Here is a 40,945-nt window from a genome sequence, read left to right on the forward strand (position 1 = left end):
TCCTGGAGCTCCTCGAGAAGGAGACCCTGAACAAGGAGCAGATCGCCGAGATCTTCGCCCCGATCGTCAAGCGTCCGACCCGGCCGGCCTGGACGGGTTCCTCCCGCCGCACGCCGTCCACCCGGCCGCCGGTGCAGTCGCCCAAGGAGCTGGCGCTCACCAACGGCGCCGCCGCCACGGCCGACACCGCTCCGGTCGACATCGTGAAGCTCCCGCCGCTGCCGACCGCCGAGCCGCCCGCGGAGGGCTGATCCGGCGCTCCCGGCGGAGCCCGGGACGGAATGGATGCCGCGTCACCAGGGTTTGTACCCTGGAGGCGCGGCATCCGTGCTGTTCGCCCCGACGTTCCCCCTAGTAAGCGAGGCCCGCATGATCGACCCGGTGACTCTCGACGGTCCGGCCACCGTCGGGACCTTCGACCAGAAGCGGGCCGAGAACGCCGTGCGCGAGCTCCTGCTCGCCGTGGGGGAGGACCCGGACCGCGAGGGCCTGCTGGAGACGCCGGCCCGCGTCGCGCGCGCCTACAAGGAGATATTCGCGGGCCTGTGGCAGGAGCCCGAGGACGTCCTGACGACGACCTTCGACCTCGGCCACGACGAGATGGTGCTCGTGAAGGACATCGAGCTGACGTCCGTCTGCGAGCACCACCTGGTGCCGTTCCGCGGGGTGGCGCACGTCGGGTACATCCCGTCCACCAGCGGCAAGATCACCGGCCTGTCCAAGCTGGCCCGGCTGGTCGACGTCTACGCCCGCCGTCCGCAGGTGCAGGAGCGGCTGACCAGCCAGGTCGCCGACGCGCTGATGCGGATCCTGGAGCCCCGGGGTGCCATCGTCGTCGTCGAGTGCGAGCACATGTGCATGTCGATGCGCGGCATCCGCAAGCCGGGCGCCAAGACCATCACGTCCTGCGTCCGCGGGCAGCTGCGCGACCCGGCCACGCGGGCCGAGGCGATGAGCCTGATCATCGGGCGCTAGGGGCCGCCAGGGCCCCTGGAGGCGCTCAGAGCGCCTCGTGCTCGGCGTGCGGGGGTGCCGGGGTGCCCAGGGCGTTGCGGCGCTCGGGCATCCGCAGCCGCACCATCCGCCGCCAGCCGATCGCGCGGTCGTACAGGTAGAGGGCGCGCACCCCGAGGGTGACGACCGCCAGCTGCCAGCGCGGCCAGCCCAGGATCCGGGCCATCCGGGCGGTCACGGCGAGGCCGACGTCCCGGTGGGTGCGGATCTCGCCGCGGGCGCAGGTCTCCAGGACGTGCCGGATGTACGGGCCGTACCCCTCGGCCCGCAGCCGCAGCAGCTCCTCGTGGCAGTACGCGAGGTGGTTGTCCTCGTCGGCGGAGATCATCCGCATCGCGCGGCCGAGGTCGGGGTTGTCCCCGTACACCTTGACCAGCTGGCGCATCTGCTCGGCCGCGCGCTGCTCGGTGACCCGGCTGTGCGCGAGGTAGGTGATGATCTCGCGGTCGGACAGCGGGAGGTCGCTGTTCAGCCGTTCGTGGGACAGGCCGACGCCCTTGGCCTCCAGCAGCATGCAGTAGTCGGCGTCGGCCGGGACGGCGACCTTGGGCAGGCCGCGCTTGCTCAGCAGCTGGGTGAAGATCCGGCCGTGCTTGCGCTCGTCGGCGCCGTGCCGGGCGACCTTCGGGGCGAGGACCGGGTCCCGGGTGAGCGTGGTGATCCGCTCGTTCTCCCAGCCGCCCTGGTCCTCGCCGCCGGCCGCGATGCTGCAGAACAGCTGGTAGGCCTCGTCGTTGCGGTAGATCTCGTTGAAGAGCGAGCGGGTGCTCAGCACGGCGCCTCCTGCGCGGATCCGGACGGCGCCCTCCGGGGGCCGGACGGGCGGTCGCGATACGTTCCCCCGGTGTCGGCGGCCGGGTGGCCCGACCGGCGGGTAATCACCCGCGCGCGTCACCCGAGGTGCGAGCCCATCCACTCCAGCGAGGCCGGCAGTTCCCGGATCCAGCTGTCCCAGTTGTGGCCGCCGTCGTCCAGGTACAGCGACTCGGCCTTGAACTGGGGGTTGCTCGCGGCGGTCTGCTGGGCCTGTTCGACGAACTGGACGGTCTGCGGGTAGTCGGCCTCCTTGCGGGTGGAGACCACCAGGAGGTTGAGGGGCGGGGCCGGGAGGTTCTGCAGCCGCCAGCCGAGGTCGCTCTGCTGGGCGAGGCCCTTGTCGCCGTTGAAGAGGTTGCCGCCGGTGAACTGGTCCTCGCGCACGGTGAAGTCCCCGTGCAGGCCGACCGCGCTGCCGTAGACGTTGGGGAAGCGCATCGCCAGCCGCATCGCGCAGCTGCCGCCGGTCGAGTAGCCGAAGACGCCCCAGGAGCCCGCCGAGCGGCCGGTCCGGTAGGTGGAGCCCAGCGCCTCCGGGAGGTCCTTGACGAACCAGGTCTCGGTGCGCGGGCCGCCGGGGACGTCCACGCACTCGGTGTCGCGCGGCGGGGCGACCGTCGGGCGGGCCAGGACGACGATGGTCGGCGGCATCTTGCCGTTCTTCTGGAGGTCCGCCGCGGTCTGGACGACCGGCAGCTCCTTCAGCATGTTCAGCGTGGTGCCGGGGAAGCCGGCGATGCCCACCATGACCGGGAAGCGGACCAGCGCGAACTTCGGGTCGAAGTACTCGGGGGGCAGGTAGACGAACATCTGGTCGGAGTAGCCCGTCTCCTTGCCGCTGACCCGGACCGACTCGATCCTGCCGACCTCCTCGGGGGCGCCCTTGGGCAGGTTCGGGACCGACTCCAGGCCGCCCTCGTTGGTGGGCTGGACCAGCGCGTCCGAGACCGGGGTGCCGCCCTTGTGGTTCTCGTTGCTGGTCAGGACCAGTTTGGCACCGCCGGGGCTGAGCAGGTCGTCCCAGGACGTGTAGAACCCGAAGGAGTTGTTCACCGACAGCGCCAGCACGGCCAGCACCGAGGCCTGGGTGACCGTCAGCAGGCCGATCCGGCCGAGGACCGGCAGCGGGCGCTGCCGGGCGAGCCTGGGCCAGATCCAGAGTGTGGTGAGGAGAGCCGCAGCGCCGAGTGCGAGCAGCGAGTCCACCAGCGCGTCGCTGGTCAGTTCCATGCCGTCGGCCTTCCGATGGGACCCTGTCGGTGCACGCCTCATCGTCTGGCGATCCGTCAGCTGCGGCCACCGCGACTAGGCTGTCCGGAGGCCGGGGCCGTCCGGCGAGGCCGGGGACGAGCGGGGGGCAACCGGCGCCCTAGAATGCGGCGTCCACCGTACGTAACGCGTCCCGGAGGTCCTCGTCGCACCGTGCGACGGCGGCCCCGGCTCCCACCCCCGGCTCGATCGCAGCGCGCCGCGGCACCGGTTTACCGTCCGTTTCCGGTTCCTTTGTGCGCGTATGGCCTGATGAAGGAAAAGGCATGAAGGTCCATCACACGTGCTCCCCCGGAGTGACAGGACAGCCCCACGCAGCCTCTACGCTGAGCTCCCATGAGTGTTCCCGTGTCCGATGAGCCGAGCCCCGAGCAGCCGCGCCGCCGCCGCGGTCTGCAGACGCTGCGCAACCAGGCCGCTGCCGTCCCGAGGGCCTGGCTGCCCGGTGCGGTCGGCTACGCCTGTCTGCTGATCGGGCTGGTGGACATCGCCAGTGCGGTGTTCCCCAAGCTCCGGCACACCAAGATGCACACCGTCGCCGGACAGCTGCCGGGTGGGACCACCTCCCTGGCCGCGGTCGGCACGCTGATGATCGGCCTCCTGCTGGTGCTGCTCGCGCACGCGCTGCGCCGGCGCAAGCGCCGGGCCTGGCGTGCGGTCTGCGTCCTGCTGCCGGTCGGTGCCGCGCTGCACATCGTGCGCTGGCACCAGATCGGCCCGGCCGTCGTCTCCCTGGTCGTCTTCGCCGTGATGCTCGTGCACCGTCGCGAGTTCTACGCCAAGGCCGACCCGCGCACCCGCTGGCGCGCGCTGGTCAACCTGATCGTCATGGGCACCGTCAGCGTCCTGCTCGGCCTCATGATCGTCAGCGTCCGGACCCGCTACGAGCTCGGCCACCCCGGCCTCTACGAGCGGCTGGAGCACGTCGCCTACGGCCTCTTCGGCTTCGAGGGCCCGATCCGCTACAACAACGAGCGGATGTCCGACCTGGTCGCCTACCTGCTCGGCGGGCTCGGCCTGCTGACCGCCTTCACCACCGCCTACCTGGCGCTGCGCCCGGGCAAGCCGAAGCCCGAGCTCACCCCGGAGGACGAGGAGAAGGTCCGCGGCCTGCTCGACCGGCACGGCGAGCGCGACTCGCTCGGCTACTTCGCGCTGCGCCGCGACAAGAGCGTGCTGTTCTCGCCCACCGGCAAGGCCGCCATCTCCTACCGGGTGGTCTCCGGCGTGATGCTCGCCTCCGGCGACCCGGTCGGCGACGTCGAGGCCTGGCCCGGCGCGATCAAGGTCTTCATGGCCGAGGCCCGCGAGCACGCCTGGGTGCCGGCCGTCATGGGCTGCAGCGAGGTCGGCGGCGAGGTCTGGACCCGCGAGGCGGGCCTGGACGCGCTGGAGCTGGGCGACGAGGCGATCGTCGACACCGCGGCGTTCTCGCTCTCCGGCCGCGCCATGCGCAACGTCCGCCAGATGGTCAAGCGGATCGAGCGCAACGGCTACTCCTGCAAGGTGCGCCGCGTCCGCGACCTCACCCTCGACGAGAAGTTCCGGATCGCCGACGCCGCCGCCCGCTGGCGCGGCACCGACACCGAGCGCGGGTTCTCCATGGCCCTCGGCCGCTTCGGCGACCCGCTCGACGACGACTGCGTCGTGGTCACCGCCCACAAGGCGCCCGAGGAGGGCGAGGCCGGCGACGACCTCAAGGCCGTGCTGCACTTCGTGCCCTGGGGCCCGGACGGCATCTCGCTGGAGCTGATGCGCCGCGACCGCGCGGCCGACCCCGGCCTGAACGAGCTGCTGATCGTCGCCGCCCTGCAGGCCGTGCCCGACCTGGGCGTGCGCCGGGTGTCGCTGAACTTCGCGATGTTCCGCTCGGCGCTGGCCCGCGGCGAGCGGATCGGCGCCGGACCGGTGCTGCGGGCCTGGCGCGGCCTGCTGGTCTTCCTGTCGCGCTGGTTCCAGATCGAGTCGCTGTACAAGTTCAACGCCAAGTTCCAGCCCGAGTGGGAGCCGCGCTTCCTGGTGTTCCCGAGCACCCGGGACCTGCCGCGGATCGGCTTCGCCGCGATGCAGGCCGAGGCCTTCATCACCCTCGGCATGCCGCGCTTCGGCCGCAAGCGCCAGCGCGAGGGCCTGATGCCGGACTCCGTCGCCCGCGAGGTCACCGAGGCCGCCTGAGGCACCGGGCCCGATCCGGGCACCGCAGGACCCAGTGGGCCCCCGCCGAGAATCCTCGGCGGGGGCCCCGTTCGATAATGGGCGCATGAGCGAGCGCAGCGAGCGAATCATTGGAGGGCGCGCGTGGGCGAATGCCCTCGCCGAGCGAAGCGAGGCGGGCGCATGAGCGATACGCCGTCCTTCTCCGTTCCGGCCGGACTGCCGCGGCTCGGCCGCTGCGCCGTGATGGGCGTGGTCAACGTCACGCCCGACTCCTTCTCGGACGGCGGGCTGTGGCACGACCCGGCCCGCGCGATCGCGCACGGGCTCGCGCTCCGGGCCCGCGGCGCGGACCTGGTGGACGTCGGCGGCGAGTCCACCCGGCCCGGCTCCCAGCGGGTGACCGAGGAGGAGGAACTCGCCCGGGTGCTGCCCGTCGTGCGCGAGCTGGCCGACGCCGGGGTCGTGGTCTCCATCGACACCATGCGCGCCTCCGTCGCCGAGCGGGCCGTGGCGGCCGGTGCCGCGATCGTCAACGACGTCTCCGGCGGGCTGGCCGACCCGGCCATGGCGCACGTCGTCGCCGAGACCGGCGTGCCGTTCGTGGTGATGCACTGGCGCGGGCAGTCCGCCGACATGGACCGGCTGGCCGTGTACGGCGACGTCGTCGGGGACGTCGTCGCCGAGCTGACCGCGCGGGTGGACGCGCTGGCGGCGGCCGGCGTCAAGGAGGAGCAGCTGATCCTCGACCCGGGGCTGGGCTTCGCCAAGACCCCCGAGCACAACTGGGCGCTGCTCGGGCGGCTGGACGCGCTCACCGCGCTCGGCCGTCCCGTCCTCGTCGCCGCATCGCGCAAGCGGTTCCTGGGTACGCTGCTCGCCGACCCGGAAACCGGGGAGCTGCGCCCGGCCAGGGAGCGCGACGACGCGACCGCTGCGGTGTCGGTGCTCTCGGCCCGGGCCGGGGCCTGGGCGGTGCGGGTGCACGACGTGTCCGGGACGGCGGATGCCGTCCGGGTGGTCGCGGCCTGGCAGCGCGCGGCCCGGTTGGGGTAGAACGGGAGGGTCTGTGGCAGGTGATGGCAGGTTGAGCGGGGCCGCGGCGGGACGGGCGCGAGAGGCGGACGTGGAGGCCGTGCTCGCGGCGAACCGGGCGCTCTACGAGGCGCTGGAGCGCGGGGACCTGGAGGCGGTCGAGGACGCCTGGCTGGGCGCCGCGGACGCGGACGACAAGGGCGGCGTGGTGTGCGTGCACCCGGGCTGGCCGGTGCTGCGCGGCCGGGCCCAGGTGACCCGGTCGTACATGCTGATCATGATGAACACCGAGTACATCCAGTTCTTCCTGACCGACGTCGAGGCCGAGGTGCACGGCGATGTGGCCCTTGTCACGTGCACCGAGAACATCCTCTCCGGCGGGGAGGCCGAGGAGGAGGGCGAACTCGGTCCGCTGGTCGGCGGAAAGGTCGTCTCGACGAATCTCTTCCGGCGCACCCCGGCCGGGTGGAAGCTCTGGTCGCACCACGGTTCACCCGTGCTGACCAGCGGAGACGAGGACGACGAGGACTGACCGGGCGAGCCGGGGAAAACCGCCGCCGAAGCGTCGCCCGGGAATTTCGAATCGGTCACCGAACGTTCACGTCAATCGCCGGATCGGCGTGCGTGGCGACGGTTCGTGCCGGGTAGGACGGTCAGACGTTGTCCGTGCCCGCGGGTAGATTCGAAACGGAGTGGCGGGCCTGCCGCCCGCCTTCGCCCTGCTCGTCCGTGCCTTTTCCTCGGGCGGGGCCCGTCCGACTGGGAGCAGTGATTCGTTTGCTGGACCGCGTCACCCTGCGGGGTCTGCGAGCCCGGGGCCACCACGGCGTCTTCGAGCGCGAGCGCGTCGAGGGGCAGACCTTCGTGGTCGACCTCGTCCTGTACCTGGACACCCGCCCGGCCGCGTCCGGCGACGACCTGACCCGCACGGCGCACTACGGGATCGTGGCCGAGGAGGTCACCGCGATCATCGCCGGGGAGCCGGTCGACCTGATCGAGACCCTGGCGCAGCGCATCGCCGACCAGTGCCTCAAGCACGACGCGGTCGAGGAGGTCGAGGTGACCGTCCACAAGCCGGACGCCCCGATCACCGTGCCGTTCGACGACGTGACCGTGACCATCCACCGGACGCGCGCATGACCGCAGCCGTGCGCCCGGTACCCGATGCAGAGGAATCTCGATGAACAGCGACCCGACCACCTCGCCGAGCACGTTCGACCTGGAGAGCCGGGTGGACTCCGCCGACACGACCCTGCACAGCCAGCGCTGCGCGGTGGTCGCCCTCGGCAGCAACCTGGGCAACCGCCTGGACACCCTGCAGGGGGCCGTGGACGCCCTCGCCGACACCCCCGGGCTGAGGATCAAGGCCGTCTCCGCGGTCTACGAGACGGAGGCCGTCGGCGGGCCGGACGAGCAGCCCAACTACTACAACGCGGTCGTCGTGCTGCGCACCTCGCTGCCGCCGCTCGACCTGCTGGAGCGCGGCAACGCGATCGAGGACGCCTTCGGGCGGGTGCGCACCGTCCGCTGGGGCGCGCGCACCCTGGACGTCGACATCCTGGCGTACGAGGGCGTCGTCAGCGACGACCCGCAGCTGCTGCTGCCGCACCCGCGTTCGCACGAGCGGGCCTTCGTGCTGGCGCCGTGGCTGGACGCCCAGCCGGACGCCGAGGTGCCCGGGTACGGGCAGGTCTCCGTGCTGCTGGAGAAGCTCGGCGGCCCGGACGCGCAGGGCGTGCGCCGGCGGGACGACATCCGCCTGACGCTGCCGGAGTAGCGGTTCGGCGGCCCGGTGGCCGGGGAACTCGGGTGGGGGCCCGGCCGTCCGAGTAGGTGTCCGCCGTCCGTGCGGGTGTCCGCCCGGCCGGGCCCGGTACGGTGGCCTGGCGCCGCCGCTCCGGGCTCCCGGGCGGCCGTCTCTGGTACCCCGGGAAGGACCTCCTCCGCGTGAAGCTGCTTCGCCTCCGCCTGCTGATCGGCATCACCGCCGCCACGACGGCGCTGTCCTGGGCCGGTGCCAAGCTGTGGGCCTCCCTGGACACCCTGCCGGCCGTGCCGGCGGCGGCGCCGGTGGTGCTGGCCGCGGTGGCGGTGATCCTCCTGGCGACCACGATCTCGCTGCGGGGCCGGCTGAAGGCGGTGCGGGAGCGCCAGCCCGGCGCGAAGCGGGTCGATCCGCTGCTCGCGGCCCGGGCCGTGGTGCTCGGGCAGGCCAGCGCGCTCGTGTCGGCGGTGGTCACCGGGATCTACGCGGGGGCGGGCATCTACCTGCTCGGCGAGCTGGACGTGCCGGCGCGCAAGGACCAGGCCGTGACGGCCGGCCTCGCGGTGCTCGCGGGCGCCGCGGTGATCGCGACGGCGCTCTGGCTCCAGCATGTGTGCAAGCTGCCGGAGAACCACGACGATCCGGGTGGCCCGGCTGCCTCGCACCGCTGAGCTGGGCAGTTGTCGTGATCTTGAGTGAAGTGCCGGGCACGTGCGGTAAATCTTGCACAGTGTCAAGGGTCAAAGCGGACCCTGGGCTGACACGGCCCCAATTCGCACGCTAGTTTCTTGGCATGTCTCGCGGACGCCACCGTCATTCCTCCGTCCTCGGCCGGGTCTTTCCCCCCACCGCAGCCGGCGTGCTCCTCGTCGCAGCTCTGGCCGCTCTGCTTTTCAGTCAGGACACCATCCTGGTCCGCTCGGTGGGTGTCGCGGCGGTGTCCGCGACGCTCGGCTTCGCGGTCCTGCTGAAGCAGCGCGACAGGGCGGCCCGGGCCGCGGCCGAGACGTCCGTCGCGCAGCGGCTGCGGGCCGAGGAGCGCTTCGAGGAGCAGCTCGCCGAGGCCGAGTACGCGGCGGAGGTCGCGGAGGAGCGGGCCACCCGGTTCGGGCGGCGGCTGACCGCGGAGAAGTCGCGCCTGGCGAAGGCCGAGACCGAGATCGCCCGCCTGCTGCGCGAGCGGGCCGTGCTGGTCGCCGAGCAGGCGCTCAAGGAGGCCGAGGCGGCGCAGCGGGCGCTGGCCGCGAGCCGTCCGAAGTACCCGGCCAGTCCGGCCGCGTTCGTCCGTGCCGGTGCCGTGCTGCGGCTGCTGGAGCGGCGCGCGCGGGCCCAGGAGGAGCGGCGCGAGCGGTCGGCGGGCGCGGAGGTCGCGCTGCGGGCGCGGACGGCTCCCGTCGCGCCGGCGCGGGCCGCGCAGGCTCCGGTGCTCCCGAAGCAGGTTGCCGCCGTGCCCGTTTCCGCGGTGCCGGCCCCGGTGGCCCCGTCCGTCCCGACGCCGGAGTCGGCTGCGCGGCAGGCTCCGGCGTCGACTCCGGTGAAGGCGGCTCCGGTGCGGCCGGTGCTGACCGCCACGGTGGGCCAGCTGGGCGGTGCGCCGGCCGCGCCCGCGGCTCCGGCCGAGCGGCAGCGTCCGCGCCCGGGGCAGTCCGGCCAGGCGCGCGGGCAGGGCTTCAGCTTCTTCGGGCGCAGTCCGGGTGCCGCGGTGCGGGCGGCGGCCCCGGCTCCGGCGGTCGGCAGTGTCGCCGAGCTGAACGAGCGGACGGACCTGGCGGACGTGGTGGGCGACGAGGCGGTGGCCGAGAAGGCGCTGGCCGAGGCGCAGGAGGCCCAGGAGGCGCAGGAGGCCCGCGGGGCCCGGGACGCCGGGGGTGCCGCGCCGGAGCAGGGCGAGCCGACCGTCGTCGACCTGACGCCGGAGGAGGAGACGGAGCTGATCCAGCTCCCGGAGCTGCGCGCCTCGCGCTGACGCCCCGCGAACGCGACCGCGGCGCGGAACGTCGGATCGACCGACGTTCCGCGCCGCGGCGTTTCGGGCCCGGGGCCCGGGCGTCAGATCTGGACGCCGAAGTCCTGGGCGATGCCGGCCAGGCCGGAGGCGTAGCCCTGGCCGACGGCGCGGAACTTCCACTCGCCGTTGTTGCGGTAGAGCTCGCCGAAGATCATCGCGGTCTCGGTCGCGGCGTCCTCGGAGAGGTCGTACCGGGCCAGCTCGGCGCCGCCGGCGGCGTTCACCACGCGGATGTAGGCGTTGCGGACCTGGCCGAAGTTCTGGCTGCGGGCGACGCCGTCGTAGATCGTGACCGGGAAGGTGATCCGGGCGGCCTCGGCGGGCAGGGCGGCCAGGTCGACGTTGATCGACTCGTCGTCGCCCACGCCCTCGCCGGTGCGGTTGTCACCGGTGTGCACGACGGAGCCGTCCGGCGTGCTGGTGTTGTTGAAGAACACGAAATGGCCGTTGGACAGCACCTTGCCGTCCGCGTTCAGGACGATGGCGCTGGCGTCGAGGTCGAATTCGGCGCCGGTCGTGGTGCGGACGTCCCAGCCCAGGCCGACCGAGACCGCGGACAGGCCCGGGGCCTCCTTGGTCAGCGAGACGTTTCCACCCTTGGAGAGGCTCACTGGCATGGTGATCGCTGTCCCTTCGTTCGCTTTTCCCGGGACAACGCAATCGTCCGGTGGATTGGTTCCACCGGGGATCCTCCCTTTCGCGTGGGCGCCAAGCTCTGGCAAAGCGCGGGCAATGTACGGGTCAGATCCGGCGGAACCTGCCCTGGAGCGACCAGATGTTGGGGTTGTCGGCCAGGTCGGGGTGCATGTCGAACAGGTCGGCGAGGGTGTCCTGGAGGAAGTCCCGTGCTTCGCGGCGCAGATCGGCGTGGCGCACCACCGCGGGCGGCTCGTCGGGCAGCCAGGTGGCGCCGACCTCGACCCAGTTGAAGCGGCGGGCGAAGCGCAGCAGCTCGGTGTTCTGGGTGAAGTCGAGGTCGGCGGTCTGGACACGGGCGGCCCGGCCGCCGGCCGGGTCGCGGTCCAGCTCCTCGGCGATGTCGCACAGCGCCCACGCGAAGTCGAGCACCGGGACCCAGCCCCAGGCGGTGGAGAGCTCCGCGCCCTCGGCGTCCAGGTACACGTCGCCGCAGAAGAGGTCGTACCGCAGGGCGTGCACGGAGGCGGTGCGGTAGTCGGTCTGCGGGGGGTCGGGGAAGCGGTTGGAGAGGGAGTAGCCGAGCTCGATCACACCGCCATTGTCGGGGCTCGGGGTGCGTGCCGGATAACCGGGTGACCGGGCGGGCCGGGCGCGGGATGATGGGCGCATGCCCGAGCCCATCCGCGTACGGGGGTCGGTGGTCGTCCCCGACGCCGAGCTCGTCTGGCGCTTCTCCCGTTCCTCCGGCCCCGGTGGCCAGCACGTCAACACTTCCGACAGCAAGGTCGAGCTGCGCTACGACGTGGCCGCCTCGAAGGCGCTGCCCGAGGTGTGGCGCGAGCGCGCCCTGGAGCGGCTGGCGGGCCGGCTGGTGGACGGCCGGGTGCTGGTGGTCCAGGCCTCGGAGTTCCGCTCGCAGTGGCGCAACCGCGAGGCGGCCGCGGTCCGGCTGGCCGCGGTGCTGACCGAGGCCTGCGCGCCGCCGCCGAAGACCCGCCGGGCGACGAGGCCGAGCCGTGGGATGGTCGAGCGGCGGCTGGACAACAAGCGGCACCGCTCCGAGCTGAAGGAGGGGCGGCGCTCGCCGCGCTCCGAGTAGTCGCCCGCCGAGTAGTCGCCCGCCGGTCCGTCGGCGCGGTGGCCCGGTCGAGCGCGCCGTGTGCCGGCGGGGTGGCTCAGCCGAGCGTGCGGTAGCCGCCGCGGAAGTAGAGCAGGGGCCGGCCGCCGGGGTCCGGGACGACGGCCTCCAGGACGCGCCCGAGCAGCAGCGTGTGGTCGCCCGCGGGTATCCGCTGCTCGGTGCGGCACTCGACGGTGGCCAGCGCGCCCTCGATCAGCGGGGCGCCGGTGGCCGGGCCGCGGTGGTGCGGGGTGTCGGCGAACAGCAGCCGGTCACTGAGCCGGCCCTTCATGGCGAAGCGGGAGCCGGTCGTCTTCTGGGCCTCGGTGAGCACCGAGACCGCCCAGGTGTCCACGCGGGCGAGCACCTCGTCCATCCGGGAGTCCTCGCGGACCGAGATCAGCACCAGCGGCGGCTCCAACGACACGGAGAGGAAGGACGTGGCGGTCATGCCGATGTCCTCGCCGTCCTCGGGGTCGTGGACGGTCACCAGGCTCACGCCGGCGGCGAGCTGGGAGAGTGCGGCCCGGAACTCGTCGGGCGTGGCGTGGGCGGCAGCTTCGGGCTGCGGGGACGGGTACACGTACCGCACGGTAGCTGGCGGTCGCGGGTCGCGACATCGGGCCGTGGTCGTAGGACCAGCGGCGCAGGGGTGAGGGCCGGGACCGGTGCCCTCACTCACCCCCAGGGGTGAAGCAGGGGTGGAGCAGGGGGCCTGCCGGGCGACAGGCGGCTTCAGCGCGCGGGCAATGCGGTCGACCACGAGAAATGTTCCGATAGCGCTTTATGTCCCGCTATGGGACGGATGAGCTGATTAAGGGCGCATTAGTGTCGTGTGATTTAAGTCACAAGTGGTGGCCTATTGCTGACCGAGCGTGCCGAACGCTGTGCTCCCTGTGATTCAGTTCTTCTGGCAATCGGACGATAACCAATCAAGAACTATCCGAAGCAGCCGGGGAGCCCCCGCATGGAAGCCGAGTCGGAGCCGTACGTCCGTCTCGCGACCCTCCGCACCTTGCACCGGGTCGTGGCGGACCTCAACGCTGCCCGCAGCCTGGCGGGCACGCTGCAGGCCGTCGTCGAGGGTGCGGTCCACGGGCTCGGATTCGACGCCGCCGCGGTGAGCCTGGTGCGGCCCGACGGCGACCTCGTCGTGGCGGCCGTCTGGGAGCTGGAGGAGAGCGCCATGGGCGGCCCCTCCGTGCTGCTCGGCCAGGTCGGCTCCCGCGAGTCCTGGGACCGGCTGCTCGGCGTCAGCGACCACTGGGGCACCCTGCGCTTCCTGCCCTACGACCGGGGCTGGGCCGTCGCCAGCGACATCCCGCGCTGGATCGGGGACGGCCCGATGCCCGTCTACGCCAACGACTGGCACCCCGCCGACGGGCTGCTCGCCCCCATGTACAGCGCCGGCGGCGACCTGCTCGGCGTCCTGTCGGTGGACCGTCCGCGCAGCGGCAAGCGGCCCGGCGCCTGGACCCGCGAGGCGCTGGAGATGTTCTCGCTCCAGGCCTCCATCGCGATCGGCAACGCCCGCCTGCGGGCCGAGATGCAGCGCGCCCTGGCCCGCCTGGAGAAGGAGCAGCAGGCGCTGCGGGCGAGCGAGGAGAGCTTCCGCCAGGCCTTCGAGTACGCGCCCAGCGGCATGGCCATCACGGAGCTGTGCGGCCCCGGGCGCGGCCAGCTGACCAGGGTCAACGACGCGCTCTGCCGCCTGCTCGGCCGACCACGCGCGGTGCTGCGCCAGCAGAGCTTCGTCGACCTCGTCCACCCCGACGACCGCGCCCTGCTGGAGCGCACCAGCGCGGAGAGCGGGCGGGCCGAGCTCCGGCTCTCCCGGCGGGACGGCGGCTACCAGTGGGTGTGCCTGCGCAACTCCGTCGTGGCGGACGCCGCCGAGGGCCCCAGCTTCCTGCTCACCCACGTCGAGGACATCGAGGACCGCAAGCGCCACGAGCTCCAGCTCGCCCACCGGGCCAGCCACGACGCGCTCACCGGCCTGCCCAACGGCGCCGAGCTGAAGGCCCGGCTGGCCCGCCGGCTCTGCCCCGAGCCGCAGACCGTCGGCGCGGTCGCGGGCCCCGCGGAGGCGGCCTTCCCGCAGCCGTACGGCGGCTACCCGGCCGACTCGTACAGCGCGCACGCCGCGTACGACGGCCTGGAGGGCGCCGAACCGTACGCCGGGGCGGTGCACACGTACGGCGCGCCGGACGGGAGCCTGCCGGCGGGGCTCGGGGCGGCGGACGGCGGCCTCCCGGCCGGGTACGAGGTCATGGGCTACGAGGTCACGGGCTACGAGGTGGCGGGCTACGGGGCCGCCGGGTTCGGTCCCGGCTACCCGGAGCACGTGCACGCGGTGGTCCCGGCCGAGTACGGCCCGGGCGGCGAGGCGTGGTCCGGAGCGTTCCGCCCCGGCGCGGGCGGCGGCGCGATCGTCGACAAGGGGCTCGCGGTGCTCTTCTGCGACCTCGACGGCTTCAAGTCCATCAACGACCGGTTCGGCCACAACGCGGGCGACGCCGTCCTGGTCGAGGTCGCCCGCCGGCTCAGCCAGGCCGTCCGGGACGGCGACACGGTGGCCCGGCTCGGCGGTGACGAGTTCGTGGTGCTGGCCGACGGCATCGGCCGCGAGGAGGCCAAGGACCTCGCCCACCGGCTGCGCAACGCCATCATCCCGCCGATGCGGATCGACGGACGGGCGATGCGGGTGGGCGTGAGCCTCGGGATCGGCTGGGCCGGCTGCGGGATGAGCATCGAGGAAGTCCTGCACACGGCGGACGAGCGGATGTACGACGAGAAGCGGGCCAGGGGCGGCGCCGTGCGCGGGGCCAGGGGCGAGCGCTCGCACCGCCGGGCGGGCTGAACCCGGGCCCTGGCGGCCCAGGTTACCGGCGGGTTGTCAAGCCCTCGTTCCGGGCGGCCGGGTCGGGCAGGTAGGGTTCCCCGGTAACGAGAGCGTCCATGACCTGCGCCTGGGGCCGCCGGCCCGGCGGCGCGAACGATGGGGGAGTTGACCACCGTGACGACCGCCGGCAACAACGGAGCGCCCGAGGGCCCGGGGGGCGGTGCCCCTCAGGAAGACGACCCCTTCGGTTACCTCTACCGCCCGGCCGACGGGTCCTCCGGGCAGTCGGCCGAGCCGCAGCAGGGTGTGCCGCGTACGCCGTACAGCCGCCCGATGGAGGTCGGCCGTGCCCAGTACGGCCAGCAGCAGTCCTACCCTCCGCGCGCGCAGCAGCAGCCGCAGTACTTCCAGCAAGGGTCCCCGCAGCAGGGCCCCGGCCAGCCGTACCCGCAGCAGTACGGCCAGCAGCAGCCCGACTACGGCAGCGTCCCCACGCAGCAGACCCGCTACGCCGAGCACTCCCGCCCGCAGCCGGGTGACGACCGCCAGGGCAGCAGCGGCCGGAGCAAGGGTGCGGTGATCGGCGCGGTGGCGGTGATCGCGGCGATCGCGATCGGCGCCGGGATCGCGCTGTCCACCGGGGACTCGGGCGACGACAAGAAGGCCGCCAAGGGCGGCCAGCAGACCGCCGCCTCGGTGGCTCCCAGCACGACCGGCTCCGGCACCCCGTCCGGGACCTCCTCCGCCTCGGCCTCGCCGAGCGCCTCCGCCTCCGGCGGGCCGGTGACGGTGGACGCGGGACAGCTCCAGGGCCAGAACGCACCCTCCGGAAACACCGTCAAGGGCGCCAAGTCCGCGGACGGCAGCTACCTGACGCTCCAGCCGGGCGGTTCGCTGAGCTGGACCGGTGAGGTGGCCGCGGCCGGCACCTACAAGCTGACCGTGCACTTCAACAACGCCGGCGGCGACGTGCGGGGTGCGGCGTCGGTCAACGGCAAGGACTGGCCGAGCGGACTGGCCTTCAAGAACTACTCGCCCGGCAAGGACCCGGCGTCCTCGTGGTACTCCACCTGGATACTGCCGCAGCTCCAGGCCGGTTCGAACACCATCACGATGACCGTGCCGTCCGGCGGGCCGATCCTGGTCGACCAGATCACGGTGGAGCCGAGCAGCTGACGGGCTGACGACGGCCCGGTCGGGCCCGGACGCGCCGACGGCCGCCCGTCCCCGGTAAGCGGGGAGGGCGGCCGTCGGCGTTCCGTCAGGCGGCTCCGGTCAGGCCGGCTTGACGGTGGTGAAGCGGTCGCCGCCGACGACCCACTCGCCGCGGCGCATGACGGCGACGAGGTCGTGGGTGGCGGAGTCGAGCACGACCAGGTCGGCGTACTTGCCGGTTTCCAGGGTGCCGACGGAGTCGCCCAGGCCGAGCAGCCGGGCCGGGGTCGTGCAGAGCGACTGGACGGCCTGGTCGAGCGTCAGGCCGTTGACGGTGACCGAGCGCTTGAACGCGACGTCCAGGGTGAGCGTCGAGCCGGCGATCGAGCCGCCCTCGACCAGCCGGGCCACGCCGTCCTTGACCTCGACCTGGAGCGGGCCGAGCGGGTAGAGGCCGTCGCCCATGCCCGCGGCGCCCATGGCGTCGGTGATCAGGGCGACCCGCTCGGCGCCCGCGGTGCCGTAGGCGAGGTCGAGGACGGACGGGTGCAGGTGCACGCCGTCGTTGATCAGCTCGACGGTGACCCGCTCGTCCTCCAGCAGCGCCACGATCGGGCCCGGGGCCCGGTGGGCGATCGCCGGCATCGCGTTGAACAGGTGGGTCGCCACGGTCGCGCCCGCGTCGACGGCCTCCAGCGTCGTCGCGTAGTCGGAGTCGGTGTGGCCGACGGCCGCGATGACGCCGAGGTCGGCGAGCATCCGGACGGAGTCGAGGCCGCCGGGGAGCTCGGGGGCGAGGGTGACCATCTTCGCGTGGCCGCGGGCCGCGTCGACGAGCTTGCGCACCAGCGCCGGGTCCGGGTCGCGCAGCAGGTCGGGGCGGTGGGCGCCGCAGCGGTTGCGGGAGATGAACGGGCCCTCGAAGTGGATGCCGGCCAGCACGCCGTCCTCGACCAGTTCGGACAGCACGGCGGCCTGGCGGGCGACCTCGTCGATCTCGCCGGTGACGGTCGAGGCGATGGTGGTCGTGGTGCCGTGTTCGAGGTGGGTCCGGGCGGCCCGCAGCGCCTCCTCGGCGATGCCGGAGGCGTAGGACGCGCCGCCGCCGCCGTGGACGTGCAGGTCGACGAAGCCCGGGACGACGGTGTGGCCGGTCAGGTCGAGGTCGCCAGGCTCGGCCCCGCCACCACGCGCCCCACTCGTGATGGCCGCGATCCGGTCGCCCTCGACGGCGATCCGCTCGCCCTCGACGACCCCGCCGGGCAGGACCAGCCGGGCGCCGGCCAGTGCGGTACGGTCACGCTCCGCGGCAGTCACGCGGTCACCTCCATCTGTCGGGACGGGCGTCCCGGGTTCTCGAATGCGCTGGGCGCCGGCAGGCCGCTGTGGTCGGTGACCCGGCTCCGGACGGCGGTCGGCGTCCGGGTGCCACGGGGGTGCGGGGGCCGGGCCGGCCGGTGGCGTCGGGTCGGCTCCGGGTGTCGGGTCGGCCGGTGGTGTTGGGTCCGCTCCCGGGGGCGGGACGGCCGGTGCGTCCGGGTGGGCCCGTGCGGTCCCGGATGCCGAGCATGAGGCCTCGGAGGCCGGGTGGGGAGCCCCCTCACGGGCGCGGGGGGTGGGTTTCGGCGAGCAGGTCCCAGGCGAGGAGACCGGCCCCCAGCGACGCCGCGGTGTCCTTCAGCATCGCCGGTACGACCTTCGGGGGCATCTGGAAGGTCAGACGCTCGGTGATGGCCGCCCGCAGCGGGGTGAAGAGCGTGTCGCCGGCCTCGGCCAGCCCGCCGCCGACGATCACCGTGGACGGGTCGAGCAGGCTCTGGGCGAGCACGATGCCGTCCGCCAGGGCGTCGACGGCGCCCTGCCAGACCGCGAGTGCGCGGTCGTCCCCGGCGTCCACCGCGGCGGCGCAGGATGCCGCGTCGGCGTCGGGGTCGCCGCTGGCCGCGGCCCAGGCCCGGGAGACCGCGGAGGCCGAGGCCAGTGTCTCCAGGCAGCCGCGGGCGCCGCAGCCGCACTGCGGGCCGCCCGGGCGCACCACGACGTGGCCGATCTCGCCGCCGTAGCCGTGGGCCCCGGCCTCGATCCGCCCGTCGATGCCGATGGCGCCGGCGATGCCGGTGCCGAGCGCGATGAACAGGAAGCGGCCGACGCCCCGGCCGGCGCCGATCCGGCCCTCGGCGAGGCCGCCGGAGCGCACGTCGTGGCCGAGGGCGACGGGGATCGGGGCGCTGCTGCTGCCCCCCTTCGCGGGGGCGGGGGTCGCGAGGCGCTCGCCGAGGAGCTTGCGCAGCGGCAGGTCGCGCCAGCCGAGGTTGGCGGAGTAGACCGCGATGCCGTTCCTCTCGTCGATCGTGCCGGGCACGGCCACGCCGGCCGCGAGCGGAGCGACGCCGAAGCGGTCGCGGCCCTCGGCCGCCAGGTCGGCGGCGAAGTCGAGGATGGCGGCGACGACGGCGTCCGTGCCGTGCTCCCGCCCGGTCGGTCGGCGTGCCTCGAACAGCACGGAGCCGTCCTGGGCGAGCAGCGCGGCCTTCATGCCGGTGCCGCCTACATCGAGTGCGATGACGTGCTTCACGGGGGACAGTTTCCCTTGGCCGGGTCGAAGAGGTCTAGTCCAGTTGTCGGATTGGTCTGGTCCATACTGGGTGAGCTTTGTCGCAGAAGCGGGCGGTGTGCGGGGCTTTGGGGTGTGGGGTTTCGGAGGGTTGGGAGGGGCTGGGGCGGTGGTTCGGGCGGGCGTCGACGGTGTTTCGTTGCGCATCGTGCAATGACGTCCGCACTTCGATAACTACTTGCCGGACACGGGGCAGAGGTATGGACCACTGTGGGGTCGGTTTGGCAGTGTTGCGCCTCCCCCCTGCCGGAATCACCCCTCCGGTCGCATTTCTCCCCCCGAAGGCGGTACCCGCGTTGAACAGGCGCGCCCACGTCCCCACCCGTGTGCTCGGCACCGCGCTGGCCGGAGCGCTGGTGCTCTCCGCGGTCAGCGCCTGCAGCGGACAGGGCGACGGGCCCGTCACCATCAGGCTGGTCGCCGCGGACTACGGCGAGAACGCCGACACCAGCTCCAAGCTGTACTGGGACGAGGTCGTGCGCGGCTTCGAGGCGCAGAACCCCGGCATCAAGGTCGACGTCGACGTCGAGAGCTGGACCGACATCGGCAAGAAGGTCGACGACCTGATCGCGGCCGGCAAGTCGCCCGACCTCCTGCAGACCGGCGGCTTCGCCGACCAGGTCGCCGCGGACCGGCTGTACCCGGCGGCGGACGTGCTCTCGCTGGACACCCAGGCCAAGTTCATGGACTCCTTCGCCCACGCCGGGCAGGTGCTCGGCACGCAGTACGGGATTCCCTTCGTCTCTTCCTCCCGCGTGCTCTTCTACAACAAGACGCTCTTCAAGCAGGCGGGAATCAGCCAGCCGCCGGTCACCTGGAGCGAACTGCGGCAGGACGCCGAGAAGATCAAGGCCAAGGCGCCGGGAGTCACCCCGTACGGCCTCCCGCTGGGGCCCGAGGAGGCACCGGCCGAGTCCATGCTGTGGACGCTGAGCGGCGGCGGCCTGCTCTCCGACGACGTCGGCAACTACACGATCGACAGCGCCCAGAACCAGGCCACCTTCACCTGGCTCAAGAGCAACCTGGTGAGCACCGGGCTGACCTATCCCGAGCCGGGCAAGATGAACCGCACCCCGGTGTTCCAGGACTTCGCGTCCGGGAAGGTCGCGATGCTGAACGGGCACCCGACGCTGCTGCGGATGGCCACCGCCGGGAACGTCGACTTCGGGACGGCCCCGATCCCCAGGAAGGACGGCCTCAACAAGACCGGCAGCCTCGGCGTCGCGGACTGGATGATGGCCTTCAAGGCCAACGGGCACAAGGACCAGATCAAGAAGTTCCTGTCCTTCGTCTTCATGCGGGAGAACCAGCTCAAGTTCGACGAGCGGTACAACCTCCTGCCGGTGACCCAGGACGCCTTCGGCCAGATGTCCTCGGACCCCAAGCACGTCGACCTCAAGCAGTTCGCCACCGGTCTGACCAACGCCAGCTTCTACCCGTTCGGCGACCCGGCCTGGGCGGACGTGAGCAACCGGATCAAGGCCGGGATCGGCGAGGCCGTCACCGGGGACCCGAAGCAGGTCCTCACCGGGCTGCAGGACGCCGCCGTCAAGGAGGCGGCCCGGCTTCGGAAGTGAGGCCGGGCCTGGGCGGGGTGCGGCCGGGTCTGGGCGGAGGTGCGGCGGGGTGCCTCCTTCCTTCAGGGGAGGGTGATGGCGTAGGCCTTCCTGAGGGTCTCGTGGACGGTCCACGTCGTCCGGTCGCCCTCCCGCAGGACGGCGCAGTCGCCCGGGCCCACGTGCAGCGTCGGGCCGCCGTCGACCTCGATGGTGGCCCGGCCGCTCAGCACCACGAACATCTCGTCGGCCTCGGTGTCGGTGACCACGCCCGGGGTGATCTGCCAGATGCCGCGCAGCTGCCGGCCGTCGGCGGACTCGTGCAGGACCTTCCCGGTGACCTCCGGGGTGCCCTCGACGATCTGCGCGGGGTCCAGGGGCTCGGGGATCAGGTCGGCGTCGGGGACGTGGACGGTGAAGCTCGATTCGATCATGACCGTGACGTTAGCCGGGGCGCTCGGCCGGGGGAGGACGCAGAGTGTGTCCTGGGGACGTCCGAGAATGACACTTCGTAGGTCGTGGGAGGTGTTCTCGGCAGGAGGTCTTCAGGAGGTGTTCTCGTGGGCGAGCTGAGTGAGCGGGACCGGGCGGTGCTGGAGCTCGAAGGGCGCCAGTGGCGTACGGCGGGGGCCAAGGAGCGGGCCGTCCGGGAGGAGCTGGGGATCTCCAGCACCCGGTACTACCAGGTGTTGAACGCGCTGCTGGACCGGCCGGAGGCTCTGGCGCACGCGCCGGTGCTGGTGAATCGGTTGCGCCGGGTGAGGGATGCGCGGCGCGCGGCTCGGTGACGTGGGGGCCGCTGCGCGGGGCTTGGGGCGGGGTCGTGGGCTTTCGGGTGGGTGGGGGGTGCCGGGGGTGGCTGAGGACGGGATGGGGGGTGGTTGAGGGGATGCGTTGGTGGGGGGTGGGGGCGTGCGGGTTTCGGGGTATGGGCACCGCATGGGTTTTGTTGAGACGTGGGTGCCGGTGACCGGGGCCGGGCGGGACGGGGTTCGGGGGATCCTCGCTTCGCCCGGTGATGCCGTGGTCGCTCTGGACTTCGACGGGACGCTCGCGCCGATCGTCGCGGATCCCTCGCGGGCTCAGGCGCATCCGGGGGTGGCGGGGGCGCTCCGCAGCGTGACTCCGTTCGTTCGCTCGGTGGTCGTCATCACCGGGCGGCCGGCTGCCCTCGCGGTCGAGTACGGGGGGTTGGCCGGGCTTCCCGGGGTCGTGGTGCTCGGGCACTACGGCGCCGAGCGCTGGGAGGCCGGTGAGCTCTCGGCGCCCGACGTGCATCCGGGGGTGGCCGCCGCGCGGGGGGCCCTGCCCGGGGTGCTGGCCGCCGTGGGGGCGCCCGAGGGGACGTGGGTCGAGGACAAGGGGCGCTCGCTGGCCGTGCACACGCGGCGTACGGAGGTGCCGGAGGAGGCGCTGGAGCTGCTGCGGGGGCCGGTCGCCGATCTGGCGGCGGAGCACGGGCTGGTGGTGGAGCCCGGGCGGCTGGTTCTGGAACTCCGGCCTCCAGGGGTGGACAAGGGGGCCGCGCTGACCGGCTTCCTGCGGGAGGTCGGGGCTCGGGCCGTGCTCTACGCGGGGGACGACCTGGGGGACGTCGCGGCTTTCGCCGCCGTCGAGAAGCTGCGCGGGGAGGGGCTCGCGGGCCTTCTGGTGTGCAGCGGCGCGGTGGGGGACGCGCCGGTGCGGGAGCTCGCCGACCGGGCTGACCTGGTGGTGCCCGGGCCGGCGGGCGTGGTGGAGCTGCTGGCGGATCTGGGCGAGGCGATCAGAGCGCGTTGAGCTGGTCCAGGAACCACTGCTGCGGCGGGAGCGCGGTGGCCGCCGCGGCCAGGCGCTTGGTGCGGTCGGCGCGCTCCTCGTCGGGCATGGTGAGGCCCGCGTGGAGGGCGTCGGCCGTCTCGATGACGTCGTACGGGTTCACGGAGATCGCGTCGTCGGCCAGTTCGCTGTGGGCGCCGGCCTCGCGGGACAGGACGAGCGCGCAGCCGTGGTCGGAGACCACCGGGACTTCCTTGGCCACCAGGTTCATGCCGTCCCGGATGGGGTTCACCAGGGCGACGTCGGCCAGCCGGTAGGCGGCGAGGGAGCGCGGGAAGTCGTCGTTGACGTGCAGGATCAGCGGCTGCCAGGTGGGGGTGGCGAATTCGGTGTTGATCGCTTCGGCGAGTTGCTCCACCCGGGCCGTGTAGTCGCGGTACTCGGCGAGGTCCGTGCGGGACGGGTAGGCGAAGGCGATGTGCACGACGCGGTCGTGCCACTCCGGGCGCGTGCGCAGGAGGTGGCGGTAGGCGAGCAGGCCCCGGACGATGTTCTTGCTGAGTTCGGTGCGGTCGACCCGGACGATCGTGCGCCGGTCGCCGACGGCCTCGCGCAGGGCGGCGAGGCGCTCGTCGACGTCCGGGCGGTGGGCGCGCTCGCGCAGGAAGTCGGCGTCGGCGCCCAGGGCGTGCACGCCGAGGCGGGTCGTGCGGCCGTCGTGGGTGATGGTGAGGGCGTCGTGGTCGACGGTCGCGTGCAGGATCTCCTCGCAGCACGCGGCGAAGGCCCTCGCCCAGCGTTCGGTGAGGAAGCCGGCCCGGTCGGCGCCGAGGATGCCGGTGAGGACGGCCCTGGCCACGTCGTCCGGGAGGAGCCGGAAGTACTCGGGCGGGGCCCACGGGGTGTGGGAGAAGTGGCCGATGCGCAGGTCGGGGCGGGCCGCGCGGAGCAGGGCCGGGGTGAGGGACAGGTGGTAGTCCTGGACCAGGACGGCGGCGTTCGGGGCGGCCTCGGCCGCGAGGGCGTCCGAGAAGGCCCGGTTGTACGTCTCGTAGGCGGCCCACTCGGTGCGGAAGCCGGCGTCGAAGGCGGGGGCGGTGGGCGTGGCGTAGAGCAGGTGGCTGACGAACCAGAGGGTCGAGTTGGCGACGCCGTTGTAGGCGCGGGCGAAGGTCTCCGGGTCGATGTCCAGCATCCGGACGGCCTGTCCGCCGACGTCGTGGCCGGCCAGGTCGAGGCGGCCGTGGGGGGCTTCGCGGGCGGCCCGGCGGTCCGCGTCGCCCAGGGCGGCGCACACCCAGACGGCGTTCGGGTCGTCGATCGCGGAGAGGCCGGAGACCAGGCCTCCGCCACCGCGTTTGAGGGTCAGCGTGCCGTCGTCCGCGGTGCTGAAGGAGACCGGTCCGCGGTTGGACGCCACCAGCACGGTCGCGCTCGAACGTTTGGTCGATGAATCGGCCATGAGTCCTCTTCTGGGTCTACCCGTTCACCCTTCGGGGTGGAATCCGAGCGTACGGCGGAGCGGAGCGCAGCGCGGCCGTACCGTCGAAGACCTGCGACATGCAGCGGTCAGGGCTTGGCCGCCATGAGGCTCCGCAGGGGTCGAGTGGGAAGCCTCCTCGTCGAGAGGGGGAGGAGTCACGGTTGGTACGTTGCCGGTCGGCAGACGTCGCAAACCAATCGCCGGACAACCGGCGAGATCGCAGCGGCCGCACTGTTCGGGTCTGTCACCCGTCGGTGCGGCGCTTCGCGTACTCGGGGACGGTGTGCATCGGGGGGCGTTCCGTGGCCGTCACGGGGTGGGTGTGGGCGGTGAACGCGCGGGTCTCCGGGTCGCGGGTGAACTGGGTGAGCAGCGGGTGGACGAGGTCGGCCGAGGCCTTGAGGCGGTGGGCGCGGTCGAGGCGTTCCAGCGCGGTGCGGTAGATGGTGGCGGCCATCCGGCCGAGGGCCTGGCCGTCCTGGTGGCGGTGGTGGCGGACGCCGACGTCGACCTGGGCCAGGGCGTCGAGGCCGACGAGCTCCAACGCGTCGACCAGGAGGCCGAGTTCGACGCCGTAGCCGGTGGGGAAGGGGAGCCGTTCGAGCAGTACGCGGCGGGCCGCGTACTCACCGCCGAGCGGCTGGACGAAACCGGCGAGTTCCGGCCAGTGCAGGTTGAGGAGGGGGCGGGCGACCAGTTCCGTCACCCGGCCACCGCCGGCCGGGAAGACCGCGTCGGGGTCCCCGGCGGAGCCGCTGACTTCGAGCGGGCGGTCGTACATGGCCTTGACCAGCTGGATGTCCGGCTCGGTGAGCAGCGGGCCGACGGTGCCGGAGACGAAGGCGGGGTCGAACTCGCGCAGGTCGGCGTCGACGAAGCAGACGATGTCGCCGCGGGTGACCAGCAGCGAGCGCCACAGCACCTCGCCCTTGCCGGGCACGGCGGGCAGCCGGGGCAGGATCCCGTCGCGCGGCACGACCCGGGCGCCGGCCGCGGCGGCCACGGCGGCGGTGTCGTCGGCGGAGCCGGAGTCGACGACGACGAGCTCGTCGACGAGGGGGAGGCGCTCCATCAGCTCGCGCCGGATCGTGCGGACGATGTCGCCGACGGTGGCCGCCTCGTCGAGGGCGGGCAGGACGACGCTGACGCTGTGGCCGGTGCGGCGCTTGGCCGCCAGGAGGGTGTCGACCGGCCGGTCGGCCGCACTCCACGAGCGGCGGCCCAGCCAGGAGGCCGCCTGCGGGAGGAGTGCGGGGGTCGGTTCGGCGGGCACGGGACTCTCCTCGGCGGATCGGGGTGGAACGGGCCATCTCGCGTGGCGGACGGTCCCTTTCGGGCTCGGCGCCTTCGGATACAGTCTTCGTACAGCGGTCGGACCTTCGCACGCCGGGGTCACCGCTGACGACAACTTCACATGCTCATCCAGAGGGACTGAGGGAACGGCCCGTTGACGTCCCGGCAACCTTCTCGCGCGGCTTTCACCAGGCCCCGGCGGGACAGGTGCCAATTCCGGCCCGTGGTGCGCCCGCACCACGGGGAAGATGAGGAGAGAGGCCTCCGCCATCATGGCTATCGACACAGTCGCACCCGCATCCGTGGATCTCGGCCCCGCCACCGCCCTGTCCTGTCGGGAGTGCGGCACCCGCTTCCCGCTCGGTCCGAGCTTCGCCTGTGTGGAGTGCTTCGGGCCGCTGGAGATCGCGTACGAGTTCGGGAGCGAGGCCGCCGAGGAGCTGCGCAAGCGCATCGAGGCCGGGCCCGCGTCGATCTGGCGCTACGCGCCGCTGCTGCCGGTGCCCGCGGACGTCGCTTCGAAGCCGAACCTGAATCCCGGCTGGACCCCGCTGGTCAAGGCGGACAACCTCGGTCGCGAGCTCGGGTTCACCGCGAACCTGTACGTGAAGGACGACTCGGGGAACCCGACGCACTCGTTCAAGGACCGCGTGGTGGCCTGCGCGATCGAGGCCGCGCGCGCCTTCGGCTACACCACGCTCTCCTGCTCGTCGACCGGCAACCTGGCCGGTGCGGTGGGTGCGGCGGCGGCCCGGGCCGGGTTCCGCTCGTGCGTGTTCATCCCGCACGACCTGGAGCAGGGCAAGGTCGTCATGGCCGGTGTGTACGGCGGCGAGCTGGTCGGCATCGAGGGCAACTACGACGACGTGAACCGCTTCTGCTCGGAGCTGATCGGCGACCCGGCCGGCGAGGGCTGGGGCTTCGTCAACGTCAACCTCCGCCCGTACTACGGCGAGGGCTCCAAGACGCTCGCGTACGAGATCTGCGAGCAGCTCGGCTGGCGGCTGCCGGAGCAGATCGTCATCCCGATCGCCTCGGGCTCGCAGCTCACGAAGATCGACAAGGGCCTGCAGGAGCTGATCAAGCTCGGGCTGGTCGAGGACCGGCCGTACCGGATCTTCGGCGCCCAGGCCGAGGGCTGCTCGCCGGTCTCCGCGGCGTTCAAGGCCGGCCGGGACGTGATCAAGCCGGTGAAGCCGGACACCATCGCCAAGTCGCTGGCGATCGGCAACCCGGCGGACGGCCCGTACGTGCTGGACATCGCGCGGCGCACCGGCGGAGCGGTCGAGGACGTCACCGACGCCGAGGTGGTGGCCGCCATCCGGCTGCTGGCCCGCACCGAGGGCATCTTCGCCGAGACCGCGGGCGGCGTGACCGTCGGCGTGCTCAAGAAGCTGGTCGAGACCGGGCAGCTGGATCCGGCCAAGGAGACCGTCGCGATCAACACCGGTGACGGCCTCAAGACCCTGGACGCCGTCGCCGATGCCGGGATGACCGCGGTCATCCGCCCGACGCTGGAGTCCTTCCGCACCGCCGGCCTCGCGTCCGCCTGATTCCCCCACGAGGAGAGCCACCCATGAGCGCCACCGTCCGCATCCCCACCATCCTGCGCACCTACACCGGCGGGTCCGCCGAGGTCACCGCCGACGGCGGGACCCTGGGCGACGTCATCGCCGACCTGGAGAAGAACCACGCGGGCATCTCCGCGCGCATCCTGGACGACACCGGCAAGCTGCGCCGTTTCGTGAACGTGTACGTGAACGACGACGACGTGCGATTCGCCGAGGGACTGGCGACCGAGATCAAGGACGGTGCCAGCGTCTCGATCATTCCGGCGGTGGCCGGCGGCTGCTGAGCCGCGCCCCGCTCCGACCGGCCGCCCGCGCGCACGGAATTCCGCATTCCGTGCGCGGGGGCGGCCGCTCGCATTTCGGCGGGAATATTTCCCGGTCGAGTGGGAGTAGAGTGTCGCTCGGCCGGGAACAAGGGTCCCCCTCACCCTCCCCGTGCGAACCGCCGCTCCGCCGTCCGTCCGTTGAGACCGCCCGGGGACCGGGTCCGGGAAACATGTCACGCGGATGTCAGAATTCTCCAGGGGATTTGTGTAATCCGTCCGCTATGTCCGGCGTGAATTGCGGAGTTCCTTCCGATTCGGCCCGTCCTGTCCCTTGACGCGGACCCGGAATTCACCGCGGAGGGCCCTGTTGCAGAGGGCGTCGATCCGGATACATTCAGCCGCGGTCGACGCAATCACCCGCTCACGGATGCCGTTCGGGGCGGTTGATCGCGGCGTGCACGGCTGCGCCCAGGGGGGGTTCCCCGGGCCGGCCTTCACAACCAACCCGGGCCCGCGACCTGCGGGACCGTGAAGGGCCAGCACAGCACTAGGGGAGTTCGGAATGGCTCAGGGCACCGTCAAGTGGTTCAACGCGGAGAAGGGCTACGGCTTCATCGCGGTCGACGGTGGTGCGGACGTCTTCGTCCACTACAGCGCGATCCAGATGGACGGCTACCGCACCCTCGAGGAGGGCCAGCGGGTCGAGTTCGAGATCTCCCAGGGACAGAAGGGCCCGCAGGCGGACATGGTCCGCGCGGTCTGACCCCTTCCGGCTCCAGGAGCTCGGCGCGGCCCACGGCTGGTGACCACTCGCTTCTCGACGGGCCCGCGCGACACGCGTCGTGCGGGCCCGTCGGCGTTCCCGCGGCGGCTCCCGGCTTGGCGATTGGGCTTGCACTCGACCACCCGGAGTGCTAATCATTGGCGTTAGCACTCACAGCTTGAGAGTGACAGCGGACCGGGTCGGTGAGGCCCTGGGAGCGGTAGGGGAATAGACCCCCGCACACCTTGGCCGTCCGTCGCGGGCACCCCTTGGTCCGAGCAGTCGACCGTGTCCCGGAGGACCACTTCAGATGGCCAAGATCATCGCCTTTGATGAGGAAGCTCGCCGCGGCCTTGAGCGTGGCATGAACCAGCTCGCCGACGCAGTGAAGGTCACGCTCGGCCCCAAGGGTCGCAACGTCGTGCTGGAGAAGAAGTGGGGCGCCCCCACGATCACCAACGACGGTGTCTCCATCGCCAAGGAGATCGAGCTCGAGGACCCGTACGAGAAGATCGGCGCGGAGCTCGTCAAGGAGGTCGCCAAGAAGACGGACGACGTCGCGGGTGACGGCACCACCACCGCCACCGTGCTCGCCCAGGCCCTGGTTCGCGAGGGTCTGCGCAACGTCGCCGCCGGCGCCAACCCGATGGCCCTGAAGCGCGGCATCGAGAAGGCCGTCGCCGCCGTCTCGGACCAGCTCCTGGCCCAGGCCACCGACGTGGAGACCAAGGAGCAGATCGCCTCCACCGCCTCCATCTCGGCCGCCGACACCCAGATCGGCGAGCTCATCGCCGAGGCCATGGACAAGGTCGGCAAGGAAGGCGTCATCACCGTCGAGGAGAGCAACACCTTCGGTCTGGAGCTCGAGCTCACCGAGGGCATGCGCTTCGACAAGGGCTACATCTCCGCCTACTTCGCCACCGACCTGGAGCGGATGGAGGCGACGTTCGAGGACCCGTACATCCTCATCGCCAACTCCAAGATCGGCGGCATCAAGGACCTGCTCCCGCTGCTGGAGAAGGTCATGCAGAGCGGCAAGCCGCTCGTCATCATCGCCGAGGACGTCGAGGGCGAGGCCCTCTCGACCCTGATCGTCAACAAGATCAAGGGCGTCTTCAAGTCCGTCGCCGTCAAGGCCCCGGGCTTCGGCGACCGCCGCAAGGCCATGCTCCAGGACATCGCCACCCTCACCGGCGGCACCGTGATCTCCGAGGAGGTCGGCCTGAAGCTGGAGAACGCCGGTCTGGACCTCCTGGGCGGCGCCCGCAAGGTCGTCATCACCAAGGACGAGACCACGATCGTCGACGGTGCCGGCGAGAGCGAGATGGTCGCGGGCCGCGTGAACCAGATCCGCGCCGAGATCGAGAACAGCGACTCGGACTACGACCGCGAGAAGCTCCAGGAGCGCCTCGCCAAGCTGGCCGGCGGCGTGGCCGTCATCAAGGCCGGCGCGGCCACCGAGGTGGAGCTCAAGGAGCGCAAGCACCGCATCGAGGACGCCGTCCGCAACGCCAAGGCCGCCGTCGAGGAGGGCATCGTCGCCGGTGGTGGCGTCGCCCTGCTGCAGGCCGCCGTCGCGTTCGACAAGCTGGAGCTCGAGGGCGACGAGGCCACCGGTGCCAACATCGTCCGCGTGGCGCTGGAGGCCCCGATCAAGCAGATCGCGACCAACGCTGGCCTCGAGGGCGGCGTCGTGGTGGAGAAGGTGCGCAACCTCCCCGCCGGTCACGGCCTGAACGCCGCCACCAACGAGTACGTCGACCTGATCGCCGTGGGCATCATCGACCCGGCCAAGGTGACCCGCTCGGCGCTGCAGAACGCCGCCTCGATCGCGGCCCTGTTCCTGACCACCGAGGCCGTCATCGCCGACAAGCCGGAGAAGGCCGCGGCCCCGGCCGGCGGCATGCCGGGCGGTGACATGGACTTCTGATCCGGGTCGTACGACCGGATCGGTGTTCCGATCGCGTGGGCGGTTCCCTTCGGGGGCCGCCCACGCGGCGTTGTTTGGGAGAATCGACGGATGGCTGACATCGAGACCGCCCTGCACGAGGCCCGTGCGCAGATCCTGTCCGACCTCACCGCGCGGGACGTGGCGGACGCCGCCGTCGTCTCGCTCGTGGAGCAGGCCGTCACGCACCGGCGGTGGTGGCTGGAGCAGTGGCCGGACGGCACCGAGTACGTGCTCGGGCTGGTCGCCCAGGACGTCCAGGACGCGCTGCTGGAGGCGTACGGGCGCTGGCCGCTGTGCACCGCCTGCGCGGCCGACGGGGACCCGCACGCGCTGAGCGTGGAGCCGGAGCTGGGGCCGGACCCGCACTGGGTGTGCGGCAAGCAGGGCGCCGCCGTCGCGCCGGTCGGCAAGTTGGTCTAGGACACGCCCTGGTTCTCCAGTAGTTCGAGTTCGGCCGCCAGGTTGGCCCGCGCGGGCGCGGTGAGGCGCTCGTGGGCGGCCGGGGTGTGGTAGAGCGCGGGCAGGGCGAGGAGTCGGCGCAGGACGGCCGCCCGGCCCGCCCGGAAGTCCGGCTCGGGCACGAAGCCGTACTCCTCGCGGACGGCGCCCGCGTAGGCCGCGTACGCCTCGGGGGTGCCGCCGAGCACGGCGAGGTCCGCGTCGCACAGCACCTCGCCGTCGCGGTCGCCCGGAGCGGGGTCGTGGGTGACGGTGAGCAGGACGAGGCGCTCGACCTCGGCCGTCCGCGCGGCGGGCAGGCCGGCGGCGGTCAGGGCCCGGACCGCGAGCGCCGCGCTGCGCTCCTCGTTCTCGGAACGGTCGGGCCGGTAGACGGCGTCGTGGAACCAGGCGGCGAGGCGGACGGCGTCCGGGTCGGCGGCGTGCGCGGCGAGGCCGTCGACGTGTCGCAGGACCGCGCGCAGGTGGTCGGCGGTGTGGTACCTGCGCTGCGGCTCGGCCCAGCGCCGGAGCAGCTCCCGCCCGTACGGCTCGGGGTCGACGGTGGTGCCGCAGCGGTGCAGCAGGGCGGTCCAGTCGGCGAGCAGGTCCTCGGTGTTCGGCATGGGCGCCATTGTGCTGGTCGTGTAACGGACGCCTCTCCGGGGGGACCGGTGCTGGACCTATATGCCGGTTGACGATATATGTAGACGCATGACAGAACGCTCGATGCAGGAGCCGACGCTGCTGCTGCTCACCGCACTGGCCGACGCGCCCAGGCACGGTTACGCGCTCATCCAGGAGATCTCCGAGATCTCCGACGGCCGGGTCAAGATGCGCACCGGCACCCTCTACGGCGCCCTCGACCGCCTGCTCCAGCAGGGCCTGATCGAGGTCGCCGCCGAGGAGATCGTGGACGGCCGGGCCCGCCGCACCTACGCGCTGACCGGCCCCGGCCGGACGGCGCTCGCCACCGAGGCGGAGCGGCTGCGGTCGGTCGCGGCCGAGGCGGAGCGCCGGCTGGCCACCGTCCGGTCGGCGCTGAAGGGGAAGCCCGGGACCGCGCTGCGGACCTTGACGAGGGGGAGTTTCGCATGACCACACCCACGATCGGAGCGCCCTCGGGCGCGCTGCGGGCCGCTCTCCAGCTGTACCCGTCCCGGTACCGCCGCGAGCGCGGCGAGGAGATCGCCGCCGTCTTCGCCGACGCCACGGCCGAGGCCGACCGCTCGGCCGTCGCCCGGGAGGTCTTCGACCTGGCCGCGTACGGGCTGCGGGTGCGGCTCGGGCTGACCGGCTCCGGGATGCTCGGGCGGGTGCTCGGGCTCGCCGCGCCGATGGTGGCCGGCGCGCTGGCCGGTTCGGGGCTGGTCCCGTGGGTCACCGACCCGGACGGGGCCTCCTTCAAGCTCACCTGGGATCACTCGTACACCACGTGGGCCACGATCCTCGCGCCGCCGGTGACCGCGCTGCTGCTCGCGATCGCGGCGCTGCTCGGGCGGTGGACGGCCGTGCGCGTCATCGCCTCGATCCAGGCGGTGCTCGGACTGGCCGTCCTGGCGCACGCGTTCACCGGGCCGGTGTTCTTCGACCTGTGGTGGGCCGGGTACGTCGGCATGGCGACCCTGCCGGCCGCGCTGGCCGCCGTGCTGCTGCTCGCGGCGCCGACGGACCTGCTGCCGAAGCCGGGTTGGCGCACCCGCGGGGTGGTGCTGGCCTCGGTGGTCGGTGGTGCCGGGCTGGTGTGGCTCCAGCGCTGGGACGACACCACCTTCCCGCTGGACTCGCAGTGGTTCGCGGTGCTGCTGCTCGTGCCGGTGCTGCTGACCTTCACCGCTCTGCGCGGCAAGGAGTTCCCGGCCGCCGTGGGCGTCGCGGTGCTGTCGCTGACGACGTTCGCGAGCCTGTTCAACATCTGGCGCGAGTCGGGCGGGTTCTCCCGGCTGCTGCCGGTCGCGCTGCCGGTGATCGGGCTGATGGTGATCGCCGCGGTGGCGATGCACAGGATCGGGCGGGGCGGCACGGGCGGCCCCGGCGGCGGCGACGTCGACGAGGAGCGCGCCGCGGCGTGACCTCGAGCCGGTCGCCGGGGCCGGTGACCGGAAGCGGGCGGCGGGCTCGCCGGGGGTGGGCGGATGTGGCAGGCTACGGATATGTCTAGACCAATTTTCGAAGTCATCGCGCTGACCCCCCAGGACGCCCGGGCCGCCGAGTCGGGCGGCGCCGACCGGCTCGAACTGGTCACGGACATGGCCGCCGACGGACTCTCCCCGTCCGTCGAGGACTTCGCCCGGATCCGGGCCGCCGTCGACCTGCCGCTGCGCGTCATGCTCCGCCTCCGGGACGGCTTCGCGCCGGGCGACCTGGACGAGCTGCGCGCCCGCGCCGCCGGGCTCCGCGCCGAGGGGGCCGAGGAGTTCGTCCTCGGCTTCCTCGACGCGGACGGCGCCGTCGACCTCGCCGCCACCGCGGCGGTCGCGGACGCGGTGGCCGGCTGCCGGTGGACCTTCCACCGGGCGATCGACCACAGCGCCGACCGGGCCGCCGTCCGCGCGGCCGTCGGCGCGCTGCCCGGACTGGACACCTTCCTCACCTCGGGCGCGCCGGGCGGCGTGGACGCCGGGCGCGAGGTGCTCCTCGCGGAACTGGCCAGGAAGGCCGAACCCGGGTACGGGCAGCGGATCCTGATCGGCGGCGGCCTGCGGGCCGAGCACGTGCCGGAGCTGCGGGCGGCCGGCTTCGACGCCTTCCACGTCGGCGGCGCGGTCCGCGCCGGCGGGTGGCAGGCGCCGGTCGACGCGGCGAAGGTCGCCGAGTGGCGGGCCCTGATCGACGGCTGAGCGTGGAAGCGCCGACAGCCGGTCGACCGGTGTCCGTCGCGCGCGGGAGGGGCCGGTCCGGATGCGGGCCGGCCCCTCCGCCGCTATCCGAGCTGTTCGGGCAGCGGCTCCGCGTGCAGGACGGTCAGGCCCGAGACGGCGCGGGTGAGCGCCACGTACAGGCGGCGCAGGCCGGTGCGCTCGTCCGGTTCGCCGGCGATCACGGCGGCCGGCTCGTCCAGCACCACGTAGTCGTACTCCAGACCCTTGGCCAGTGAGGCCGGGACGAGCGTCAGCCGGGCCTCGGCGCTGGTCTCGGCGCCGGGGGAGAGGTGCGGCAGGCCGGCCGCGGCCAGCGCCTCGGCGAACAGCGGGACGCGCGCGTCGGCGGCGATCAGGCCGGTCGAACCCTCGTGCTCCAGGGCCCGCCGGCAGGCCTCGACCACCGCCTCCGTCAGCTCCCCGTCCGCGACCCGGCGGATCGCCAGCGACCCCGCGGTGTCGCGCACCGAGGTCGCCGGAGCCAGGCCGGGGGCGATCGCGGGCAGCAGCCGGGAGGCGTACGCGATGACCTCCTCCGGCACCCGGAAGCCCTTGGTGAGCTCCTCGACGTGGGCGCCCGGTTTGCCCAGGTGGTGCAGGGCGTCCGGCCAGCTCGCGGTGGCCCACGGGGTGGTGCCCTGGGCGAGGTCGCCGAGGACGGTCGCCGAGCCGGTGGTGCAGCGGCGGCCGACCGCGCGGTACTGCATCGGGGAGAGGTCCTGGGCCTCGTCCAGCACCACGTGCCCGAGCGAGGGCGTGCGCTGGACCAGGTCGCCGGCCTCGTCGACCAGGACGGCGTCCGCCGCCGTCCAGCGGGCCGTCTTCACCGAGCGGCCGGGCTTGGGCCACAGCACCGCCCGCTGCTCCTCGGCGGTGAGCACGCCCTCGGCGCACGCGGCCAGGAACTCCGGGTCGGAGAGCAGCCGCAGCACCAGCTTGGCCGGGTCGACCGGCGGCCAGCACTGCTTGACGACGGCCTTGACCGCGGAGTTGCGGGCCACCGCGTCCTGCACCCGGTCGTCCGGGGCCTCGCCGGACTGCTCCATCTTCAGCAGCACGGTGTGCGCGATGCGCTGCGGCAGCGCCTCGCCGGCGGCGCCGTAGCGGGTGTCTCGTCCCTTCAACTCCTCGATGATCTCCACCAGTTCGTGGACGGGGACGCGCCAGCGGCGGGAGCCGCGGACCACCACGCAGGGCTCGGTGGGCAGCGCGATGCCCGAGCGGACGGCCCGGCGCAGCACCTCGGCCATCCGGGCGTCGCCCTTCAGCCGGGCCGACTCGGGGGTGTCCTCGCCCCTGACCTCGACGTGCCCGACCAGCTGCTGCACGGTGGCCTGCGCGACGTCGAGCTCCCCGAGGGCGGGCAGGACCTGCTCGATGTAGGAGAGGAACGCGTTGTTCGGGCCGATCACCAGCGTGCCGGTGCGGGCGAGGCGCTCGCGGTGCGCGTACAGCAGGTACGCGACGCGGTGCAGGCCGACGGCGGTCTTCCCGGTGCCGGGGGCGCCCTGGACGCAGATGGTGCCCGTGACGTCGGAGCGGACGATCTCGTCCTGCTCGGGCTGGATGGTGGCGACGATGTCGCGCATCGGGCCGACGCGGGGCTTCTCGATCTCGGCGGCGAGGAGGGCGGAGGAGGTTTCCGTCTCCTCGGGGTCGGTGAGGTGCTCGTCCTCGTACGCGGTGAGCTCGCCGCCGGTGTAGCCGAAGCGGCGGCGGCGCTCGACGTCCATCGGCTCGGTGCGGCTGGCCCGGTAGAACGGCTGGGAGACCGGCGCGCGCCAGTCGATCACCATCGGGTCGCCGTCGGCGTCGTGCACGTGGCGGCGGCCGATGTAGAAGTTCTCTCCTCCGCCGCCTTCGGACAGCTCCTCGCTGATCGCGTGCAGGTAGTCGAGGCGGCCGAAGAACAGCGGGGTGTCGGCGAGGTCGGCCAGGGCGGCGATCCTGGCCTCGATCTGGTTCTGGAGGACGGCGGCGGACACCCAGGTGCCGGTCACGTCGCGCAGGTCCAGCGACTGGACGTCCTCGCGCATCGCTCGCAGCGCGGACCGGGACGCGGCCAGGTGGTCGCGTTCGCGCTGGAGGGGGTCGGTGGTGGGGGTGGCGGGCACAGCGAACCTTCCCGGCTGCCCCGGTGGCGGGCGCAGCGGATCGATGGAGCTCACGGTGGGTACGGCCGGCCGGTTGCCGTGCGGTCGGCGCCTCCCCCGGCTGCCTGCGGGACTTCAGCAGGTACCACGGTTCGGGAGGGGGCAGACGGACGATCTTAGACCTGTCCGTCTCGGGGTTCCAGCCCCGCAGCTCTCAGGGGTGCGCATACACCCGGAGGACGAGGTCCGGCCCGGCGGATGCGGCCTTTGGAGTGATGCCTTCGGCCGGTCGGGTGCCTACCGTTGGAGACATGAGCACACGGAACCCCAGCACAGCCCCGGCCGGTGCCACCGCCCTCCCGGGCCGCCACCGCAACCCGCTCGCCACCGCCGTCCGCAACGTCGGGATCGCCCTGGACACCGCCGCGCGCGTGATCTTCCTCGGGCGCGACGGTGTCCGGTACTGAACCCCGCTAGAGCACGTCGTCCGCGTCGATGATGCGGTAGGCGTAGCCCTGCTCGGCCAGGAAGCGCTGCCGGTGCGCGGCGAAGTCCTGGTCCACGGTGTCCCGGGCGACCACCGAGTAGAAGTGCGCCGCGTGGCCGTCCGCCTTCGGGCGCAGGACGCGGCCGAGGCGCTGGGCCTCCTCCTGGCGGGAGCCGAAGGTCCCGGAGACCTGGATGGCCACCGTGGCCTCGGGCAGGTCGATCGAGAAGTTCGCGACCTTGGAGACCACGAGGACGCCGATCTCCTTGTTCCGGAACGCGTCGAACAGTTTCTCGCGCTGCGCGTTGCTGGTCTCGCCCTTGATCACCGGCGCGTCGAGCGCCTCCCCGAGCTCGTCCAGCTGGTCGATGTACTGGCCGATGATCAGCGTCTGGTCCTTCTCGTGCTTCCTGACCAGCGCCTCCACCACCCGCCGCTTGGTCGCCGTCGTGGCGCAGAAGCGGTAGCGCTCCTCCGGTTCGGCCGTCGCGTAGGCGAGGCGCTCGGAGTCGGTCAGGGTGACCCGCACCTCGCAGCAGTCGGCGGGCGCGATGTAGCCCTGCGCCTCGATCTCCTTCCACGGCGCGTCGAAGCGCTTGGGGCCGATGAGGCTGAACACGTCGCCCTCGCGGCCGTCCTCGCGCACGAGCGTCGCGGTCAGGCCGAGGCGCCGGCGGGCCTGGAGGTCGGCGGTGAACTTGAACACCGGCGCGGGCAGCAGGTGGACCTCGTCGTAGACGACCAGGCCCCAGTTGCGGGCGTCGAACAGCTCCAGGTGCGCGTACACGCCCTTCCGCTTGGTCGTCATCACCTGGTAGGTGGCGATGGTGACCGGGCGGATCTCCTTCTTCGTGCCGCTGTACTCGCCGATCTCGTCCTCGGTGAGCGAGGTGCGCTTGACCAGCTCGTGCTTCCACTGCCGGGCCGAGACGGTGTTGGTGACCAGGATCAGCGTGGTCGACTTCGCCTCCGCCATCGCGGCGGCGCCGACCAGCGTCTTGCCGGCGCCGCAGGGCAGCACGACGACGCCGGAGCCGCCGTGCCAGAAGCCCTCGACGGCCTGCGCCTGGTACGGGCGCAGCTGCCAGCCGTCCTGCTCCAGGTCGATGGGGTGCGCCTCGCCGTCCACGTACCCGGCGAAGTCCTCGGCGGGCCAGCCGAGTTTGAGCAGCACCTGCTTGATCTGGCCGCGCTCGGAGGGGTGCACGACCACGCTGTCCGGGTCGACCCGGGCTCCGACCAGCGGGACGATCTTCTTGGAGCGCAGCACCTCCTCCAGGACCGGCCGGTCGGTGGTGGTGAGCACGAGCCCGTGGACGGGGTGCTTGTTGAGCTGGAGGCGCCCGTAACGGGCCATGGTGTCGGCCACGTCCACCAGCAGCGCGTGCGGCACCGGGTAGCGCGAGTACGTCACCAGGGCGTCGACCACCTGCTCCGCGTCGTGCCCGGCGGCCCGCGCGTTCCACAGCCCGAGCGGCGTCACCCGGTACGTGTGCACGTGCTCGGGCGCCCGCTCCAGCTCGGCGAAGGGCGCGATGGCGCGGCGGCAGTCGGAGGCCTTGGGGTGGTCGATCTCCAGGAGAAGAGTTTTGTCGCTCTGGACGATGAGCGGTCCGTCGTTCACGCGGGGGAGCCCTCCACTGGCTGACAGGGTGGTTTGACGCAGACCCTCCAGTGTCGCTCATTCCGCGGTGAACGTGGGTGGGCTACTTCCACTCGTACAGGACGGCCTTGCCGTTGCCCTGGGGGTCGTTCTCGAACTCGAACAGGCCGACCAGGTCGTTGAGGCGCAGGAAGGCGTCCGCGGAGCTCTCGAAGTAGATGCTGCCGCGCCAGCGGACGGCGCCGCCCTCGGTGAAGTGGCCGATGCCGCTGCCGTGCCAGCTGTAGGCCTCGCCCTTGTCGGACATGCCGATGCCCTGGCCCTCGCCGAACAGCGAGCCGTCGGGGCGGAGCTCGGCCTCGTAGGTGACGAACTCCCGGGCGGGGTGGCCGAGGACCTGGCCGGTGCCGGTCATCGAGACTTCCAGTGCGGGGCTGCCGACCGTGGCGAGGACCCGCCGGCCGCTCTCCGTGGTGGTGAACTCCGCTATCCGATCGCCGAGCATGGTGGATGCCTCCTTGTCGGGTGCCCCTGTCTCCGGACTACGCCGGGTGCGCCCGGGCCGCAACCGCGTGGTGACCACGGCGGGTGTCGCTCGTTGGGCCGGGCATGAACAAGTCGAAGCGTGTTCTCACCGCCCTCGCCCTCATGGGGACGGCCTTCGCCGCCACCGCCTCCTCCGCCGGCTCGGCGCACGCCCTCGCGGGCATCGGGGAGGGGCCGGGCGGGCTGCTCGCCGCGCCCGGGTTCCTGCTGGCGGACACCGTCACCGGGGGCGAACTGCCGGTCGGGCAGGGGCAGATCGGCACCCTGGCGGACCAGGCGGTCAAGGAGAAGATGAAGGAGTCGCAGGGGCACTGAGCCCGTTCAGTCCTCCAGTTCGGCCACGCCCGTGATGCGGTGCAGGGCGAAGGTGCGCAGCTCGTCGGCGTGGTGGTCGAAGGCGGTGACGAAGCCGCCCTCGACCTTGACCGGGTCGATGATCCGCTGGCTGGCGATGCCCTCGGCGTTGAGGTAGCCGATCCACATCCGCTCGCCGAGCAGGACGGCGGTCTGGAGGGTGGCCAGCGTCTCGGCGGCGGCCGTGCGCGGCAGCTTGCGTGGGTCGGGGGCCGGCTCGCGGCGGGTGGCGGTCGCGGCGCGGTCGCCGGCCCGGATGGCCTTGATGGCGGCGGCGAGCAGGGTGTCGTCGGGGCTCGGGGGGCCGTCCGGGACGGGCGTCGGCGCGGTGCGCGGCGAGGTGCGGTGGCTGTCTGGGCGGGTGATCAGCACGTCGCCCTCGGCGGACTCGGCGGCCGGGGCGTAGCCCATCGTGCGCAGCGTCGCGAGCAGGACGTCCGGGGCGGCCTGGGAGGCGAGGACGGTGGGGGCGAGCAGCCGCAGCCGCAGGTCGGCGGAGCGGCGGTCGGCGAGGACCTCGCCGAGCAGCGAGGTGTCGTCGCAGCGCAGGTACGAGGACGCGGCGCCGACCCGCAGGACGCCGTGCCGACGGGCGACGTCGTCGATCAGGTACGTCAGCGGCTGCGGGACGGGCGTGCGCGAGTGCTGCTCCAGGAAGGCCCGCAGGTCGGCGGCGGTGCGTCCGGCGTCGAGGGCGCGGCGCACGGACGCCGGGGTGAACCGGTAGACGGTGGCGCCGCCCTTGGACTCGATGTCGGCGCAGAGCGCGAGCGCCTGGGCGAGCGGGGTGAGCAGCGGACCCGGGGCGATCGCGGTGAGGTCGGGCTGCAGGATGACGTGGTCGAGCGGCCGGGGCAGCAGCGGGGCCAGCACCTCGGCCGGGTCGGCCTCGGCGGTGAGCAGCGCGCGGGCGGGGGCGGCGAGGGCGCCGCGGCCGGTGATCCCCAGGAGTTCGGCCTCGGCGAGGGCCCAGCCGGCGAGGTCGTCGCGCAGTTCGTGGCCGCCCGGGCCGGTCGGGCCGCCGCGCAGCGGGCGCTGCCAGCGCAGGGTGGGCAGCAGTTCGGCGGCGGTGGCGGGGGTGCCGGGCGGGAGTTCGGCGAGCAGCGCGAGGGCGGCGCGGCGGACGGACGGGGCGAGCGTGCGGTCGAGTTCGGGGCCGAGGGCGGCGCGCGGCTTGCCCTTGCCGTCCGGGGTGCCGGTGAGGCCGGGCACGCGGGTGGCCGCGAGCCAGGCGGTGGCGAGGACGGACCAGCGCTCGGCGGTGTCCTGCTGGAGCCAGGTGTCGTACGCCGGGGTCGGGGCCCAGCACTCGTCGGCCTCGCCGTCCGGGGCCAGCAGGCCAGCGGTGTAGGCGAGTTCGAGCCAGAAGGGGGTCTGCTGCTCGGTGGTCTCCAGGGCCTGGGCGGTGCGCTTGAGGTCGCGCACGCCGAGGCCGCCCGCGCGCAGGGTGGGCGGCGGGGTGAGGCCCCACAGGTCGAGCAGCTCCTCGACGGTCTTGACGGCGGTGTGGGCCTGGCCGGCGGCGGCGCTGTCCACAGCCTGTGGATCGCGCGGTGGAGCGGCGGGCCGGGGCTCGGGCTGGGCGGGCTCGACGGTGCGGTGGGTGCGCCCGCCGCGCAGGTGCAGGGCGAGTTCGCGCGGCAGGACGACGCTGCCGGGGCCGCTCGGCAGCAGCAGGCCGCGGGCGAGCAGCCACTCGACGGGGCTCTGCGCGTCCTCGGCGGTGACCGGGCGGGCCGCGTCCGGGACGGTGCCGGTGGGCGGGCCCCAGACGAGGCGCTCCAGCAGCCGCAGCGCCGGCTCGGGGGCGGTGGCGAGCAGGGCGTCGCAGCGGGCGCGGTCGGCGAGCAGCGCGGTGAGCGCGGCGACGGCGGTGACCGGGTCCGGCGTCGCGGGCCGGCCGGCGGAGGCGAGCAGCTGCTGCAGCCGGGCCGGGGACATGCCCATGGTGGCGTCGGCGAGCGTCGGGCCGAGGCCGGTGCGTCCGGGATTGGCGGCGGTCGGCGCGAGCGCCTCGCGGACGGCGAGGACCAGGCGCAGCCCGTTGTCCGGACCCCACAGCAGGGCGCGGTCGCGCAGGGTGGCGATCGCCCGGGGCAGCGCGGCGGCCACGGCGGACCGGTCGGCCGGGGTGAGCGGGGTGGCGCCCGGGTGCGGCTTGACCTTCGCGGGGCCGGTCAGCAGCGTGCGGACGGTGGTGAGCGTGGTGCCGTCCGGTGCGGTGGCCAGCGCCTCGGCGACCTGCAGGGTGAACCGGTCGAGCCGCTCCAGGGCGCGCAGCGCGGAGGCGCGCGACGACAGCCGGGCGGACAGCTGGGTGAGGTCGCCGGGCACCGGGTTGAGCAGGTCCGGGCGGGCGCGGAGCAGGGCGGCCAGACCGTCGTCCGGGCGGGCGCGCAGCTCCTCGGCGAGCGTGCGGGGGCCGGCGGCGGACCTGCCGGAGCGTTGGGGGCCCTGCTGTGTGGTCATTCGACCTAGGTTAGTCGGGTGCGGCGCCGGTGGACCCGGGGTCGGGACTCGCGTGGGTGGGGGACTGGTGGGTAGCGTCACGCCGAGGGCGGTTCGGTGGGTCGGGCAGGGTACGGGCGAGGCGGGGTGTCGGGGATGACGGACGGCGAGTGGTGGCGCAAGAGCGGGCCGTGGAGCGCGCGGTCGGGCGGTGAGTCCGCCGGGACCCGCGACGGTGCCCGGGACGGCTCCCACGACGGCTCCGACGACAGCGTGTACGACGCCGCCACTGCGCCCGGCGTGCCGGGCATGTCAGCCGTGCCGCTCGACCCGCCGCGCGAGCCCGCGGAGGAGGCCGACCCGGACGCCGTACCGCCGCCGCAGGTGATCCACTCCGGCGGGGGCGGCTGGGACCTCGTGATGCTCAACTTCTCGGACGCGCCGGCGGCCCCGCCGAAGCAGATCCCCGAGCAGCGGGCGGCGGAGGGCGACGAGCCGACCGCGCAGCCGGTGGGGCCGCAGCCGGCGGCCGGGGCGAAGCCGAAGAAGGCACGGAAGGAGAAGAAGGCCGCCAGAGCCGCCGGTTCCGCGAAGCCAGGGCAGTCCCCGAAGTCCTCGAAGCCTCCGAAGAAGAGCGCACTCGCCGGCCGCCGCCCGTCCCCGCTGCTCCTGCTCGCCTCCGCCCTCCTCGCGGGCGGCGCCTGGACCGGTTTCTTCCCGGCCATGCTGGCGGGCTGGGGTCTCGGCTACCTCTCCAGCCAACTCAAGGACCTCACCCGCAAGTTCGCGATCTTCGGCATCCCGCTGATCACGATGAGCGCGTCCACCCTCTACCAGATGCGCCAGACCCAGCACGGCCAGGCGGGAGCCGGACCCGGTTCGCAGCTCGGGCAGATGACCTGGGCGTCCGCCCCGGGCGTACTGCGCCTCTCGGCGGCCCTGACGGCGGCGTTCCTGCTGCTCATGGCTCTGCGCCGCAAGCCGCAGCAGGAAGGGTGACACCTCGCAGCAACACGGCGGCCCTGCACCCTTGGGTGGGGTGC

At 73.1% G+C, this 40,945-nt stretch carries 41 protein-coding genes and 1 riboswitch (1 of these 42 only partly in view); of the genes, 26 read left to right on the forward strand and 15 right to left on the reverse strand.

What is annotated here, in order from left to right; all coding sequences use genetic code 11:
• Together ftsH and folE are read left to right on the forward strand one after the other, a co-directional pair.
• Positions 1 to 251: the final stretch of an ATP-dependent zinc metalloprotease FtsH gene (gene ftsH, locus ACFVU9_RS16070; protein ID WP_380441115.1), read on the forward strand. Its footprint begins 1,807 nt before the window's first position; only the last 251 of its 2,058 coding nucleotides appear in the window; its start codon lies beyond the left edge, outside the window; the stop codon is at positions 249 to 251.
• Positions 252 to 369: 118 nt separating this feature from the next.
• A complete protein-coding gene (gene folE, locus ACFVU9_RS16075; RefSeq protein ID WP_380441113.1) occupies positions 370 to 975 on the forward strand; it encodes a GTP cyclohydrolase I FolE in 606 nt (201 codons plus the stop codon).
• Positions 976 to 1,000: 25 nt separating this feature from the next.
• On the opposite strand, the gene ACFVU9_RS16080 is transcribed toward folE, so the two are convergent.
• The gene (locus ACFVU9_RS16080) at positions 1,001 to 1,789 is read right to left on the reverse strand and encodes a ferritin-like domain-containing protein (protein ID WP_380441112.1); all 789 of its coding nucleotides are present in this window, start codon (positions 1,787 to 1,789) and stop codon (positions 1,001 to 1,003) included.
• 116 nt (positions 1,790 to 1,905) lie between these two features.
• Entirely contained in the window at positions 1,906 to 3,060 is a 1,155-nt protein-coding gene (locus tag ACFVU9_RS16085) for an alpha/beta hydrolase (protein WP_380506351.1), read from the reverse strand.
• A 375-nt stretch (positions 3,061 to 3,435) separates the two neighbouring features.
• Here ACFVU9_RS16085 and ACFVU9_RS16090 point away from each other — a divergent pair, with 375 nt between their 5' ends.
• From ACFVU9_RS16090 to ACFVU9_RS16120, 7 genes are all read left to right on the forward strand, one after another.
• Positions 3,436 to 5,274, forward strand: coding sequence for a phosphatidylglycerol lysyltransferase domain-containing protein (locus ACFVU9_RS16090; RefSeq protein ID WP_380441108.1), 1,839 nt, complete (start codon positions 3,436 to 3,438; stop codon positions 5,272 to 5,274).
• Between the two features lie 162 nt (positions 5,275 to 5,436).
• On the forward strand, positions 5,437 to 6,309 hold the full coding sequence (gene folP / locus ACFVU9_RS16095; protein ID WP_380441106.1) for a dihydropteroate synthase: 873 nt from the start codon (positions 5,437 to 5,439) through the stop codon (positions 6,307 to 6,309).
• A 31-nt stretch (positions 6,310 to 6,340) separates the two neighbouring features.
• Positions 6,341 to 6,820 (forward strand): nuclear transport factor 2 family protein, encoded by a 480-nt coding sequence (locus tag ACFVU9_RS16100; protein ID WP_363651121.1) that lies wholly within the window; start codon positions 6,341 to 6,343, stop codon positions 6,818 to 6,820.
• A 248-nt stretch (positions 6,821 to 7,068) separates the two neighbouring features.
• Positions 7,069 to 7,428: a dihydroneopterin aldolase gene (folB, locus tag ACFVU9_RS16105; RefSeq protein ID WP_329932371.1), complete on the forward strand. Its 360-nt coding sequence runs from the start codon at positions 7,069 to 7,071 to the stop codon at positions 7,426 to 7,428.
• A gap of 40 nt (positions 7,429 to 7,468) precedes the next feature.
• Complete coding sequence (gene folK / locus ACFVU9_RS16110) at positions 7,469 to 8,065, forward strand: 2-amino-4-hydroxy-6-hydroxymethyldihydropteridine diphosphokinase (RefSeq protein ID WP_387593771.1); 597 nt, start codon at positions 7,469 to 7,471, stop codon at positions 8,063 to 8,065.
• 170 nt (positions 8,066 to 8,235) lie between these two features.
• Positions 8,236 to 8,724, forward strand: a complete 489-nt coding sequence (locus ACFVU9_RS16115; protein WP_359967523.1) for a DUF3180 domain-containing protein — start codon at positions 8,236 to 8,238, stop codon at positions 8,722 to 8,724.
• 188 nt (positions 8,725 to 8,912) lie between these two features.
• A complete protein-coding gene (locus ACFVU9_RS16120; RefSeq protein ID WP_387593773.1) occupies positions 8,913 to 10,019 on the forward strand; it encodes a hypothetical protein in 1,107 nt (368 codons plus the stop codon).
• Between the two features lie 83 nt (positions 10,020 to 10,102).
• On the opposite strand, the gene ACFVU9_RS16125 is transcribed toward ACFVU9_RS16120, so the two are convergent.
• The gene (locus ACFVU9_RS16125; RefSeq protein ID WP_380435771.1) at positions 10,103 to 10,678 is read right to left on the reverse strand and encodes a TerD family protein; all 576 of its coding nucleotides are present in this window, start codon (positions 10,676 to 10,678) and stop codon (positions 10,103 to 10,105) included.
• Positions 10,679 to 10,802: 124 nt separating this feature from the next.
• Positions 10,803 to 11,291 (reverse strand): hypothetical protein, encoded by a 489-nt coding sequence (locus tag ACFVU9_RS16130; protein WP_387593775.1) that lies wholly within the window; start codon positions 11,289 to 11,291, stop codon positions 10,803 to 10,805.
• A 76-nt stretch (positions 11,292 to 11,367) separates the two neighbouring features.
• On the opposite strand from ACFVU9_RS16130, the gene arfB reads away from it, so the two are divergent.
• On the forward strand, positions 11,368 to 11,799 hold the full coding sequence (arfB, locus tag ACFVU9_RS16135) for an alternative ribosome rescue aminoacyl-tRNA hydrolase ArfB (protein ID WP_380498602.1): 432 nt from the start codon (positions 11,368 to 11,370) through the stop codon (positions 11,797 to 11,799).
• A gap of 76 nt (positions 11,800 to 11,875) precedes the next feature.
• On the opposite strand, the gene ACFVU9_RS16140 is transcribed toward arfB, so the two are convergent.
• Positions 11,876 to 12,403, reverse strand: a complete 528-nt coding sequence (locus tag ACFVU9_RS16140; protein ID WP_380435777.1) for a flavin reductase family protein — start codon at positions 12,401 to 12,403, stop codon at positions 11,876 to 11,878.
• Between the two features lie 384 nt (positions 12,404 to 12,787).
• Between ACFVU9_RS16140 and ACFVU9_RS16145 the strand changes: the two genes are divergently transcribed.
• Both ACFVU9_RS16145 and ACFVU9_RS16150 read left to right on the forward strand, forming a co-directional pair.
• The gene (locus ACFVU9_RS16145; RefSeq protein ID WP_380435779.1) at positions 12,788 to 14,680 is read left to right on the forward strand and encodes a diguanylate cyclase domain-containing protein; all 1,893 of its coding nucleotides are present in this window, start codon (positions 12,788 to 12,790) and stop codon (positions 14,678 to 14,680) included.
• 147 nt (positions 14,681 to 14,827) lie between these two features.
• On the forward strand, positions 14,828 to 15,838 hold the full coding sequence (locus ACFVU9_RS16150) for a hypothetical protein (RefSeq protein ID WP_387593778.1): 1,011 nt from the start codon (positions 14,828 to 14,830) through the stop codon (positions 15,836 to 15,838).
• A gap of 99 nt (positions 15,839 to 15,937) precedes the next feature.
• Here the strand turns inward: ACFVU9_RS16150 and nagA are convergent, their stop codons facing one another.
• Together nagA and ACFVU9_RS16160 are read right to left on the reverse strand one after the other, a co-directional pair.
• Entirely contained in the window at positions 15,938 to 17,134 is a 1,197-nt protein-coding gene (gene nagA / locus ACFVU9_RS16155) for an N-acetylglucosamine-6-phosphate deacetylase (protein WP_380435783.1), read from the reverse strand.
• Between the two features lie 283 nt (positions 17,135 to 17,417).
• On the reverse strand, positions 17,418 to 18,392 hold the full coding sequence (locus ACFVU9_RS16160) for an ROK family protein (RefSeq protein ID WP_380435785.1): 975 nt from the start codon (positions 18,390 to 18,392) through the stop codon (positions 17,418 to 17,420).
• Positions 18,393 to 18,727: 335 nt separating this feature from the next.
• Between ACFVU9_RS16160 and ACFVU9_RS16165 the strand changes: the two genes are divergently transcribed.
• Positions 18,728 to 20,008, forward strand: a complete 1,281-nt coding sequence (locus tag ACFVU9_RS16165; RefSeq protein ID WP_380435787.1) for an extracellular solute-binding protein — start codon at positions 18,728 to 18,730, stop codon at positions 20,006 to 20,008.
• A 62-nt stretch (positions 20,009 to 20,070) separates the two neighbouring features.
• Here the strand turns inward: ACFVU9_RS16165 and ACFVU9_RS16170 are convergent, their stop codons facing one another.
• The gene (locus ACFVU9_RS16170) at positions 20,071 to 20,421 is read right to left on the reverse strand and encodes a cupin domain-containing protein (RefSeq protein ID WP_387593781.1); all 351 of its coding nucleotides are present in this window, start codon (positions 20,419 to 20,421) and stop codon (positions 20,071 to 20,073) included.
• A gap of 126 nt (positions 20,422 to 20,547) precedes the next feature.
• Here ACFVU9_RS16170 and ACFVU9_RS16175 point away from each other — a divergent pair, with 126 nt between their 5' ends.
• Positions 20,548 to 20,775, forward strand: coding sequence for a DUF3263 domain-containing protein (locus tag ACFVU9_RS16175; RefSeq protein WP_380435791.1), 228 nt, complete (start codon positions 20,548 to 20,550; stop codon positions 20,773 to 20,775).
• Positions 20,776 to 20,926: 151 nt separating this feature from the next.
• On the forward strand, positions 20,927 to 21,766 hold the full coding sequence (otsB, locus tag ACFVU9_RS16180) for a trehalose-phosphatase (RefSeq protein ID WP_387593783.1): 840 nt from the start codon (positions 20,927 to 20,929) through the stop codon (positions 21,764 to 21,766).
• Here otsB and ACFVU9_RS16185 read toward each other — a convergent pair.
• Positions 21,753 to 23,207, reverse strand: a complete 1,455-nt coding sequence (locus ACFVU9_RS16185) for a trehalose-6-phosphate synthase (protein ID WP_380435458.1) — start codon at positions 23,205 to 23,207, stop codon at positions 21,753 to 21,755. The two genes, otsB and ACFVU9_RS16185, sit on opposite strands and share 14 nt — an antisense overlap.
• Before the next feature lie 265 nt (positions 23,208 to 23,472).
• Entirely contained in the window at positions 23,473 to 24,501 is a 1,029-nt protein-coding gene (locus tag ACFVU9_RS16190) for a glucosyl-3-phosphoglycerate synthase (protein ID WP_387593785.1), read from the reverse strand.
• Between the two features lie 142 nt (positions 24,502 to 24,643).
• A riboswitch (SAM riboswitch) is annotated at positions 24,644 to 24,776 on the forward strand.
• A gap of 17 nt (positions 24,777 to 24,793) precedes the next feature.
• Between ACFVU9_RS16190 and thrC the strand changes: the two genes are divergently transcribed.
• From thrC to ACFVU9_RS16215, 5 genes are all read left to right on the forward strand, one after another.
• Positions 24,794 to 26,074 carry a threonine synthase gene (gene thrC / locus ACFVU9_RS16195; protein WP_380435462.1) on the forward strand — a complete coding sequence of 427 codons (1,281 nt, stop codon included), beginning with the start codon at positions 24,794 to 24,796 and terminating at the stop codon, positions 26,072 to 26,074.
• 23 nt (positions 26,075 to 26,097) lie between these two features.
• Positions 26,098 to 26,376, forward strand: a complete 279-nt coding sequence (locus ACFVU9_RS16200) for a ubiquitin-like small modifier protein 1 (protein ID WP_380435464.1) — start codon at positions 26,098 to 26,100, stop codon at positions 26,374 to 26,376.
• Positions 26,377 to 26,920: 544 nt separating this feature from the next.
• Positions 26,921 to 27,121: a cold-shock protein gene (locus ACFVU9_RS16205; RefSeq protein ID WP_153461112.1), complete on the forward strand. Its 201-nt coding sequence runs from the start codon at positions 26,921 to 26,923 to the stop codon at positions 27,119 to 27,121.
• 310 nt (positions 27,122 to 27,431) lie between these two features.
• A complete protein-coding gene (groL, locus tag ACFVU9_RS16210) occupies positions 27,432 to 29,051 on the forward strand; it encodes a chaperonin GroEL (protein WP_380435466.1) in 1,620 nt (539 codons plus the stop codon).
• A 90-nt stretch (positions 29,052 to 29,141) separates the two neighbouring features.
• Complete coding sequence (locus tag ACFVU9_RS16215; protein WP_380509630.1) at positions 29,142 to 29,492, forward strand: hypothetical protein; 351 nt, start codon at positions 29,142 to 29,144, stop codon at positions 29,490 to 29,492.
• Here ACFVU9_RS16215 and ACFVU9_RS16220 read toward each other — a convergent pair.
• Entirely contained in the window at positions 29,489 to 30,136 is a 648-nt protein-coding gene (locus ACFVU9_RS16220) for a hypothetical protein (RefSeq protein WP_387593788.1), read from the reverse strand. The genes ACFVU9_RS16215 and ACFVU9_RS16220 overlap by 4 nt on opposite strands.
• Before the next feature lie 88 nt (positions 30,137 to 30,224).
• Between ACFVU9_RS16220 and ACFVU9_RS16225 the strand changes: the two genes are divergently transcribed.
• The 3 genes from ACFVU9_RS16225 to ACFVU9_RS16235 all read left to right on the forward strand — a co-directional run bounded on the left by ACFVU9_RS16225 (position 30,225) and on the right by ACFVU9_RS16235 (position 32,350).
• Positions 30,225 to 30,608 (forward strand): PadR family transcriptional regulator, encoded by a 384-nt coding sequence (locus ACFVU9_RS16225; protein WP_380435472.1) that lies wholly within the window; start codon positions 30,225 to 30,227, stop codon positions 30,606 to 30,608.
• The gene (locus ACFVU9_RS16230; RefSeq protein WP_387593790.1) at positions 30,605 to 31,582 is read left to right on the forward strand and encodes a hypothetical protein; all 978 of its coding nucleotides are present in this window, start codon (positions 30,605 to 30,607) and stop codon (positions 31,580 to 31,582) included. Before ACFVU9_RS16225 ends, ACFVU9_RS16230 begins: the two co-directional genes overlap by 4 nt.
• 81 nt (positions 31,583 to 31,663) lie before the next feature.
• On the forward strand, positions 31,664 to 32,350 hold the full coding sequence (locus ACFVU9_RS16235) for a copper homeostasis protein CutC (protein WP_380435476.1): 687 nt from the start codon (positions 31,664 to 31,666) through the stop codon (positions 32,348 to 32,350).
• Between the two features lie 83 nt (positions 32,351 to 32,433).
• Here ACFVU9_RS16235 and ACFVU9_RS16240 read toward each other — a convergent pair whose 3' ends face one another.
• Positions 32,434 to 34,485 (reverse strand): HelD family protein, encoded by a 2,052-nt coding sequence (locus tag ACFVU9_RS16240; protein WP_387593792.1) that lies wholly within the window; start codon positions 34,483 to 34,485, stop codon positions 32,434 to 32,436.
• Between the two features lie 290 nt (positions 34,486 to 34,775).
• Between ACFVU9_RS16240 and ACFVU9_RS16245 the strand changes: the two genes are divergently transcribed.
• Entirely contained in the window at positions 34,776 to 34,931 is a 156-nt protein-coding gene (locus ACFVU9_RS16245) for a hypothetical protein (RefSeq protein WP_380435480.1), read from the forward strand.
• Positions 34,932 to 34,937: 6 nt separating this feature from the next.
• Here ACFVU9_RS16245 and ACFVU9_RS16250 read toward each other — a convergent pair whose 3' ends face one another.
• Together ACFVU9_RS16250 and ACFVU9_RS16255 are read right to left on the reverse strand one after the other, a co-directional pair.
• Complete coding sequence (locus tag ACFVU9_RS16250) at positions 34,938 to 36,575, reverse strand: DNA repair helicase XPB (protein WP_380435482.1); 1,638 nt, start codon at positions 36,573 to 36,575, stop codon at positions 34,938 to 34,940.
• An 82-nt stretch (positions 36,576 to 36,657) separates the two neighbouring features.
• Positions 36,658 to 37,059: a hypothetical protein gene (locus tag ACFVU9_RS16255; protein WP_380435484.1), complete on the reverse strand. Its 402-nt coding sequence runs from the start codon at positions 37,057 to 37,059 to the stop codon at positions 36,658 to 36,660.
• A 104-nt stretch (positions 37,060 to 37,163) separates the two neighbouring features.
• Here ACFVU9_RS16255 and ACFVU9_RS16260 point away from each other — a divergent pair, with 104 nt between their 5' ends.
• Positions 37,164 to 37,415, forward strand: a complete 252-nt coding sequence (locus tag ACFVU9_RS16260; RefSeq protein ID WP_380435486.1) for a hypothetical protein — start codon at positions 37,164 to 37,166, stop codon at positions 37,413 to 37,415.
• A gap of 6 nt (positions 37,416 to 37,421) precedes the next feature.
• Here ACFVU9_RS16260 and ACFVU9_RS16265 read toward each other — a convergent pair whose 3' ends face one another.
• Positions 37,422 to 39,923 (reverse strand): helicase-associated domain-containing protein, encoded by a 2,502-nt coding sequence (locus ACFVU9_RS16265; protein WP_387593795.1) that lies wholly within the window; start codon positions 39,921 to 39,923, stop codon positions 37,422 to 37,424.
• 135 nt (positions 39,924 to 40,058) lie between these two features.
• Between ACFVU9_RS16265 and ACFVU9_RS16270 the strand changes: the two genes are divergently transcribed.
• Complete coding sequence (locus ACFVU9_RS16270) at positions 40,059 to 40,901, forward strand: hypothetical protein (protein ID WP_387593797.1); 843 nt, start codon at positions 40,059 to 40,061, stop codon at positions 40,899 to 40,901.
• Positions 40,902 to 40,945: the final 44 nt, after the last annotated feature.

It is taken from the genome of Kitasatospora sp. NPDC057936 (assembly GCF_042887525.1).
In the GTDB taxonomy this organism is placed as follows: domain Bacteria; phylum Actinomycetota; class Actinomycetes; order Streptomycetales; family Streptomycetaceae; genus Kitasatospora.

Coding starts and splice junctions, on each gene's coding strand:
- folE (WP_380441113.1), top strand. CDS start 370: ATGATCGACCCGGTGACTCTCGACGGTCCGGCCACCGTCGGGACCTTC.
- ACFVU9_RS16085 (WP_380506351.1), bottom strand. CDS start 3,060: ATGGAACTGACCAGCGACGCGCTGGTGGACTCGCTGCTCGCACTCGGC.
- ACFVU9_RS16090 (WP_380441108.1), top strand. CDS start 3,436: ATGAGTGTTCCCGTGTCCGATGAGCCGAGCCCCGAGCAGCCGCGCCGC.
- folP (WP_380441106.1), top strand. CDS start 5,437: ATGAGCGATACGCCGTCCTTCTCCGTTCCGGCCGGACTGCCGCGGCTC.
- folK (WP_387593771.1), top strand. CDS start 7,469: ATGAACAGCGACCCGACCACCTCGCCGAGCACGTTCGACCTGGAGAGC.
- ACFVU9_RS16125 (WP_380435771.1), bottom strand. CDS start 10,678: ATGCCAGTGAGCCTCTCCAAGGGTGGAAACGTCTCGCTGACCAAGGAG.
- arfB (WP_380498602.1), top strand. CDS start 11,368: ATGCCCGAGCCCATCCGCGTACGGGGGTCGGTGGTCGTCCCCGACGCC.
- ACFVU9_RS16145 (WP_380435779.1), top strand. CDS start 12,788: ATGGAAGCCGAGTCGGAGCCGTACGTCCGTCTCGCGACCCTCCGCACC.
- ACFVU9_RS16170 (WP_387593781.1), bottom strand. CDS start 20,421: ATGATCGAATCGAGCTTCACCGTCCACGTCCCCGACGCCGACCTGATC.
- otsB (WP_387593783.1), top strand. CDS start 20,927: ATGGGTTTTGTTGAGACGTGGGTGCCGGTGACCGGGGCCGGGCGGGAC.
- ACFVU9_RS16185 (WP_380435458.1), bottom strand. CDS start 23,207: ATGGCCGATTCATCGACCAAACGTTCGAGCGCGACCGTGCTGGTGGCG.
- thrC (WP_380435462.1), top strand. CDS start 24,794: ATGGCTATCGACACAGTCGCACCCGCATCCGTGGATCTCGGCCCCGCC.
- ACFVU9_RS16200 (WP_380435464.1), top strand. CDS start 26,098: ATGAGCGCCACCGTCCGCATCCCCACCATCCTGCGCACCTACACCGGC.
- ACFVU9_RS16205 (WP_153461112.1), top strand. CDS start 26,921: ATGGCTCAGGGCACCGTCAAGTGGTTCAACGCGGAGAAGGGCTACGGC.
- groL (WP_380435466.1), top strand. CDS start 27,432: ATGGCCAAGATCATCGCCTTTGATGAGGAAGCTCGCCGCGGCCTTGAG.
- ACFVU9_RS16215 (WP_380509630.1), top strand. CDS start 29,142: ATGGCTGACATCGAGACCGCCCTGCACGAGGCCCGTGCGCAGATCCTG.
- ACFVU9_RS16220 (WP_387593788.1), bottom strand. CDS start 30,136: ATGCCGAACACCGAGGACCTGCTCGCCGACTGGACCGCCCTGCTGCAC.
- ACFVU9_RS16225 (WP_380435472.1), top strand. CDS start 30,225: ATGACAGAACGCTCGATGCAGGAGCCGACGCTGCTGCTGCTCACCGCA.
- ACFVU9_RS16230 (WP_387593790.1), top strand. CDS start 30,605: ATGACCACACCCACGATCGGAGCGCCCTCGGGCGCGCTGCGGGCCGCT.
- ACFVU9_RS16235 (WP_380435476.1), top strand. CDS start 31,664: ATGTCTAGACCAATTTTCGAAGTCATCGCGCTGACCCCCCAGGACGCC.
- ACFVU9_RS16245 (WP_380435480.1), top strand. CDS start 34,776: ATGAGCACACGGAACCCCAGCACAGCCCCGGCCGGTGCCACCGCCCTC.
- ACFVU9_RS16255 (WP_380435484.1), bottom strand. CDS start 37,059: ATGCTCGGCGATCGGATAGCGGAGTTCACCACCACGGAGAGCGGCCGG.
- ACFVU9_RS16260 (WP_380435486.1), top strand. CDS start 37,164: ATGAACAAGTCGAAGCGTGTTCTCACCGCCCTCGCCCTCATGGGGACG.
- ACFVU9_RS16265 (WP_387593795.1), bottom strand. CDS start 39,923: ATGACCACACAGCAGGGCCCCCAACGCTCCGGCAGGTCCGCCGCCGGC.
- ACFVU9_RS16270 (WP_387593797.1), top strand. CDS start 40,059: ATGACGGACGGCGAGTGGTGGCGCAAGAGCGGGCCGTGGAGCGCGCGG.